This window comes from Streptomyces coacervatus (genome assembly GCF_029223485.1).
Classification (GTDB): Bacteria; Actinomycetota; Actinomycetes; order Streptomycetales; family Streptomycetaceae; genus Streptomyces; species Streptomyces coacervatus.
Genome location: NZ_JARHTP010000029.1, coordinates 1 through 57,671, shown reverse-complemented (window position 1 = coordinate 57,671; position 57,671 = coordinate 1). Strand labels below are relative to the sequence as shown.

Genomic DNA, 57,671 nt, shown 5'->3' with positions numbered 1-57,671 from the left:
TGCTCGGCCCCGACGCGGAGCCCGCCTACCTCGACGAGCTCGGACAGCGCGCGGTCACCGTCTCGGTGAGCCGCCGGGTGCCGCGCGCCCGCGTGGACTTCGTGCACAGCGCCGAGGGGAAGGGCGTGCGGCAGGCGATGGACCACCTCGTCGAACTGGGTCACCGCCGGATCGTGCACATCGACGGCGGCCGCGGCCCGGGGTCGGCCGACCGCCGGCGCGCCTACCGGGCCGCGATGCGCCGCCATGGGCTGGAGGCGGAGGTGCGGGTGATTCCCGGCGAGCACAACGAGCAGTCCGGCATCGAGACCGGACGCCTGCTCGTGGCGGAGCGCGACCAGGGTCTGCCCCTGCCGACGGCCGTCCTCGCGGGCAACGACCGTTGTGCGTGGGGGCTGTTGATCACCCTGACGCGGGCCGGCATCGAGGTTCCCCGCGACGTGTCCGTCGTCGGATACGACGACAGTCATCTCTCCCATCTGATGCCGATCGGGCTGACCACCGTGCGCCAGGACGCGCGGCTCATGGCCGAGCACGCTGTGCGGTTCGCCGTGGAACGGCTGGAGAAGCCGGAGCTGGAACCGCGGGAGGCGGTCCTGGATCCCAAGCTGGTGGTCCGGGGCACCAGCGGGCCGGCCCCGGAACCGCCCGCCTGAGAGGGGCGGATGTGCGGTTCCGGGGCGAGTGGGTGAGGCGGATCCCGGGCGAGCAGATGGAGCGTGCCGGTGAGCGGACCGGTTACCGCGTGCCCTTCGTGGCGAACTGGGCGACGGCGTCGGCGTTGTCCTTGGTGATGAAGGCGGGGCCGGTGAGGACGGGTGCGGTGGAGCCGCCACTGAAGTTGCCGTTGGTCTTGTACAGCCACAGGGCGTCGACGGCGAGGTAGCCCTGGAGGTAGGGCTGCTGGTCGACGGCGAACTCGATGGTGCCCTTCTGGACGGCGGAGACGAGGTCCTTGTTGAGGTCGAAGGTGGCGACCTTGGCCTTGGAGCCGGCGTCGGTGAGGGACTGGACGGCGGTCAGGGCGATGGGGGCGCCGAGGGTGACGACCTGGTCGATGGTGGAGTCCTGCTTGAGCTTGGCGGTGATGGTGGACTTGACGGAGGGCATGTCGGTGCCGTTGACGTAGAGGATGTCGGTCTTGCCGGTGAAGCCCTTCTTCAGGCCGGCGCAGCGGGCTTCGAGGGCGACCTGTCCTTGTTCCTGGATGACGCAGAGGGCGTGTTTGGCGCCGAGTTGGTTCAGGCGCCCTCCGAAGGCCTGGCCGGCGATGTTCTCGTCCTGGCCGAAGTATTCGAGCATGCCGAGTTTCTTCCAGTCGCTGACGCCGGAGTTGAAGCCGACGACGGGGATGCCGGCGGTGGTGGCCTTGGCGACGACGTCCTTCATGGCGTCGGGTTTGGCGGCGGTCAGGGCGATGCCGTCGACTTTCTGGTCGATGGCGTTCTGGACGAGGTTGGCCTGGTTGCCGGCGCTGGGGTCGCTGGAGTAGACGAGTTTGATGTTGTCCTTGGCGGCGGCGGCCTGGGCGCCCTTGCGGATGAGGTCCCAGAAGGTGTCGCCGGGGGAGGCGTGGGTGACCATGGCCACCGTCATCCGGGGCGTGGTGGCCTTGCCGGCGGAGGCGTCGGAGCCGCCTTGTTCGGACTTCTTGCCGCCGGAGCTGCTGGAGCAGCTGGTGGCGAACAGGGCGCCGGCCAGGACGGTGGCCGCCACTGCGACGGCTCGGTGGTTTCTGTGCATGTCCCTTGCACCTCACTGTGCTGGTCGGGTCGTCCCAGGGAGGGGATGGCGGTCGGACGACGGCCGAGGGGCCGGCCGGCGGGTCGCGGTGCAGCCCCGCTGCGGCGCCGTGGCGGGGAGGTCCCTGATGACTGGTGGTGGTGAACGCGTGCTCGTTCCGGCGAGGCAGGCCGGCGGCCGACCGGGTGCCTTGCCCGGATGGGGCGGAACTCCAAGGAGGCGATCATTGGTGCGACCGCTCGGTGTACGCAGCTAGAGCGCGTCATTAGCGCGCTCTAGTAGCTCGTAACTATGGGACCGCCCCCAAGGGATGTCAATCACTTTGTCATGACGTTCCAACAAGGTTCCGGGCCCTCGGTCTTACGGCCGACCGGACACACCTGCAGGCCGCTCGACGGTGGCCGTTCGGCCGAAGTGGGCGCCCCCGCTCCGGCGCGAGATTGGGACCCGGTCTTCCCGCCCCAGGAGCGCGCTGATGCCACCCCAGTCCCTTCTCACCGCCCCGGCCCCGCCGCGCACCACCACGGTGCCCAGCCGCACGGTGCTGGACCGTCTGCACGGCCTGACCTGGCTCTACTGGCTGGGGTGCGCGGTGTTCGCCCTGCTGCTGGCCCTGACCACGACGCTCACTCCGCACCGGATCTGGGGCCTGTGCGCGGCGCTCGGCTATGCCGTCGCAGCCGGGCTCGCCCGCCGGGCACCACGCCCCTGGGGCCGACCGGCCACGGCGGCAGCCCTCGCCGGAGCGGTCGTACTGCCGCTGCTGGTGCTCATCGCGATGGGTGCGGCCCAGTCGGAGGTCCACGTCGTCGAGAGTTCCGGCAGCCTCATGCTGCACTCCGGCAGCCCCTACCTGCCACACCCGACGGACGTCGGCGACTACAACCCGTACCTGCCCGGCATGGCGCTCTTCGGTCTGCCGCACGCCCTGCTCGGTGCCACCCCGCTCGCCGACCCCCGCCTCTGGTTCGCCGCCGTGTTCCTCGCGGCCATGCTCGCCGCCGCTCGCTGCACGGCCGGGACCGGGGAACGCCCCGAGCGCTCGGCGGACGCCGCGCTGCTGCTCGCCGCGTTCCCCGCGGTCGCCCTGCCGCCGGCAGTCGGCGGGGTCGATCTGCCGGTGATCGGGCTGATGTGCCTGGGGTTGGCGCTGGCGGGCCGGGGCGGATCCGGTACGGCGGCCGGCCTCGCGATGGGTGCGGCGGCGGCGCTGAAGTGGACGGCCTGGCCGCTGCTGCCGGTGGGCCTGGTGCTGCTCGCCGTGACGGCCGGCGGCAGGGCCGCGATACGGGCGGCCGTCGTGTCGACGCTGATCGCCACCATGGCCGTGGTGCCCGCCGCCCTGGCGAACCCGCGTGCCTTCGTCGACCATGTGGTGCTCTTCCCGCTCGGCCGGGGCGCCGTCCGCTCGCCCGCGAGCAGCCCTCTGCCCGGCCATCTGCTGGCCACTTACGTCCCTGGAGGGCACGCCCTCGCGCTCGGAGCGCTCGTCGTCGCCGCCCTGGCGCTCGGAGTGTCGCTCGTCGTGCGGCCCCCTCGGACGGTTCCGGCCGCCGCGGACAGGCTGGCTCTCGGACTCGGGCTGGCCATGTGCCTGATCCCGGCGACCCGCTTCGGCTACCTCGCCTACCCGCTGGTCCTCGCGGTCTGGTTCAGACGGGCGCTGATCCGCCGTGCTGACTGCTCTGAGACGGGTTGACGGCACGGCCCGGGGCGGTGCTCCGCTGTCAGGCGCCCGCCGCGACCGCCACGCCCAGCAGGAGCAGCACGACCCCCGTGACCATGCCCAGCCTCCGCTGCACGTCCGGCCGAGAGACCAGCGCTCGGCCGCGGTTCACGCACCAGCTGAACAGCAGATACCAGCAGGCGTTCACCAGGGCCCAGACCACGCCGAGGAAGATGCTCGACAGGAGGACGGGGCCGGACGTGGTGACGAACTGCGGAAGGACCGACACGGCGAACACGCCCGCCTTGGGATTGCCGAGACACGTTCCGAGCCCCGTGAGCCAGCCGCCCCGGAAGCCGGTGCGGCCCGTGGGCTCGGCGGCCGAAGGCTCGCTGTCTCCGGCGCGGGCCGAGCGGGCGGCACGCAACGTGCTCACACCGAGGACCACCAGGACGACTCCGCCCACGATCCGCACGGCGGCATAGGCGCGAGGACTGGCCAGCAGCACGGCCGACAGGCCGGCCGCCGCGGCAACGGACCAGATCAACAACCCGCTCGCATTGCCCGCGATCGTGCCCCGCGCCGCACGCAGACCGCCCGTCAGTACCTGTCGGATCATGAGGGCCTGACCGGCTCCGGGCAGCATGGCCAACAGCCATGTGGTGATCAGGAACGCGGTGAGGTGGGTGGGCACGGCAACGGCCTTCCGGGGTGCGGGCGGGTATCGGTCGGTTCATCACTCAGACTGTCGGCCGCGCGGTCTTAAGTGAAGTGAAGATCCATGGCTACAGCATTAAGCTGATTTCATGCTCGTGGATCCCGGACAGCTGCGGCTTCTTGCGTTGATCGAGGAGTTCGGCTCGCTGACCGCGGCGGCGGAGGCGCTCCGGCTCACTCCCGCCGCGGTGACGCAGCAGGTCGCCAGAGCGGAACGCCAGTGGCAGGTGCCCCTCGTCGTCCGCGGACCGCGTGGCGCGCGGCTCACCGAGGCGGGCGCCCTGCTCGCCGTCCACGGCCGGATCGTCGACGAGACCACGGAGAAAGCCGCGGCGGACATGGCCGCACTGCTGGGTCACCTGTCGCTGCGGCTGCGCGTCGGCGCGTTTCAGGCAGCCGCCCTGCACCTGGTGCCGCCGGCGCTCGTCGCACTGCGCCACCGCCATCCGGACGCCGACGTCTCGGTCGTGGACCTGGTGTCCGGGCAGGGGCCGGAGGCGATCGGAGCAAGCCGGCTCGACCTGGCGGTCGTCGCCTCGTGGAGCGACTCGTTCGTGTTTCCCCCGCAGGTCGCCGCGCATCCTCTGCTGCGGGATCCGCTGGTCCTGGTCCTTCCCGCCGATCATCCGCTGGCCGCCGGACCGTCGCCCGCCGCCGCGCTCCGTCTGGAGCAGCTGCGCAATGAGGCGTGGGTGACGATCGTCGCCGGCCACGCCGCCCGGGAACAGTTCGACCGGGCCGCGAAGGAAGCGGGGTTCACCCCCAAAGTGCGCTTCGAGACGGAGTCCTTCGACGTCGCCCAGGCGCTGGTCGGCGCGGGCAGCGGCGTCGCGCTGGTCTCGCGCCTGGCGCTCACCCACGTCCCGGGAACCACCCACCGGGAACTCGCACGACCCCGCCTGCACCGCCGCCTGCACGCACTCACCCAGACCGACACCACGCTGACACCGCTGGTGGAGGTGTACCTCGGCCTCCTGCGCGACGTGGCGCAGGAACGGGCCGCAGCATGGCGCCAGGCTGATCAAGAACCCCCTGAGTGAGCCGGCCGATCAGCGCTCGGCAAGGGTGTGACGTGTTCTGCTCGCCGTACATGGAGAAGCGGCTGCCATGGACAAAAGGGTGCCTGCTTGAAACTTCAAGCGGCTTCGGCCAGACTGGCGTTTGACTCTTCAAACACATATGCGGAGCTCTTTCCGCAGTTGCCTCCCTGGAGTTGCCATGTCTGTTGCCTCCGATGCAGTCGCCGTCCGCCGTGGTCCGCTCGTTGTGGCGGGAGGTGTGCTCGCCGCGATCGTGGTGGCCTCCGCAGCGGACGCGGTGCTCGCTCTGCTCGCCCTGGCCGCCGGTGCGCCCGACGACTTCAAGCCGCTGAAGGCGTCCTCGTACCTATTCCTGACGGCGGTCGGCGTGGTGGCTGGTGCCGTCGGCTGGGCCATTGTGCGCAAGGCGTCGAAGGATCCCGAGGCGCTGGTGCGGTGGCTGGTGCCGACCCTGGTCGTGGTCTCCTTCGTTCCCGACTTTCTTCTCTTCGGTGACGGCGGGGCGACCGGCGTCGGCGCGCTGCTCCTGATGCATGTCGTGGTCGCGGCAGCCGCGGTGTTCACCTACCGCAAGGTCATGCCGCTGTCGTAGAAACGGGCCGGGAGACGTCGGGAGGGCACGGACTCATGGTCCCTGCCCTTCTCGCACGCGTGTGGCTCAGTCCTTCAGCGGTACGTCCCCCTCCATGATCTTCGGGTGCCGTCCTTGGCCGTGTGCTCCATGAGGACGATGACGCGGCGGGTGCTGTGGACGAGGTGCGGCGTCACCCTGCTTGCATCCAGGCCCGGGTGCCGAACGAAGCACACGCCCGCGAGGCCACCGCGGCCGCACCACGCAGGGCCTGCACGAAGCCCTCCGACGTCAGGTGGCCCCGAACCGCTTGGCCTCGAACCGCTTTGCCCTGACCCGCGAGGTGATGGGCGAGGGCTCCGTGCAGGACGTCACCCGCGCCCAGCGTGTCCGCCACACGCACCGCGGGCACGTCCACCGTGCCACCGCCGTCGGGGCCCGCCCACACGATGGGCCGCTCACCCCGGCTGACAGCCGACCAGACGACCCCGTGCTCCCGCAGAAACTGCAGCGTGTCCGCCGGTGTGCTCGCGCCGGGCGGGCGGAAGTCGGCCGAGCAGACGGCCACATCGATGAAAGCCAGCAGGTTCTGTGTGCCGTCCTTCCAGCTGCCCCCGTCGAAGACGGTCGGACGGCCGAGGCCATGCGCAAGCCGGGCAGCGGCCATGGCCAGTTCCATGTGGTGGCCGTCGAACTCCGCGATGTCGCAGGCGGCGACCAGCATGTCGAGATCGTCGGGCGGGGCGAGCCGGTGGCCCGTCGCATTGGTCGAGGCCACGGCGCGTTCGCCGCTGGACGCGGTCACCAGAATGGAAGACACGGCTGGCGGTTCGATCGAGCCGGTTGCCAGGTCCGACACGGCCACGCCCAGTCGGTCGAGGTCAGCCGTGACCCCAAGACCCAGCGGATGGGAGCCGATTGCGGTGAGCAGCCTGGCCGTGCCACCCAAGTGACTGAAGGCCGCGGCCGCGTTCGCCGCCGGACCGCCTGCCGCGACGACCTGCTCGCGAGCCGTCAGTTTCTCGTCGGAAGCCGGCACATGGTCCACGAGCTGGATGACGTCCAGCGTGCTCAGGCCGACGAACAGCCCTGCAGGACGTTCTTTCGTCGTCGGCTCCACCCACCAGCACCTCCTCCTGCATGAGCATCCGGTCAGTGCATGAACCGTGGGAAGCGACAACGACGATATCGCCGCAAGCGCGACCACAAGGAGCCCGGTCGGTACGCGAGCAGACGGCACCCCGCCGAACTGACGCGCACTCGGCTCCGCGAGCGCGTACAGGACCCGCTGAAACAGCGCGTACAGGACCCGCTGAAACAAGGCCGCCCGACACGCCCATTGGAGTACTCCCACGCGGGGACGGCTTCATTGGGCGGTACATGACGTGCGGTGCGGCGCGCCGGGGGGTCAGATGGATTGCGTGCCGATCCCCACACCTTCCCAGCACTGCCGCCCACGGCTGCAAGTCATCGCCGCCCTGGCCGGCCTCCTCCTCACCCTGTCCGGAGTGCCGCCCGCGTACTCGGCGACCGAACCCGAACCCGTACCCGTGCGCGGCAGTGCCTATATGGGCATGGGCGTCACAGCCCACGACGGGACCGGTGCTCCGACCGACGCCGTTGTCTCGACCACGGAGGTCGGTCGGATCGAGGGCGTCGACGTCGCCAGCTACCAGAGTGATGTCGCCTGGGCCGCCCTGTGGGGCAGCGGCGTCCGCTGGGCCTACACGAAGGCCACGGAGGGAACGTCCTACCAGAACCCCTACTTCGCCCAGCAGTACGACGGCGCCTACGGCGTCGGCATGATCCGCGGGGCGTACCACTTCGCCGCGCCGGATTCCAGCAGTGGCACCGCACAGGCCGACTACTTCGTCGACCACGGCGGGCGCTGGTCCACCGACGGCAGGACGCTGCCCGGCGCCCTCGACATCGAGTGGAACCCTTACGGGGACGCCTGTTACGGAAAGTCCAAGGGAGCCATGGTCGCCTGGATCCATGACTTCCTGAACCGCTACAAGGCCCGCACCGGTCGCGACGCCGTCATCTACACGGCCACGAACTGGTGGAACAACTGCACGGGCGGCTACAAGGGCTTCGGCTCCACCAACCCTCTGTGGGTCGCCCGGTACGCCTCGTCGGTCGGGGAACTTCCGGCGGGCTGGTCGTCGTACCTGATGTGGCAGTACACGTCGTCCGGGGCGATGGTGGGCGACCGCGACAGGTTCAACGCTTCCGAGGACAAGTTGCGGGAGTTCGCGGCCGGTCGGCGGGCCGAGTGACCGGTGGGGGGCCGGCCAGGCTCAGGCTCCTCCGGTTCAGCAGGGAACCCGGGGAGCCGACGACGCCTCTACTTCGGTGAGGCGGTGGCTGCCCATGAGGATGCCCATGGCCTCCGATGACGTGGCGGCTGGCGACGGCGTGTTCCACCTGCACGTGGGTGCGGACGCTGGAGAAGTCGCCCGCCGCATGGTTGGCAGCAGCAAGCCGGCCACTTCGCTTGAGATTTCCCTACGTCCCGGGGCGCCAGATCGCACGCCCCGGGGCGGGCAGGTCAGTGCTGGGTGTAGATGAAGCCGATCTTGTCGACCTCGTCGCCGCTGCGTCCGTGGAATCCGGCGATCTGCCAGCCGGAGGGGGCGGTACGGGTGACGCAGTCGGAGGTGGTGGTGCCGCCGGCCAGGGTGCGTCCGAGGTTCGTCGTGAACTTGGCGTAGAAGATCCGCGTGTGGTCGCTGTACGTGCCCTGGCAGAGTTGAGCGGTCGTCACGTACTCACCGCTGCCCAGGGTCAGGGACGACGCGGTGCCGCCGGTGCCGCCGTGGGCGAGCGTGGTGCCGTTCGCCAGGGTGAGGCTCATCTGGTCGACGCGGGAGCCGGAGCGCAGGGCGATGGTGGTGGCGCGGGCGCCGGCCGGGACGCCGTCGATGTCGTTGTAGTAGTCGCCGTGCGGTCCGCCGAACTGGTCGCTGAGCTGGTAAGCGGCGTTGCGCGACCAGGAGAAGCCCACCGTGATCGGGTCGTGGTCGGAGAGCATCTTCCCGTCGTCGGTGAGGAACTTGGCGTGCTCGTTGTTGTAGGAGGTGGCGCTGAGGTTGACGAGTTTGCTGCTGCGGTAGAGGACCTTGTCGACGACCTCGCAGGTGTTCGGCACGGTCGCCCCGGACTGGTCGCACACCAGCGCGTCGCTGCCCTTGGCCGGAGGGGTGCCGCCGCGGATGAGCTGCACCCACGCGTCGGTTAGCCCGTTGGCCGCGCCGAACTCGGCGATGGTGTCGGCGGTGCGGGTGTAGCGGGTGTTGGTGTCACCCATGACCACGACGGCGTTTCCGGCGGAGTGGGCCTTGATGAAGTCGGTGAGCTGGCTGAGGTTGTCGGCGCGTGAGGCCTCGTCGCCGTCGTTGGTGCCGGCGTTGGTGTGCAGGTTGTAGAAGTCGACGTAGACGCCCTCGGCGAGGCGCTCGCGCATGAAGGTGAAGCCCTTGGGAGTCAGGCAGTCGCCGGAGTCGACCTGGCAGGAGTTCCAGTGGACGCGCTCGAAGTCGTCCTCGTCGTAAGGGATCTTCGACAGGGTGTTGAGCCCGCTGCCGATGCCCGCGCCGCCGCTGGTCGGGGTGCGGTAGGCGTGCGCGGTGTCGGCGGCGTAGAGGTAGGAGTGGTAGTTGAAGTCCTCCTCGACATGGACGATGTCGTACGGCGCGATCCGCTGCCCGATCGCCGTGGTGCTGGTGTCACGCGGTGTCGAGGCGCTGTTGAGGCTCGCGGGCAGGCCGGCCACGTTGTAGCTGAGGACGCTGAAGCTGCCCGCGTCGGCGGCTGCCGCGGAGGGGGCGGCCGCGGTGAGCCCGCCGAGGGCGGCGGCTGCCGCCGCCAGGCAGGCGAGGAGTCTGCGCATGGAGGAATGTCTCCTGGGGGAAAGCGCTTGTGGTGTGAACATGGCAGAAGTTACCGCTGGATACCCCGGGCTTGTCGAGGGTTTGGGCGTGCTTTCAAAGGAATCGCCTGCCATACATGGGTGGTTCGGGACCTCGCCGTTCAGGATTCACGCCAGGGATGCACTCGCGGTACGTGCCCGGGCCGAGTGCGACAGAGAGGCTGCCGAGGGGTGTCGTCGGTAGGGGGCGGCGCCCCTCAGCCATCACGCTCACGAACTGTGCGGCCAAGTGCAGGGACTAAGAGCGTCCGCCAACTTGAAGTCGCAGGTCAAAGGGCTGATACGACCGGTACTCAGGGTGCTCACGCTGGTCGTGGGCGGGAGCCTGTGGAGTAGATCGTCTGTCAGCGGTCGACTTCGAGGTTCGTCAGAACGAGCAAGGCTCGCAGGAGGCGGGTGTCGCGGGCGGGGTCGGTGCGGAGCTTCGTGATCGGTTGGCGTCCTTCTGGCCTGGGGTGAGCTTGTGGGTGCGGCTGGCGTGGAAGCCGGTGACGATCACGGGGTCGCGTACGTCGTTGTCCAGGCCGCGGAAGCCGAGGTCCGCGAGGGCGCCGAGGCCGGCGGCGCGCAGGTGGGCCAGGATGTGGTCGTGGCGGGCGGCGGTGATGTCGTGGGTGCGGCCGGGCCGGGCGGCGGATATCCGGATCAGGCGGCCGCGTTCGTCGGTCAAGGCGAGGAAGTGCAGGCCGTGATGGTGGTGTTTGCCGGAGTAGTTCCACCGGTTGGCCTTGCCGGTGCGACGTTGGGTGGGATGAGGGTGCCGTCGATCAGGGCCACCTCCCCGCCTGTCTTAGCGGCCCTCTTCAAGGCGCTGTCCAGGCACGGTGCCTGGGCTGCGAGCAGGGCTATCAGCTCGTCGCGCCAGCGGCGGACGGTGGACTCGGACACGTTGTTGCCGCCGGCCGTCGGCCAGGCGCTGATCGTGGCGCAGCACGGCCAGGACGATCACCGCGATCCGGCCGGGCGGCAGGTTCCGCCACCTGGACCGTATCGCCTTCAGATGGCGGTGCAGCAGACCGGCGAGGTGGTTGACGGTGTGCGGGGACAGCGGCAGACGGCACTGGTGGGCAAGCGTGCTCGTGTCCTCAGCGCGTCCTTTGGTTTTCGTCACGCAATTCCAACGGCCGCCGGGGGCACCGCGGTTACGCTCGCGCCGGACTGCTCCGGGCGACAGCGTCCCCGGTCACAGGCGGGTGGTGAACCGGCCGTCGGGCAGTTTGCGCAGCCAGCCGCGATCAACGAGTCTGACCAGTCTCCCGCGCAGCGGTTCCAGCTTGGCCCGCACGTTGACGTCGACTCCCAGCATCTCGCCGACATGCCGGGCCATGACGGGTCCGGCAGCCTGCCGCACAGCGGCGAGGATGCGCTGATAGTCCGGCGGGAGCATGGTCTCCTCCAGGTCCGGCTCGCGGTGCGGAATCATCATCACCGACCGTCCACCCACCTGCCCGGGCATCGGCGCGGCTGAGGCGCGCTCGTTGGCGAGTTGTTCGCTCACCCGCTCCAGGACCCGCTCGGCGACGGCAAGTTCGTCTCTCTCGGCCCGCACCTCGTCGGCAGCTCGATCCAATGGTTCGTTCCACACCTGGCTGCCGGTCGCCCCAGGCCGGTGGGCTCGGGCTGCCGCCGTTCCCCGGCACTGCCCGCCGGCGGGCAGTGCCGACGGGGCTGCGCAGTCACGGTGAAGAAAGCTGCGATCCCCGACACGGCGGGGAGGCCGCCGCGCCGGCCGACGAACCACCTGGACCTGGGCGCCCGGCGCGTCTGCGGCCGGTACGGCCGACAGGTCAGGACGTGCCGGTTGGGCGTGTCAGTGACCTTGTGTAAGTGCCGTGGGGCCATTGGATGCTGAGCCGACCCTCGAAGAACAGCGAGAAGTGGTTCAGCGCCTCCTTCCAGTGCGCGGCGACGTTCGACGCGGGCGCGGCCGGGGGACCGGGGGCGGTGGAGTCGGCTCAGGAGGCCGTCGCGGGAACGAGGTGGTCGAGTCCCTGCGCGCTGCCCGTCGTGGCCACGATCGAGCGTGGCAGCATGATGCTCTCGTAGGCGCGGACGGCGTCGTCGACGGTGGATTCGGTGACGAGGGCGTGGGCGAGGTCGGAGCCGTCGAGCATGGAGAGATTGGCGCCCAGCCCAACCGGGGGCATCAGGTGCGCGGCATCGCCGAGCAGCGTGACGCCGGGAATGTGGTCCCAGGTGTGCGGGGCGGGCAGGACGAACAGGGACCGATTGACGAACCCGTTGTCGCTGTTCCGCAGGATGTAGCGCAGGCTGTCGTCCCAGCCGTCGAACATCCTCAGCAGGTGCGTCCGCACGGCCCGCTGGTCGCCGAGGTCGACACCGGCGGCCACGTGCCAGTCCTGCGGCGCGCGGAACGCGATGTAGGCGCGGATGTGGCCGTTGCTGTTGCGCTGAGCGACCAAGGACCTGTCGGCGCCCTTAGCCAGCATCGATCCGTTGCCGACCAGCCGCGCGAGGTCGCGATGGCGGGAGTCGCAGTGGTCGAATCCGGTCTCGACGAAGGTGACGCCGGTGTAGCCGGGTGCGGCGTGCGACAGGGCCGGGCGGACGCGTGACCAGGCGCCGTCGGCACCGACCACCAGATCGAAGGCCTCGGCGGTGCCGTCACCGAAGAGCAGCCGGCAGGTGCCGTCCGTCAGCGGGGTGACCCCGCTGACGGCGCGGTCCCACCTCACCGTGCCGTCAGCGAGCGAGTCCAGGAGCAGACCGCGCAGCTGGCCTCGGTCGATCTCCGGCCTTCCGCCGTCGGCGGACGGCCCCTGCTGCGCCAGGAGGGCGGCGGTGGCGAAGTCGAGCACGCGCCACTCATCTCCTTCTGGGCGGGCGAGGGCGTGGAATCGGTCGAGGAGCCCCGCCGCACTCAAGGCGGCCTGGCCGGTGTCGGGATGCATGTCGAGGGTGCCGCCCTGCGGGCGGGCGTGGGCGGAGGCCTCGCGTTCGAAGACGGTGACAGAGCGGCCGAGTTGCTGCAGGACTCGGGCGCAGGTGAGGCCGCCGAGGCCGGCGCCGACAATCGCGATACGGGGATCACGGGCAGAGTTCATGGGAGCTTCCCTCGGGAGGTGGATGAGCCGCCGGGAGGCCAGGCAGCACCAAGAAAGCACACTCGCTTAATAAGTGCAATCACTACACTTTGATAGCGGATGCACGTCGAGATACGGTGTGCGAGTGACCGAACCAACCGGGCGCCGCGAGCGCAAGAAGGCCCAGACCCGCCAGTCCCTGGCCGACGCCGCACTTGAGCTCTTCCTCGAACGCGGGTACGACCAGGTCGGCGTCAAGGACGTCGCCGACTACGCCGACGTCTCGGTGACCACCCTCTTCAAACACTTCTCCGGCAAGGAAGCCCTGGTCTTCGACCAAGACGACGACCTGGAAGCAGCACTCGTCGCCGCCGTGTGCGAGCGCCCCCCGGACCAGTCGATCCCGCAGGCGCTGCGGGAGCACCTCCTGCTGAAACAGACCCAATTCGCCGTCCACACCACGGACCCGCGCTTCGCCGACTTCACACGCCTGGTACAGGAAACTCCCGCGCTGCGCGACTACGCCCAGCGCATGTGGACCCGCCACGAAGCGGCCCTGACGAGGGCCATCGCCGAGGCCGTCGGCGCCCCCGAGGACGACGTCAGCTGCGCCGCCCTGGCCCGTTTTTCCCTCGAGGCCCGCAGCCTCATCCTGCGACATGCCGACCCGCGCCGAGCCGCCGACGAGGCCTTCGCGCTGCTCGAACACGGCTGGGCGGCCTCCCATCCGAGCGTCTGACCCGGCCTGCGAGGACGAGAAGAGGGCCGTGTGACGTGGTTGGCCGGACCCACCAACTCGCCACGTCTTACGGTCATGTGTCATGAAGAGGCGGGTCCGGCTGTCAGCGAGCGATCGAGATTGCGAAGGGCGCGAATCCGCTGGATCGGATCACGTGCGGCACGAACAGGATCGCGGCCTCAGCAGCCCGCGCGGTCTCGATCCCACCCAGGTCCGTGATCCACTCCTGGTGCCAGCCGAGGTCCTCGAGCAGTCCGCGGGCGACCTGCTTGGCCTGCGGGTCCTGGCCGGAGAGGAAGGCGGTCGGCGGCTGGGTAAGCGCGGCGGGCGCGGTCATCACCGCGTAGAGCATCGTGTTGAGCGTCTTGACGACGCGCGTGTCGGGGAGCGCTTCTTGGAGTTGCTCGGCGAGGCTTGAGCCGCGGTAGATCAGGTCGGCGGGCAGTCCGTCCGGTCCGTCGACGGTGGCGTTGGAGACGTCGACGAGGATCTTGTCGCGCAGTTCCTCGCGCAGGGCGACGAGCCGGTCCAGCGAGCTGGCGCCCGGGGTGGCGTTGATGACGATCTGGGCTGTCCGGGCAGCGGCGGCGGTGGCGCCTGGCGCGCGGTCCGCCACGGTCACCTCATGCCCGGCCCGGGTGAGGGCTGTGGCCAGGTTGCCGCCGACGCGGCCGTTTCCGAGAACTGCGATCGTGGTCATGATGATCTGGTCCTTCCGTACGTGCAGGTTGTGGTGCCCGGTCAGCGCGAGAGCGTGGATATGGCCTCGGCGTGGACGCCGGGCGCGGCAGCCAGGAAGCTCTCGCTCTTGGGGGTCCAGGGGCGGCCCTGGGCGTCGGAGATCCGTCCGCCGGCCTCGGTGACGAGCAGCGCCCCGGGCAGCAGGTCCGCGCGGGCGCCGGCGAACTGCCAGAAGGCGTCGATCCGGCCGGCGGCCACGTTCAGCAGGTGCAGGGTCGCGGGCACGGAAGTACGGACGACGAGCGCGTCGAAGAGCATCGCGGTGATCGAGGAACCGACGCGCCGCACGACCTTCTCGTCCTCGTCCGGCCGGGCCTGGCTGGAGGCCACGATGCTCAGGCCGAGGTCCGCAGTGGGGGAGACGTGCAGCGGCCGGTCGTCGAGGTAGGCGCCCTCGCCGGTGAGCGCGGTGTAGGTCTCGCCGGTCAACGGCAGGTGAACCGCGGTGAGCACCGGCTGGTTCTCACGCACGAGAGTGGCGGTCACCGCCCACTCCGGCAGGGCGTGCAGGTGGTTGACGTTGCCCTCGGCCGGGTCCACGACCCACCATTCGCCGGGCGGCAGCGCCCCGCCGTCCAGCTCGTCCTCCACCCAGCCGGCGTCCGGACGCAGGCGCGTGAGGCGGGGGCGCAGGATGTCGAGCGCCGCGTCGTCGTTGGCGGCGAGCGCGCTCATCAGCTCTTGGCGGCTCTGGTAGCGGGCCACCTCGCCGAAGCGCTCGTGCAGCGCCGAACCGGCCGCGCGCACGGCGATCGCGGTCTGGGCGAGCAGGTCGGCGTCGGAGGCGGCGACATCGGTGGTCTGATGCGTTTCGGACATGGTGGTACTCCTGTGTGAGGAGGGGGTGATGAGGCCGGTCTGGCCGAGCTGGGCGTTCCGTCTTGCGCTCTGGTCTCGAAGGTATAGAGCCCCTTGATTAACATCAAATGCATGTCAGGCACGGCTAGGATTACTCACATGCAATTGGATTTGAACTTGCTGGTCGCGCTCGATGCGCTGCTGGAGGAGGGCAGCGTGGCCGGGGCGGCCGCACGCCTGCACGTCACCGCCCCCGCGATGAGCCGGAGCCTGGGCCGAATCCGGCGCACGACCGGAGATCAGATCCTGGTACGGACCGGCCGCACGATGACCCCGACGCCGTACGCGATCGCAGTCCGGGAGCAGGTGCACGAGCTGCTGCACCAGGTCCAAGGGGTGCTGGCACCGAGCCGTGAACTCGATCTGGCAACGCTGGAGCGCACGTTCACACTGCGCTGGCACGATTCCCTGGTTGCCTTGAGCGGCCCCGCACTGCTCGCGGCCGTGCGCGGACAGGCACCGGGCGTGCGACTGCGCTTCGTCGCGGAATCGAGCATCGACACCCCCGAGCTGCGGCGCGGTGAGGTCGACCTGGAGGCGAACGCCAACCGCCCGAGCGCACCGGACATCCGAGCCGAGAACGTGGGCGAGACCCGCCTCGTCATCGTCGTGAGGCAGGGGCACCCCCTCACCCGCGTCAGCACCGTCACCGCAAAGCGGTACGCCGCCGCTGAGCACGTCACCGTCTCTCGACGTGGAAACCTCGGCAATGCCCTCGACGACGCCCTCACGCGGCTCGGCCTCACCCGCCGCGTGGTGGCGACCGCGCCCACGGAAGCGGCCGCGCTGGAGTTCGCGCGCGGCTCCGATCTCCTGATCAGCGTCCCCGAAGCCACCACACGGTCAGCGGTCGCCGACCTCGGCCTGGTCGTGCTCCCCCTCCCGCTCGAACTGCCGCCGGCACCGATATACCTGTCGTGGCATCAGCGCTACGACACCGACCACGCCCACACCTGGCTGCGCGGGCTGGCGCGAACCGCGCTGGCCATGTGCGGAGCGTCGTAGTCGGCGCCGTCCGGCCGCTTCACCCATACGTCCACGCGACCACCTCAATGCCGCACGGCCGGCCGCTGCGCGGAACCGCATCAGATCACCAGCCCCCGGCGGCAGGCGTACACGACCAACCCGAACAGGGTTGCGAAGCCCGAGTCTGCCGAGAATGCAGGACACGAACGTCTTGACGGTCTCCTGGCTGCCTCCACCCCCATGCTGCTGGCCCGCTCCCGCCACGCCCCCGTCCGCTCATGGAGCGGTACGCACGCCCTAAAGTCGGCGCGGTCGCTCGGCATGTCGCCGAACGCGGCGGCGATCTGCTTCAACGTCAGCAGCGGCTTGTCCGTGCGGATGCTGGCCGTGGGGGCGGCCAGACCGACGCCTGCGGCTCACGATCGCGGATCTGTGGGCCCTGCTCATTCGGTCGGCTCCTGGTCGGTGAGCAGGTTGAGCAAGCCGGCGGGGGCGTTGTCACCGAAGATGAGCTGGTGGTTCTTGTCCGACTCGGCGGCGAACCGGGCACTGCGGGGGAAAAGGGCCTGCTCGTACTCCGCAAGGGCGGCTTCGATGTCGTCGGGGTGTGCGGCGATGGCTTTGCCGAGTTCGGCGCCGTCGAACATGGCGAGGTTGGCGCCCTCCCCGGCGAACGGTGACATGAGGTGGGCGGCGTCGCCCAGCAGCGTCACTCCGGGAACGCGGTCCCAGCGGTGGCCGATCGGCAGGGCGCTGATCGGGCGCGGGGCGAGGACGGTTTCCCCGTCAGTGATGAGTGCGGTGAGTTCAGGCGCCCATCCGGTGAATTCGGCCGCGAGCCGGGCCGCCGCCGTTTCGGGACTGGCGAGGGTGGCGGCGATCCAGTCCTGCGGCTTGTTGAGCGCGACGTAGGTGTGAAGAACGGCGTGGGCCTCTCGATGGCCAAGGATCCCCTTGCCGGCCGTGACGGCAAACAGGGAACCGTCGCCGCTGGCCTTGGCCGCTGCAGGGTGGCGTTGGTCGGCGTCGTACAGGTAGGTCTCGATGAACGACGTGCCGACGTACTCGGGCTTCGCGTCGGAGAGCAGCGGCCGGACCCTCGACCAGGCGCCGTCCGCGCCCACGAGGAGGCTGGTCGTCACGGTCGGCCCGTCGGCGAACGTCAGCTCGTGCCTTCCGTCTCCGAGGGGGCGGACACCGGTGACCTTGTGTCCCCACTGGATCATCTCGCTGGGCAGCGAGTTGATCAGGATCCGACGCAGGTCTCCGCGGAGCACCTCGGGGCGCCCGCCCGTGCCGTCGTCGGGCTGGTCAAGCAGGACCGCGCCGTGCTGGTCGAGCACGCGCACCGCCTCGCCGCCTTCGTGGATGGCCGCGCGGAACTCGTCGGTGAGGCCGGCCGCTTCGAGGGCGAGCTGCCCGTTGTACTCGTGGATGTCGAGCTGGCCGCCCTGCGTGCGGGTGTCCGCCGATGTCTCGGCTTCGTAGATGGTCGCGGGGATGCCGTGCAGGTGCAGGACCCTGGCGAGGGTCAGGCCGCCGAGCCCGGCGCCGATGATGGTGACGTGAGTCTTCATGGTGGTTTCCCATTCGGCTGGACATGCTCTACTCGGGTACAGTGTTCGCAGTAATGGCGCCACGATAGCACTACTGCGAACAGTGAGCGCAGTAGCGAGGAGGGAAACCCGATGAACGACGCTCACACGGTGGTCTGGAACCGGCCAGAGCGGGCCGCGAAAGGCCCCGCACCCTCACGCACCCGGGCAGAGATCACCGCCGCCGCCATCGCGATCGCCGACGCCGAGGGCATCGACGCACTGTCCATGCGGCGCGTCGCGAAGGAACTGGGAACGGGCACAGCCTCGCTCTACCGCTACCTGGCATCCAAAGACGACCTGCTCGATCTCATGGTCGACGCCGTAGCGGCCGAAGACGGCGGCCCGCCTGCCGCCACCGGCGACTGGCGCGGCGACTTGCGGACACTGGCCTATCGCTCCCGGGCGACCATCCACCGGCATCCCTGGATGACCTCCCTTGCGGCAGGGCGCCCATCACTTGGACCGAACTCCCTCGATGCCACCGAACGCGCACTCGCCGCCCTCGATCCCCTTGGCTTCGACATCGACGTCATGATCACCGTCGTCGATACGCTGCAAGCCTTCGTCCGCGGCTACGCCATCGGCGAACTCGCCCAACAGGAAGCCGTCCGACGCTCCGGAGTCGGCAATCAGGAATGGATGGACGCCCACGCGCCCTACCTCGACAAAGTCGTCAAAGCCGGGCGCCATCCACTCCTCGCCCGCGTCATTCGTGATGCCGAACTTCCCCACGCGGCCGACAGCGCCGAGCGCGGTTTCGAACTGGGACTCGAACGACTTCTCGACGGATGGGAGGCCAACCTCCCGGTCCGACCCTGACGATTCGACAGCGCCAACTGGGGGGCATCGGGGAACTCCGCACCCGGGCGCCGGCCTCCGCGCGCTGAACCCCCGACACAGCGCGAGTCCCAGAAACGAGCGTCGATCACCTCTCGGTGGTCACGCCACCGGCCACCCCGCTTCGGTGTCCGGTCCGGGGGTAACGGCTTGATCCGCGCCCACTGCGCGTCAGTCAGCGGCACACCCGAACCAACGATCCGATGATCAGAACGAAACTGCCTAGTAGTGCTTCGTTAGGTGTATGCGTTTGCGCTGATCACGAGCATGTTGGGTGTGTGGACACGCATGAAATGAACCGATTACGGGCCGCGTTGGGGCTGCTCGTGGCTGATGTGTTCGCCTCGGTGCCGCGCAAGGATCAGCGGGCCAAGGGCGAGTGCTATCTGCGGGGGCTGATGCTGGACGGCCGGCGCAAGTCGATCCAGCCGATGGCCCAGCGGCTGCCGGACGGGAACATGCAGGCACTGCAGCAGTTCGTCAACCAGTCGCCGTGGCAATGGACGCCGGTGCGGCGGCGGATCGCCGAGCGACTGGTTCAGGTGGTCGGGCCCGAGGTGTGGGTCATCGACGACGGGGGTCAGCCGGCCGAGCGAGGCTTGTCTGCGGCGCCGGTGGTAGGTCCTCTCGATCCAGGCCACGATCGCGATCCGCAGTTCCTCGCGGGTGGCCCACGCCCGACGGTCGAGGACATTCTTCTGCAGCAGGCTGAAGAAGGACTCCATGGCCGCGTTGTCGCCTGCCGCTCCGACCCGCCCTATCGAGCCGACGATCCGGTGCCGATCGAGCGCCCGAACGAACTTCCGTGACCGGAACTGCGATCCTCGGTCGCTGTGCAGAATGCACCCGTCGACGTGTCCACGCCAGGCAACAGCGTTGTCCAGGGCTGTGACGGCCAGGCGGCACTTCATCCGCGTGTCGATCGAATAGCCGACGATCCTCTTGCTGAAGACGTCCTTGATCGCGCAGAGATACAACTTGCCTTCGCCGGTGGCGTGTTCGGTGATATCGGTAAGCCACAGCCGGTTCGGCCCGGTCGCGGTGAAGTCACGGCGGACGAGGTCATCGTGCACCGGCGGGCTGGCCTTCTTGATGCTGCCGCGCTTCTTGCCGAACACGCTCCACCGGTTGTTGTCCCGGCAGATCCGCCACGCGGTCCGGTCGGCCATGCCGGATCCCGCGCTGCGGGCTTCGTCGGCCAGGAATCGGTAGCCGAACTCCGGATCTTCGCGGTGAGCGTCGAACAACGCGTTCGCGCGTGTGGCCTGCTCGAACTCGGCATCGGTCACCGGCCGTTCGAGCCAGCGGTAGGAGGGCTGGCGGGCAAGCTTGAGGACCCTGCACGTTACCGTGACGGGAATTCCTCCCGTGGCCAGCTCTTTCACGAGCGGGTAGATCCTTTTCCGGCAGATGCGCCTGCGACAGATAGGCTGCGGCCCGGCGCAGGACCTCGTTCTCCTGCTCCTGCAGCTTGATCCGCCGACGCGCTTCCCGTAGTTCCGCGTTGTCCTGGCTGGTCGTTCCGGGCTTTGTCCCGTCGTCGATGTCCGCGCGACGCATCCATTTCCACAGCGTCATCGAGTGCACTCCGAAGTCGGCGGCCACCTGCTCGACCGTCACGCCCGGGCCGCGGTTCCTCGCGACCCATACGACATCCTGGCGGAACTCTTGCAGATAAGGCTTGGGCAAAGCGACATCCTTCCCACCCGCCCCACAGAGCAAGCCAGTTCAGATGTCACCCGATCGTGCAGCAGACCCATTTGAGGAGCAGCATCAGGGTGAAGAAGCGGTCTGGGGTCGCACACCAATTTTTTGAGGAATTGCGACACGATGCGGCGCATATCACGGTCGGTCTGGTGGATGCGTACCTACGACCTGTGAGAAGGAACAACCATGACCGCATCCGTCGTGTCCATCGTCTACGTGAACGACGCTCCCGCCGCAGCTCGTTTCTACGGCGACATCCTCGGCATGAGCCCCTCGTCCGAGACTTCGGGATACATCACCTTCGACCTCGGGCCAGGCGCTGACCTCGCTGTGTGGTCTGGCCAGTTCGAGGATCTGTCACCGGACGTCCCGCGCACCAGTGAGGTCTGCCTGGCCATCGACGGTGGACCCGACGAGCTCAACGCGACCTTTGAGCAGTGGAATTCCAAGGGGGTCACGATCCTGCGCGAGCCTCATGATGCTGGGTTCGGGCTGACCTTCCTCGCAGCCGATCCTGACGGGAACCGTATCCGCGTCGCACCGCTGGACTGAAAGGCCGCAATGCGGCAGGCGCGCACGACAGGTATCGCGCCTGCCGTCGTCTGACTTCGAGAGGACGACGAGTGCCCCACGCGAATGCGCCCTGAGCGTCGAGGGCCGTAGGCGGCTCGTGAAGCGGTGCCAGACACGTCCCACGCACCGGAGTCCGAACGCGACTCCAGCATGGGTCATCGAGCAGTTCGAGTCCTGGCGCCGCGAGCACAAGTGGTCCGCGCAACGGATCACCGACGAACTTGTGAGTATCGGTTTTGTGATCAACCGGCGAACTGTCAGCCGACACCTGACCCGGCTCGGCCTCGGCAAACGCCGCTTCATCGACCCAGGCGGTGAGAACAACCGGCAGCCGGGGCTTCGTGATCGGGGTCGAGCACCACCATAAACCTGTTGCCTTCCGGATCAGTCATGAGGGCGTGCATGCAATCGTGAGGTTCCACGAGAGAGGCGCCCTTGGCGATCAGCGTCTGAACCTGTTCGGCGATCGTTCCGACAAGGACGGTGACGACCGGTAGCACAGCCGGAGATTCCGCTTCGCCGACGCTGTACCCACCCCAACCCGGGATGCCGCCCCAGAACCTGATCATTCTCTCTGGGTCTACTGCTTCAAAATGAACATGCATGCTGCTGTCTCACTTTCGTCTGTGCGACCGAAGCCGAAAACGGCCTACCGAATCAATCCGGCAGGCCGTCACGGGTGAACGGACTTCAGCAGTCGATCACGGTGTTGCCCGTGTCTGAGATTCCGGGTTCGCTGAAGCGTCCGTGGTACTCGCCCTGAAGGGTCACCTGAGTGTTGTACGTCTCCTTCTCTCCATCATGCACGCACGTGAGCGGCGGAGTGGTGCAGCGCCCGCTGCAGTTCGCTCACCCGCTGTCCTTGTGCTTCACCGCGCGCCAGTACCCGCCGTACTCGTATTGCTGAAGATCGACCTGGACCCGGCATTTGTCGGGTGCCGGAGTTGAGCAGCCCGTGTAATGGCCCTGGGCGTACAGCCAGGGTCATTGCATGATCGGGATCTGTCCGGGTTCGTCACATGAGGCCGAGGGCTCGTAGGGGCCGGTGGTAGTCGCGGCCGGTGTGGCGGAGGGCGGCGGCTATGTTGGTCTGGCCGTCCTGGCGGAAGACGCTGACGGCGAGGTTGCGCAGTGAGGCCATGGTGCGGGGCAGGGTGCCGGTGCGGACTTTGGAGTCGTCCTCGCGGAACGTGCGGTCCCGGACGTGGTGCAGGAGGTTCTCGATGCCCCAGTGGCCTCTGATCGAGGTGGCGAGTTCGGTGCAGGTGGCGTCGAAGACGCTCAGGCTGGTGATCAGGTAGAGGCGCTCGATGGTCAGCTTCCCGGTGCTCAAGTCGCGTCGCCACCGTACGACTTGGATCGCCTGGCGGGCGCCTGGGTAGTCGAGGTGGCTGAACGCGGCGACCTTGAGCCGGCGGATCTCGTCGCGGTGATGGGCGTGGTCGCGAGTGCGGTGCCCGAGCGGGATGTCCTGCCAGGGCAGCTTCCTGACCTGGGCATACAGGCCCGGATGGTTCTTCTTCACGACGGCCACGTAGTGCGCGCCGCGGCCGGCCAGATAGGCCCCGTGGTTGTGCTGGGTGTGCAGGGCGTCGGCGGTCACCACCGTGTTCTCCAGCTCAAGACCGTCCAGCAGGGGTGTGAAGGAAGGGATCTCGTTGCTCTTGGAAGCGACCTGCCGCTGGGCCAGGACCACGCCGTGGTGATCCATCGCTGCCAGCAGATGGATGGCCGCGGCCGTTGAGGTCCGCGATCCGCGGACCACCTTGCCGTCGACGGCGATCACCCGTCGCACCGGCCCTTTCTCCGCCGCCGGATCGGCCGGGGACGGCGTTCTGGCCTGCAGATACGCGCTGATCCTGCGTCCAGCGCGTCACCGTCCACACGCTGCAGCAGAGGGCGGACGGTTGCGGCGTGCGGCACCGGCCGCAGACCGGTGAGCGGGTCGGCCGCGAAGCCGAGGACGCCCAGTACCTGCTGCGGGGCATCCGTGATCCACTCGCTGATCGCGATGAGTGAGCGTGCCCCGGTCAGCACCGCCGAGACGGCTGCGCACAGCAAGGCGAGGGCCGGATACCGCAGTCCTCGCGCATCGCGGGGATCGGCGACCGTGATCAGGAAACGCTGCAGGTCAGCGACGTCGCTTGAGGCGAGGGGATCCGTCGGGGAGCCCAGTTGCTCCAGTGCGGAAGGGATGGGCGATGATGTTCGGGCAGGTACGGTCTCGCTCGGTTCTCATGGGTCTCGACAACCACATGATCACCAGCACCGTGCCTGTTCTGCTCTCCGGGCAGCCCCACAACGGACATGACGCCACGTCACTCACGAGACCGGCGAACCGGACCAATCCCAATCACGCAATGCCCTGCCTGCCCACCCCTGTCCGGCCGACAGCTCCCGTCCCGCTCACGATCCTGCGCCACGCCGAGCAGAACAGCGGCGGATACGAGCGCCACCTCATCGGCTACGCCGCGGCCAACCTCGACGCGGCCACCTGGGTCGGCCAGGAGTCAGAAGAGGGCCGGCTCCGCCTGGCCGCCGCACTCGACTACCTCACCCGGGCCGTCGCCCTCTCTCCCCCACACAACGACCGGATGATGCCAGATCCGTGACCACAGCGGACAAGCGATGGCCCCAACAGTCCCGCCAACCCACCAGCACGGCGCAGCCGATGAGCCACCCCATGCATACGGTCAGGAGGCGACGAACTCCTTGAGTATCTCCGTCAACCGAGAGAAGGCAGGCATGCGTGGACCGGACTTACCGCCGAAGGCAACGCGAAGTGGACAGAGTCAATTGTTGTAATCAGTGAGGCAGGCCAGCCTCGGCCGCCTGACGGAGGACGTCTCCGCACGTAGGTGAAGTTATCGGCAAGCGTTGGGCAAGGACGGTCAGTGCATGGCGCACTTCGCTGCTCAGTCGGAATAGCTGGAGGCTGGTCTGATCGCCCTTGTAGGCGTACAGACGGAAGACTTTGACAGCCATTTCGTCGCGGTCGTCGGCGAAGGTGTCTGGGAGTCCGGCGAGCAGTTCGAAGTCCTGCTTGCCGGTCGCCGCGTCTGCCACGGTGCTGAGGGCCAGGGTGTCGAATTCTGCTGCGGATGCGGAAGCGTCCACCGCGACAGCATGGGCGGCCAGGGCGGCGAAGACCTCGATCAGCCGTTCTCCCACCGTCGTATCGATGCCCCAGGCCCGAAGATGCTCGTGGCGACGAGTCTGACGCCATGGTTCCTGGTCCACTAGCGGCAGCAGGACGCGGCCGAGGTACGCGCACCGACGCCACATCGTGTCGTGGTCCGAAGCCATGATCGATCTCCTTGAGGAGAATGGAGGGCCTGTGGTCCGAGCGCCCCAGGCCCTCCAACTTCCCACTACTCGCAGGCCAAGTACAGGACGTCGCTGTACGCCGTGCCCGAGGCCGTGTGGCCACTCGAGCTCACGACGGTCCCGAGCGTGCTGGTGCGGAGGGCATGGGTTGCGTCACCGGAGTGGTGGATGCAGTCCGCCGCCGCGGTCGCTGACCGCAGCGGCGGCGCGCACTTGTGCTGGCTCTTGGTCGCGGTTGTCATCCACCGGTTCGAGAAATCGTTGTAGACCTCGAGGTCCACTTCGCTGGTGCAGGCCGCGGGCCCGCCCGAGCACGTCGCGATGCCGCCGGTACCCGTCATCCGGTCACCGCTGTGGATGGGCTTCGACGCGTAGAAATCGCACTCCACTACTGTCTCAGGGGACACGTCCTGAGCGGTCACCGTGATCTCTGGTGGTCCCGGATTCGGCGACGGGTCCGCCAGCGCCGTCTGAGAGCTGGTGGCTACCAACGCTATGGCGACGGCGAATGCACCCGCCATGGTTCTTAATCGCATGAAACGGACTCCTTGTCACTGAGTGGGCCGGAGGGCCCTGAGTGACACCAGACCGTAAATGTGGAATACGGGGTACAGGAGAGAGATTCCAGTCAGCCCCTTCCCTCACCGGCTTTCGACCTTTCTTGATGGTGGTCGAACCGGTGGGGAGGCAGGCTCAGTTCGACCATGCCGCTGCAGCGGCATCGCCGGTCCCGTTGTCACGGGACGGTGGGGATGGAGTGACCGCCGATCCGTCGGCAGATGACGTGCGGGACGCCGGGACGTATCTCCGGGCCGTACTGCCAGGTGGCCCGCCCGCCTCCCGGCAACGTCAACTCGTAGACGCCGCAGGGCGCGCAGCGGACGCGCTTGATGCGCAGCGGGCCCGGAAGCCGTCGTCGGTGTGGAGGTCGGCCACGGCAGTACCCCGGCGGCTGGCCGAACCCGTGCCGGTCCGCGTGCATCCGAGGGCGCCGGGGATGATCCGAACGTCGCGGTGCGCACCGCGCGTAGCGGTGAAGCGCATCGTGCGCACCGAGGCGCAGCACGATGATCGTCATCGCGCGCGCTGGCGATGACGTTCACTCCCCGGCCGCCGTGCCGGTGCGCATCACGGTGAACCCCGGCGATGCGCACCGCATCGCGATGCGCTGAAGCTGTTCCCCCAGCGTATCGAGGACCACCGCAACGAACAGCGCCGCCGCCAGCAGCAGCTGGACCAGCCCGCCGACCAGGCGGCCCCCTCCAGCCAGCCGTCGGCGGCCTGACCGCGGGCTCGGCCCCGCCGCCGGCCTTCCGCTCCCCGCCGGCCACACAGTGCCGCACTGGCTCGACAACGAACACGCCACCCGCACACGGTGGCGCGCGCTCGTCACCGCCCGCCGCGCCTTCCTGCGTGCCGTGCGGTAGATCGCGAGCCGCCGTGTTGCTGTCAACGTGGTTCTTGCCGGGCTGCCCGACGCCGGCGGGGACGTACCTGTGCTGCGCTCCACATGATCACCAGCACCCTGCCTGTTCTGCTCTCCGGGCAGCCCCACAACGGACATGACGCCACGTCACTCACGAGACCGGCGAACCGGACCAATCCCAATCACGCAATGACCCTGGGCGTACAGCGAGCCTTATGGGTGACCTGGAACGGTTTCTCACCCTGGAACGTGCACCACACGGCTTCGGTTGGGCTCTTCGCGACGGCCCTTCCCGTGCTGCCGCTCGGAGCTGCCGCAGCCGACGCCGTGGCAGCCGGCACCAGCAGGGCCCCCGCCGCGAAAAGCGGGACGACAAAACGTGCACGACACCCAGCCTAGTGACCAGGCCAGTTGAGACGATCTCTAAGGACACGCCCCGTTTCTGCGGCCTCAACCGCCCGGCGTCGTCTGTCCGATGCGTCGCGGTCCGCCACGACCACCATCTTGGTGGACCCGTCGCCCCTGCCCGGCGTCAGAGCGAGGTCCGGGCGCCTGCGGGGCAGGATTCCCCACGCCCTGGGACGGTGTACGACACTTCGCCGGAGTGCACGACCCACAGCGCGGTGCTCGACGTTCCGGGCCTGGGGGTCGGCCGTCAGACAGGGGGATGGGGTGCCGTCGCTGAGTGGCAGACCGTCAATTCGTATGACCACTGCTGGGATTCGGGCGACACACACACCGCCAGGCGGATACCCCCGCAGGCCGGGTGTGATTCCGGTGGCGGCATCCATGAGTCCACAGCCTGGCTGACGAAGCGTGGCCGGTGGCTGTCCTGCTCGGGCGGCATGACCATCACCGACGCCATCCATCGAGCCGTCCTCAAGGTTCCCGCCGCCGCCTCGCCGGAGGCGTATTCAGGGACTGGCCGAAGGGCATGCGGTTGATCGTCGGCAGGGAACGACTGCATCCCGGCGCCCAGTTGTGCTTCACCGACCCTGATGGGATGCGATCGCCGCATTGGAGCTACGGCGCAGTGCCCTGGCCCGACGCGTTTGCGAAGGAGTGAGCATCCCGGTGCGAGCGAGGGTGGGGGCGGCGGGCGCCTGTGAATGACGCACCGTCGTGGTGGGTCGGGGTGCGTCTCGGGCGGGGCGCACGTGCGGTGGTGCGGCAGCCGTCCGTGCCTGGGGACGGTAACTCCCACAAGCTTTCTGACGGTTCAGCGCGGGTTCGTGGCTGGTGTTGCGTGGGTGGTGGGGACTGCCCGCGACCTTGGGCTCCACGAGGCCGTTTGCGGGGGCTGGTCCGTCTGGGTGCCGGGTCGTTCGTCGTTCCGGCGGCGCGCGGGCCCGGGGTGGTGGCGCTGCACCTGCCCATCTGTGAACTTTGCGTTCAGAAAGTCTCGTTGGCCTCGTTGACATGCTGCAAGCGCACGCGTTTCACTCGACACTCGTGGATGGCAACGTTGTCAGGCCGCCGGAGGGCGTCCGGAACCGTTGCCTGCCGCCGACGCTCCAGGGTCTTCGGCGCGCCGGCACCTGTTGTGCGAGGCACGAACTGCTGCGGAGGCAACCGATGGTGAGACCCCGACGTTCAGCTGCGCCACGTGACCGCAAGAGATTCCGCCAACGCCTGGCCGTGGCCTGTGTTTTGGGCATGGCCGTCCTCTCGCTCCCGACAACGGCCAGCGCCTATGCCGTGAGCACCGCGACGCCGGGCGTCGTGACGGACCCTGCGTCCCTCGTCAACCCCCTCATCGGCACGTCCGGTGCCGTGGACACCTTCCCCGGCCCCGACATGCCGGCCGGCATGGTGCAGTGGGGTCCCGACACGACGCCCCACCGCCCCGACGGCGGCGGCTACGAGTACAACGACAACAAGATCTCCGGCTTCAGCCTCACCCACGTATCGGGACCCGGCTGCCCCGTCGCGGGTGACCTGCCCATCCTGCCGGTGACCGGCGCGCTGTCGGGCAAACTCGGCGACGCATCTGTCGGCTTCAGCCACCACGACGAGCAGGCGGGCATCGGGTCCTACAAGGTCACGGACGCGAACGGCGTCAAGACCGAGCTGACCGACACCACCCGCGCCGGTCTGGGCCGCTTCACCTTCCCCGCCGGCCAGCAGGCGAACCTGCTGTTCAAGCTCAGCGGCGGTGCCACGCAGGTCGACGGAACGCGCGTCCAGGTGGTGAACGACCACGAGATCAGCGGCGCGATCGACAGCGGTCACTTCTGCGGCGCGAGCAACAGGTACACGCTGCACTTCGACGTCAAGTTCGACCAGCCGTTCACCGCGAGCGGCACCTGGGTCGGCGGCACCATCAATCCGAATGCGACATCGCTGAAGGCGGGCAAGGTCCAGCAGACCCCGCAGCCGTCCAAGTCGGCGCCCCTGAAGGAGAAGCACTTCACCGTCCCGGCGAGACCCGCCCCAACGATCCACGGAAGCGGCGACAAGGCCTCCGGAGCCACCTCCCCGGCACCGAGCGCCAGCGCCGCACCCCGGTCACCCGCCGCGGCCAAGGCCGCCCAGCCTCCCACGACCGGCGCGAACGGCATGTACCTGACCTTCGACACGTCCTCGAACCCCACGGTGAGCGCGAAGGTCGGCATCTCGTACACGAACGACACAGGCGCGGCGGACAACCTCACCAACGAGATCAGGACCTGGAACATCGCCGCCGTCGAGCAAGCCAACCACGACGCCTGGAACGCGGTCCTGAACAGACTTCAGATCGGCGGCGGCACCTCGGACCAGCAGGTGCAGTTCTACACCGCGCTCTACCACGCGCTGCTGCACCCGAACGTCCTCTCGGACGACAACGGCCAGTACATGGGCATGGACAACCAGATCCACAAGCTGACCAAGGGGCAGAAGGCCCAGTACGCCAACTACTCAGGCTGGGACACCTACCGCTCCCAGACCCAGCTGATGGCCATGGTCGAACCCAGGGTCGCCGGCGACGTCGTCACCTCGATGCTCAACGGCTACGACCAGACCGGCCTGCTGCCCAAGTGGGCCTCGAACAACGGCGAGAGCTATGTGATGGTCGGTGACCCGGCCGCCGGCATCATCGCCGACGCGTACGCCTTCGGCGCGACGAACTTCGACACGGACAAGGCCCTTGCCGCCCTCCAGCACGAGGCCACCGTCCCGAACAACGACCGCCCCGGCGAGTCCGTGCGGGACGCGAAGGGCTATCTCCCGCTGGACGAGAACGACTACGGCTGCTGCAACTTCTACGGCCCGGTCTCCACGCAACTGGAGTACGACTCGGCCGACTACGCCGTCGCAGCCCTCGCGAAGTCGCTCGGCAAGACGGACGTCTACAAGAAGTTCGCCACCCGCGCCCAGGACTGGATGAACGTCTTCAACCCGCAGACCGGCTATCTGCAGGCCAAGAACAAGGACGGCCAGTTCGCGAGCGGCTTCACCCCCGGCACCTCCAACGGCTTCGTGGAGGGCACCTCCGCCCAGTACACGCCGATGGTCCCGTTCAATCTGCAGCAGCTCATCCAGGCCCGCGGCGGCGCCAAGGCGTACTCGTCCTACCTGGACAGCCTGCTGGACAACATCACCGACCCCGGCAACACCGACGCCGACCTGAGCAACGAGCCCAGCGTTGAAATCCCCTGGGAGTACGACTACACAGGCCAGCCGTGGAAGACCCAGGCGGCCGTCCGCAACGCCCAGCAGAAGCTGTACTTCAACGCTCCGGTCGGCTCGTTCGGCAACGACGACCTCGGCGCGATGAGCTCCTGGTACGTCTTCTCCGAACTCGGCATGTACCCGGAGACCCCGGGCACGGACACCCTGGCACTCGGCAGCCCGGCCTTCCCATCGGCCCAAGTGACCCTCCCAGGCGGCAGGACGGTGCGAATCAACGCGCCGCAGGCCGCGCCCGACGCGCCCTACGTGCAGTCGCTGCAGGTCAAGGGCAAGGAGTGGAACACCTCCTGGCTGACCTACCAGCAGTTCAAGGGCGCGGGCACGATCGACTTCACGCTCGGCACCCAGCCCAACACCTCCTGGGCGTCCGACCCGTCGGCGGCGCCGCCGTCGGACACCACGGGCGGCGGCCGGGTGCTGGCCGCCACCGGTCCTTCCAGCGACGGCCTGGTACTCCAGCCGGGCACATCCGATGACGGCACCCTCGACCTGACCAACCTCGGCAGCGAGGCCGTCACCGTCGACTGGAAGGCGACGGCGCCCTCCGGCATCACACTGGACACGACGTCCGGCTCACTGACGGTGCCCGCTTCAGACCGTGCAGAGGCCAAGGTCCACGTGACGGCAGGCACGGACGAGGGGACGTTCCCCGTCACCTTCACCCTCACCGACCACAGCACCGGCGCGGCACTGACCGGGGCAACCCTCCGCGTGGCCGTCGCCAAGGCCGGTGCACTGTGGCCGTACAACACCAACGAGGGCATCTACCCCGACGGAACCGACTTCTCGGGCGGATTCGACAACGACGGCTGGGCGTTCTCGCAGAACGCACTGTCGGCGGCCGGCGTCACTAGCGGATCCACCGTCACCGCCGACGGCATCTCCTACACCTGGCCGACGGTGACGTCCGGGCAACTGGACAACCTGGAGATGGCCGGACAGACCATCCGCATGCCGGCCGGCACATCGGGCGCATCGCTGGGCCTGCTGGGCGCGGCGACCAACGCCCCGACCGACGGCAGCGGCGTCTCCGGCACGGTCACCGTCACCTACACCGACGGCACCTCCACGAAGGCGACGATCGGCTTCTCGGACTGGACGCTCAACGGCGGGTCCAGCCAGCCACTCCCCGGCGACACGACGGCCGTCACGACCGCCTACCGCAACACCGGGAGCGGAGGCCGGAACAACGTCAAAACCTATGCCTTCGCCACGAAGATCCCGCTGGATCCGTCCAAGCAGGTGGCATCGATCACGCTGCCGGTGACGGGCTCGTCGGGCGCCGACCACCTGTTCGCGTACGGATTCGGACATTGAAGCGCTCTCCCGCCTTCGCAAGCTCAGGAAGGAGATTCCGCCCTACCTTGCGGTGGGTGGCTTGACGTGACGTGCGCGCCTGACGACTGCTCTTCCAGCAGCCGGGATCGCCACGGTGTGGCCGGTCCGGTACAGGTGCAAGATGTTCCGGGCTGCGTTCCAGTCGGCGTTCGCCGCGAAGCCGCAGCCCGGGTTCTTGCATACGAACGTGGTCTGATCCTCCCGGCTGCCGGGCGTGATGAAGCCGCAGTCGGAGCAGCGCAGGGAGGTGTTCGGGGCCGGGACCTTGTGCAGGGTGCCGCCGTACCGAGCGGTCTTGTACGTCAGCATCGTGACCGTCCGGCCCCACGCCTCTTGGGCGATGGCGCGGTTGAGTCCGGCCTTCTGCGCGACGTTCCTTCCCGGTTCCTCGACGGTGCCCCGAGCGGACTTGACCATGTTCGTGATGTCGAGCTGTTCGACCACGACGGTGCCATAGGTGCGGGCGATGGTGGTGGTCGTCTGGTGCTGCCAGTCGGTGGCTCGGCGCGTGGCTCTTGCACGGAGCTGTTTGATCTGGTCGTAGATGTGCTTGAGCCGGTTGGAGCCGCGCTCCCTCGGCTTGCGGAAGCTCTTGCGGTGCGCGGCCCGGCGCTCCAGCCGGAGCAGCTTGGCCTTCTCGTCCAGGTTCAGCCACTTGTCCCGGTCGGAGGTGTTGTCCGGGAGCCGGGGCGGACGCCCGTGATCCTGATGGTTGCCGTCGGAGAGCGCTAGGGGCAGGTTCACTCCAGCATCGATACCGACTTCCGGCCCCGGGTGGGACTTCGGCCTGGGCTCCAGGGTCTGGATGCGGAAGGCGATGTGCCAGCCGAGTGCGTCCTTGACGAGCCGGGCCCCGGTGATCCGGTTGTCGGTGTTGGCGCGCCTGCCGACCGGGAGGTCTTTGGTCCAGCGGAAGCGGACCCGGCCGACCTTCGGAATGTTGACCATGCCCCAGCGTCGGTGGACTCGCTTGATGTGCAGGTCCCGTCCCTGCGGGATGTCCAGGGACATCGGCGACCGGATGCGGGCCTTGAAGCGGGGTTCCTCGGCGCGGCCGTCCCAGCAGTTCTTCCAAGACTGGACATACGTCTTGAGGACGGCCTGAGCGGCCTGCGCGGGAAGGATCGAGTACCAGTCGATCTCCTTGCGGGCCTGGCGGAGCGCCTGGTCCATGCGGGCGAGAGACTGTTGGCATCTGGGTGTCATCGTCCACAGGTCGTGGAGCTGGTTCCACATGGCACGGGCCGCGTGGGCCTGCGCATCCATGAGCGCATCTTGCGCAGGCGTCGCGTACAGGCGGGCGCGATGCCCGAACTGCCGCTTCTCCCATGCGAGTTGATCGCCCACGAGGTCACTATGCCACTGGTTCAGGTCACCGCGGTGGAATCCAACCCCGATGTACGCACCGGCCGTCACGTCGTCTACAACCGGCATGTGTACTTGGTGTTCGTCACGAAGTACCGGCGCAGCGCCTTCACCGACGCCATGCACGCCAGGTGTGAGGAGATCATGTGCGAGGTATACAACAAGGTCCAGCTCTCGAAACTGGTCAACTTCCTCAAAGGCGTATCCGCCCGGCTGCTACGCAAGGAGTGCGACGCGCATGTCCGCCGGTACCTGTGGGGCGGACACTTCTGGTCTGGTATTACTCCGGATCATGCGGCGGAGCGCCCCTGACCGTGGTCAAGCAGTACATCGAGCACCAGCAGCGCCCCGTCAGTTGAGGTCAACAGTGCGGACGCGTGCCCCCGGCGCGGGTCAGAGCAGGTTGAGATGCGCTTCGCGCCCGCTCTGAAGGGCGGAGAACTGCGAAAGATCAAAGATAGCGGGCGCTGCGGCACTGACGATACCGGGCCGGTTTTCGGGCTCTGGCGGGAAATGGCCCGGCCGGCTGCGAGCCTTGCCGCCCCGCTGTCTGGGACCCGACGACAGGCGGCACGCCGAGGCGGTCGCTTCGACTCACACGAGCAGCGCTTCGCATACCAGGTTCGGTGCCGTCTTCTACGGCGCCGAACCTTCTTCAGTCCCGACCACGGGTCGCGTCCCGCGACGTGGTGTAGGGATGCGGAGTTCGCGACTCCGCATCCCTACACCACGTCGCGGGACGCGACCCATATGCCGCGGACGCGGCGAAGGATGAGCGGCAGGCGGCCAGAAGAGTCGTGGTGCCTGCGAGCGGCGGTGCATGGTGGGCGTGGCTCGGCGAGCTGTGTCCGGATCACGTCGGGCGAAGCGGTCAGGTGGAGGAAGACGCCCCTCTCGTTTGATGACGGATTTGACGGCCGTTCGGGCTGGTCGGCGGGCCCGACCGTGCCGTACAACTTCCAGGCCGCCCGTGCCACAACAGCCGTGTTCTCCCGCCCCATTGTGTTGAGCCTTGTGCGGCTTTACTGTTCGGCTTTGCCTGAGTCTGTTTGACTCTGATTGCTCAGGCGGTATGGAGGCCGCAGTGCGGGGTAATCGGTTCGGTTCAGAGGTTGCGAGACCCGGTCGCCGTCGGTGGTGGAGGGCGGTGCTCTCGACGGCCGCGACCATCGCCATGGCCACGGGCATGACGACACCCGCTGCGGCGCGGGACGTCGGCGGGCAGGAACCCGCCGCCGCGCCTGCCGCCAGTCCGGGTGCGCACACGGTGAGTCTCGACGGCTACTCGTTCCTCGTCGACGGTAAGCGCACCTACCTGTGGTCCGGCGAGTTCCACTACTTCCGGCTCCCGAGTCCGGACCTGTGGCGAGACATCTTCCAGAAGATGAAGGCCGCAGGGTTCAACTCCACCTCGCTGTACTTCGACTGGGGATACCACTCGCCGAAGCCGGGTGTGTACGACTTCAGCGGGGTGCGTGACGTCGACAAGCTGCTCGACATGGCCCAGGAGGCCGGGCTCTACGTCATCGCGCGCCCGGCGCCGTACATCAACGCGGAGGTCGACAGCGGCGGTCTGCCCGGCTGGATGACCACCAAGGCCGGGCACAACCGCAGTGACGACCCGCGGTTCTTGAAGTACGCGGATGAGTGGCTGACGCAGATCGACCGGATAGTCGCCCGCCACCAACTGACCAATGGCACCGGGTCGGTCATCGCGTACCAGGTCGAGAACGAGTACTACAACGGCTCGGCCGCGGGCCGCTCGTACATGAAGCACCTGGAGGACAAGGCCCGTGCGGACGGCATCACGGTGCCGCTGACCGGCAACAACAACGGCACCTTCAACTCCGGTACCGGCGCTCTGGACGTCGACGGCCCGGACTCGTATCCCCAGGGCTTCAACTGCTCGAACCCCTCGAAGTGGAACGGTGTCCCCGACATCAGCTACGACCACCCGGCCGGCAAGCCGCTGTACTCACCGGAGTTCCAGGGCGGCGCCTTCGACCCCTGGGGCGGACCGGGCTACGACAAATGCGCCCAGCTGATCAACGATCAGTTCGCCAACGTGTTCTACAAACAGAACATAGCCGTCGGCGCGACCGCGCAGAGCTTCTACATGACCTATGGCGGCACCAACTGGGGCTGGTTGGGCATGCCGGAGAACTACACGTCGTACGACTACGGGGCCGCGATCCGCGAGAACCGTCAGCTCGACCCGAAGTACGACGAGGACAAGCTCATCGGGTACTTCACACAGTCCCTCGCCCCGCTGACCAAGACCGAGGCGATCAGAACCACGCCGCCGGACGACTCCGCGATCGTCGACACCGCCCGGATGAACCCCGACACCAAGACACAGTTCCACGTCCTGCGGCACGGCAACTCCACGTCCACGGCGGTCGACAAGACCCACATCTCGCTGGACTTCAACGCCCAGCCCTCCGCCGACACCACCTACACCTGGGACGACCCCGACTCCACGCTGCAGTACACCGGTTCGTGGTCGCACGTGGCCGACACGAGCTACACCGGCGGCGACTACAAACACACCGAGTCGTTCTCCAACAAGGCCGGCGACTCGCTCACCGTCCCCTTCGACGGCACCGCGATCCGCTGGATCGGCTCGAAGACCAACAACCACGGCTACGCCGACGTCTACGTCGACGGCACCAAGGAGGCCACGGTCGACGACTCCGGCAGCGAGAGCCAGGCGGTGGTCTTCCAGAAGACCGGCCTGACGCCCGGCGCGCACACGCTGAAGATCGTCGTCAACGGGAACCACAGCTCCGCATCCACGGACAACTACGTGGCCGTCGACGCCATCGACGTGCCGACCGGCAGCGCCGCCGCGGAGCCGACCTACCCCGTCGTCCCGCAGCAGCCGGACACCGCGATCACGCTCGACGGCCGCGACTCGCACGTGATCGTCGCCGACTACCGGCTCGGTGACGCGCAGTTGCAGTACTCGACCTCGGAGATCATGACGAGCGCGACCATCGGCAACCGGGACGTCGGCGTGCTCTACGGCGATCCGGGCAGCGACGGCGAGACCGTCCTTCGCTACACCTCCAAACCCACCGTGACCACCAGCGGCGGCACGGCCACGACCACCTGGGACGCGGCCACCGGCGACCTGCGGCTGAACTACACCCACAAGGGCCTGATCCGCATCAGCATCAACGGCGACGGAAAGCGCCCCCTGCTGCTGCTCGTCGGTGACAAGCCCACGGCAAAGACCTTCTGGCGTCAGGACACGGCGAGCGGCCCGGTACTCGTGCGCGGCACCCACCTGCTGCGGACGGCGACCAGCCTGAACGACGGCCACACCGTGGCGCTCACCGGCGACAACGCCGATGACAAGAACATCGAGGTGTTCACCTCCGCCGACCAAGTCACCTGGAACGGCAAGGCCTTGGACACCCGGGCCTCCGACACCGGAAGCCTCACCGGCAAGATCCCGGTGGCCGCCCCGGTAGACCTGCCGACGCTGACGAACTGGAAGCACGCCGAGGAGTCCCCCGAAGCGGCGCCCGGTTTCGACGACTCCACCTGGCAGGTGGCCGACAAGACCACCACCAACAGCGTCTCCGGCGTCAACTCCCCGCCGGTGCTCTACGCGGACGACTACGGCTTCCACACCGGCAACACCTGGTACCGCGGCCGCTTCCGTGCCACCGGCAAGGAGACCGGCATCCACCTGGTCTCCGACTCCGGCGGAGACGCCCAGGCGTTCTCCGCCTGGCTGAACGGCACCTTCCTGGGCAGCTCCACCACAGGCAGCGCCGACTTCACCTTCCCGGCCGGTGCGGTCAAGTCCAAGGGCGACAACATCATCTCCGTGCTCACCGTGAACATGGGGCACGAGGAGGACTACAACTCGACCAACGGCAACAAGACCGCGCGCGGCCTGACCAGCGCCTCCCTCGTCGGGGCGCCGCTGACCTCGGTCACCTGGCGGCTGCAGGGCGTACGGGGCGGCGAGGACCTCAAGGACACGGTGCGCGGCCCGCTCTCGACGGGCGGCCTCTACGGCGAGCGGGCCGGCTGGTCCCTGCCGGGCTACCCGGACGCCGCCTGGAGCCGGGTGTCCCTGCCCACGACCGACAACCGACCCGGGGTCTCCTGGTACCGCACAGACGCCGACCTGGACCTGCCCCGCGGCCAGGACACTTCGCTCGGCCTGACGTTCACCGACGACCCGTCACGCAAATACCGCGCCACGATCTTCGTGAACGGCTGGCAGGTCGGCAACTACGTCAACTATCTCGGCCCCCAGCACACCTTCCCGGTCCCCAACGGAATCCTGAACCCCAACGGCCGCAACAGCATCGCCATTGCCGTGTGGAACCTGGACGGCAGCACCGGCGGCCTCGGCAAGGTCTCGCTCACCGACTACGGCAGCTACGCCTCCTCCCTGCGCGTCGCGCAGAACGACAGCCCCCGCTACGACCCCCGGACATACGCGATGCCGAAGCGTCCGGGTGCAGATGTCACCCTGAAGGTCCCGGACACCGCTCAGCCGGAACAGGCCTTCACGGCCCAGGCGACGATCCGCGTGCCCAAGGACGGGCCGTCCGCGTCCCGGCTGACCGCCTCGCTCTCCGCGCCCGACGGCTGGAGCGTGAGCGCCACCGGCCCCACGTCGGTGGATCGCCTGCAACCCGGCCAATCGGCCACCTTCACCTGGAAGGTCCAGCCGCCGGCCGGGAAGCTGCCATCCGCCTCGGCACTCACCACCACGGTGCATTACGTGCAGGACGGACGGCAGGCTGTCGGCACAGACGAGCGCATCGTCGGCGGGATCCCGCCGGCACCGTCGGCCGGCAAGAGCGCGGTGAGTGACCTGCCGTTCCTGTCGTCCACCAACGGGTGGGGCCCGGTCGAGCGGGACAGCAGCGTCGGCGAGCAGGCGGCCGGGGACGGCCGTCCGATCAGTATCGCCGGCACCGCCTACACCAAGGGCCTGGGCACCAACTCGGTCAGCGACGTCGAGCTCTACCTCGCCGGAAACTGCTCACGGTTGACGGCGGACGTCGGCGTCGACGACGAGACGGGTGGTGCGGGAACGGTGACGTTCTCCGTGATCGCTGACGGCAAGACCCTGGTGACCACGCCGACGATCCGTGGCAAACAGGCCGCGGTGTCGATCGACGTCGACGTCACCGGCGCCCAGGTGGTCGACCTCAGGGTCGGCGACGCCGGCGATGGCAACGGCAACGACCACGGTGACTGGGCGGTGCCGACGCTGACCTGCGGCTAGGGATGCGCCTTCCAACGGATCCCGCCCAGAGCAGCAGCGTGGCCGGACAGACCGCCGCCTCATGCGAGGTGGCGGTCTTGCCGTACCTGCTCCGCTCCCCCCTTGTACGGCGGCGGGCACGAGAAGCTGTACGAACCGCTGAAGGCTCACTTCACGTGGACCTCCAGCTCAGCACCGTGGTAGGCCGGACGGGAGGGCTCAGCCGGCGTACACCCTGCCCTGCTTCACGACGTAGTGCGCCGGCTGGGAGCAGCCGATGGACGGGGTGATCGTCAGGCTGACGTCGACGGGTGCCAGCTCCGTGCTCGCGGTCGTGAACTGGCAGACGGCGTGGCTGCCGGTCAGCGGGTACCAGAACCATCCGTCGACGTCGCCCACTGTGACCCGGTCGGACTCCTTCCAGGTACCGCTGTCGTGCGTGTAGACCTTCAGCTGCACCGAAGCGGCGTACTGGTCCTGCGACGACCGCAGTGCGGTGAGCGTGATCTTGTAGTCGCTGCCGAGGATGGACGAGGCGATCTGCTGTGTCTGCGGTGCGGCGGTCTCGGCGTTGGAGGCGCTGGCTCCGGCGGTTCCGAGGACGGCCGCCAGCAGAAGGGTGACGCCCGCGGTTGTGGCGCGACGGGTGCGGTGTTTGCGGACCAGGTTCATGTTTCCCCGTTGGGTCGAGTGGTGCGGTCTGTGCGGTCGCCGCAGTGCTTCGTGGTCATGAATGAGGCCTCTGTGAAGACGACACCGGGGCGTCGGACAGCGGCACGGGTCGTGTCATGCCACGCCCCGCCGTTGATGGTCGTCCGTGCGCCGGGTGGGGGAGAAGCATTTCGAATGTGCTCGAATTGCGGGCAGTTTGTGGACGGTTGCATCGATGGAGGGCGCGACCGTGCGCGACGGCTCTGCGGGAGCCGCCGCCCCGGTCGCGATTCCCGCTACGGAGTGCGGCCGACGGTCTGCCCCGTCAGCTGCAAGTCGCCTTCATCTCCATCCAGGAGCCGGTAGCCCATGAGCGTCACCGAGTGCCTCACGTACTGGCCATCACGCCGACTTGCCAGCAGCCCCCCGTCCCGGAGGACGCCGAGCTGGTAACTGGCGCTGGGCAGGGCGATGCCGACAGCCGTTGCCACTTCGGAGGTGGTGCGGGGACCGCCGCGGGCCACCTCGGCGAGGACCAAGGCCCTGGTGCGGCCCAGGAGACGGTCGAGTCCGTTGTCGTTGAGGGTGATCGAGTCGAGCGGCCGCGCGGTGACCGGGTAGACCAGGACCGGGCCGAGGGCCGGATCGGCAAGGGCGGTGGGCCTGCGCCAGCAGAAGTAGGACGGGATGAGAAGCAGCCCGCGTCCCTCCAGATGGAGGTCGCGGTGGGTGGGATAGTCGACTTCCAGGACGGGTGCTCTCCACCGGGCGAGCGGACGCAGGCTCTCCAGTAGGGCCAGGACGCCGCCGTCGAGGAGGACGCGCGAACGCACGTCGACCTCGTCACGAATGGCTCTTCGGGCGTGGGCCCAGCGCGGTTCGAGCAACGTCCTGGCGGAGATGTCCAGGGCCTTCACCAGAGGTCGCATGCCGCGGTCTCCTGGTCGGCCGAGCGTCGTGGTCCATGCGGGGAGGGGGCGTGCGGTGGCGAGCCTGCCCAACTCGTGCCGCAGTCGGCCGGGAGGAGTGGCCTGTATCTCCTCCAGGGCTGCGGGCAGCTCTCCTTCCAGGACGGACGGCGTGAGGAAGTCGGGGATGTATCCGAAGGGCGGGACGAGTGTCTGCAGCGTGTGCAGGGCACGGCCGGCCATCGGGTCCGTGGCGAGCCGTTCACGGACGTCGCGACGCCATGCTCCGAACTCGAGGGGGCCCTGGCGCGTGACCAACCGGCAGGCGGCGCAGACGAGTTCCCACAGCGGATCGGGCCGACGTGAGATTCGGATGTTCTGTAAGTCGTGGGTGGTGAAGTGGATACGGAGCATGCGGCCTCATTCGCGGACAGTGGGAGGTTGGCCGAGGGCGAAGAGTGGTGACCGTCGTCCTGGGTGACGACTGACAAGTACCGGTGGCTGGTTGCGCAATGAGTCCGACATTCGGGGAGATCGGCTGGATGCCGCCGTATTCGGCCGCTTGAGGCTTCGGGCGGAGAAGCGGGCCTGCCTGCGGTCAGCCGTGTTCGGTCACCACCCCTGGCAGGACGAGCCGTTGCACAGCTGAGCGCGCCGGTGATACTCGGATGTCCTGCAGGCACAGTCCCGTATGGCCGATCACGTACTGAGTGGCGGTACTGGTGACGCGCCTGAGTTTGCGCACGTTGTGCAGCCCCATTTCCCTATGGGCCGGCGATCTGCCTTGAACCGCACGCCGTGCTGCTTCCGGCGCCATCGTTCCGGCGTCAGGTCCGGGAGCAACGGTTCGAATCGCGCCCACTGCTGACCTGTTGACGGCACACCCGGACCGGCGCCCGGGTGAACGAAACTCCCGGGAACGGGTCAGGGATTCCAGTAGACGCTGGTGAACGCGCGGTCGAAGCGCCGCGCGGTCAGGTCCTCGCGCTGGATCACCCAGTGGACGGTGGCGCTCTCCCAGCCTTGCAGGTCCATGCCGGCCACCCAGTCGGCCAGGAATACCCAGTTCGAGACGTCAGCCGAAACCGGTCCGTCCCCCCAGCCTGCTTCCACGGCTTTCACCGCGCTGTGTACGGCGTGGGTGACCGGGTCGTTGTCGATGGCCTCCTCATCGGCGTATCCCCCGATCTGCAGCGGTCCCTCGGGGGCGATGTCCGCACGGGTGCTCTCCCAGACCGCGACGAGTTCCTCGGAGCGGGGATGCCCGGGGTGCGGCCCGCCCCACGGCATGCCGGGCTGTATGCCCGACTTGTGGTGGGGCAGCGACACACTGGCCGTCGCCCGCAGCGGACCTTGTGGGAACTCCTTGAACATCGCCTCGTAATCGTCCCAGTCGGAGGAGTTCCAGGCGTGCTTGTCCCGTTCGGCGACGGCTGTGCCGACAGGGACGTACACCACGCTGCCCATGGTTTCGTCGTCGCCCTCGGTCTCGGGGAAGGCGAAGAGCAGCAGCCGGCCGTCGGGAGGAAGGGGCAGGTCCGTCGCGTCGGCGGGCAGGGCCGCAAGGTCGATGGAGGCGACGAAGGGATGGGCGGGGTCCGGGGTATCGGCCGGAAGCAGGAGCGGACCGCCGAATCGGCCCACGACCGGCCCGTCCCCGCCCCGCGTCAGCGTGGCACAGGGGCGGGCGGAGGCCAGCCATCGCTGTGCGTCCTCGGCCGGTATGCCCCGCTCAATTGCCTTGTCAAGAAAGAGACTTAACCGGTCCCACATCTCAGGAGTCATGCGCACACCGTAAGGGGAGGCACTGACACAGCCACTTCGAAGCCGCGGCGGGCAGCGACACATCCCTCGGCAGCACACCGCCCCTTCTTTCTCGGAGGCCGGCTTTCTCCTGTTCGAGTTCGCACTCGCCCGGCCTTCGCGCCTCTGGTACTCAAGTCCCCCTTCAGCAACCGAGGTTGACTCCAGCTCGCCCAGAGAGGGATCATCCACTTCCCAGACGCCGATGGACGAAGCCCGCGTAGGCCGCGGAGCCACGCGTGTGCCGGCCCGGTCGATGACCTGATACGCCGTCATATGCACTGTCCACTCAGCCATTTGAGCTCTCTGAGGTCCGAGGACCCTTTCATGACCACAAGCAATGCCAGACGCGGACACGCGTCGAAACGCCGCCGTCCGGCCCTGCTGGCCGCATTCGCCGCGCTCGCCGTTGCGGGTGGGGCAGCCGTGCAGGTGCCGGCCCTGGCAACCGGTGAGGCCGCACCTACGGGGACCACCACACTGCAACGGGAGTACACGGCCGCGGCCGACGCCTACCACGTCCCGCGTCAGGTGCTGCTGGCGGTGGCGTACCAGGAGTCCGCCTGGGACACGCACGCCGGACAGCACAGCACGGACGGCGGCTACGGGCCGATGCACCTGACGGACGTCACCCCTGCCATGATGGCCGCCGGGGACGCGGGCGCCGCGGGCCGCGCCGAGTTGGCGAAGCTTGCCGCCGATCCGGCCCTGCACACCGTCCAGGCCGCCGCGAAGCTGACCGGGCTGTCGGCGAAGCGGTTGCGCACCGACCCGTCGGCCAACATCCGCGGCGGCGCGGCACTGCTCGCCTCGTACCAGAAGGCTGGGACAGGCTCCCTTTCCACCGACCCCGGCAACTGGTACGCGGCCGTGGCCCGTTACAGCCAGTCCACCCGGCGCCAGGGCGCCGAGGCCTTCGCCGACCGCGTCTTCGCGACGGTGAAGAAGGGCGCCCACCGCACCACGGCCGACGGGCGCGTGTCCCTGGCGGCCGACAGCAATGTCCGCCCGGCCACCGGCCAACTGGCCTCACTGCACCTGAAGTCCGCGGCGAACACCGAAACCGAGTGCCCCACCACGGTCGCCTGCACCTTCGTCCCGGCCGCGGCGTCCAACGGCCAGGTCTCCAACCGCCCCGCCAACGGCATCCGGATCGACACCATCGTCATCCACGACACCGAGAGTTCGTACGACGCCGCCATCACCACCTTCGAGCAGGCGGGCGGCGCCGCAGCGCACTACGTCATGCGGTCCTCCGACGGCGCGGTGACACAGATGGTGCCCACAAAGGACCTCGCCTTCCACGCCGGCAACTACTCCACCAACATGCACTCGATCGGCATCGAGCACGAGGGCTACGCCGCGCACGGCGCCACCTGGTACACCGAGGCGCAGTACGAGGCGACGGCCGAGCTGGTGAAATACCTCGCCGCTCGCTTCGACATACCCCTGGACCGCCAGCACATCATCGGTCACGACAACGTCGCCGGGCCGAAGTCGTCCCTCGTCTCCGGCATGCACTGGGACCCGGGCCCGTCCTGGGACTGGAACCACTTCATGAGCCTGCTCGGCGTGCACACCGGGCCGCACGGCGTCGGTCCCGTCGGCTCGGTGGTCACCATCGCCCCCCGCTTCGACGACAACGTGCAGACCGTCCAGATCTGCCCCTCCGACGACCCGACCGGCGCCACCACGGCATGCACCGACACACCGCAGCCGTCGAACTTCGTCTACCTGCGCACCGAACCCAGCGACACCGCCCCGCTCTTCGGGGACCAGGCGATCCACCCCGGTGCGGCCGGTACCGACCGGATCAACGACTGGGGCAGTACGGCGGCGGAGGGACAGCAGTTCGTGGTGGCCGGGCAGGACGGCGACTGGACCGCCATCTGGTACAGCGGCGCGAAGGTGTGGTTCTACAACCCGGACGGCTGCAACACCGCGCCGGCCCAGGGCGTGAAGGTGATCACGGCGGCCGGCACCTCCCCGGTGGCGGTCTACGGCTCCAGCTACCCGGACGCCGCCGAGTACCCCTCGGGCCTGTCGCCCTCGACGCAGGCCCCGCTGAGCATGTACTCCGTCCCGGCCGGCCAGGCCTACGTGGCCACCCGGGCGCCGTCCCTCACGGACGACTTCTTCCCCTCCAGCGGCAGGGTCGTCACCGGCGCGAAGGCGATGTACACCATCCAGTACAACCACCGGGTCGCCCTCGTGTACGCCTCGGACGTCACGTCCACGGACGTATGGCGGTCCGCTGACCGCACACCGACGGGCGGTTGGTGCCCAGGCGGCCACGCCTTCTGGGCACCACCGAACCAGTTCGAAGGCATGAGCTCTACCTCATGAACGAGTCGGTCCCTGCCGTCGCGGCCATTCGGCGGGCGGCGGGTGGCCGCCCGCCCCCGCGCCACTACCCGGCTCTGGCGGCCGTGGCGGTGCAGGTGAGGAGGGTGGCCGGCGCGCCGGCCAGCACGCCGCGAGGCCAGGACGGATGAGCGAACGCACCGTCAGGGGAGTGGTGGGCGTTGAGCCCGCACCGATCAGGAGCAGCCCCGGCTGCACGTCCCAGTAACGGGCCCGCAGCCCGTCCCCGACACATACAGCAGCCCGACTGCCACCAGCCGCAGCCCCGCGGCGATCGACACATGCACGGTCCAGGCGGGTGCTGAGGTCCTGAAGAGCGTCTCCCAACGGTTCCTCGAGCAAGGCGAGCAGTCTGGGCGAACCCCCGGATGCGACGGCAGTGCCTGGATTTCTTGGACAACTCGTGGGCGAATGCGGCGCGGGCACGGATCTGGTCGTGCACCGGGGCCGCCGACCAGAAGTGTCGGCTGCGTTAGGGCGGAGCGGGCTCCGCCGGACAGGGGGTGGGGCATGCGACGGGCGGTGGCGGCGGTGCTGTGCGCGGTGGCGGGGAGTGTGCTGCTCACCGGGTGCACTCCGACGGAGAAGCATCTGATTGCGATCTGGCTGGACGGAAGGGGACAGCCGGTGGCGCGGGTGCGCCCGTGCGGTGATGATCGGGTGAGCGGCGCGGAGTTGCTCTCGTGGGTGACGGATGGCGGCGGCTCCGCCGACTACCCGGGCGAAGGCTGGCGGTCTCAGGCCCCCGAGGGATTCGGCGGTGCGACGTTCCCGCTGTTCGCCCCGCCCCGCTCCTGGCGGGTGCGGCGGACCGGGACTCAGAGTTTCGTACGCGGCCGGTCCTACAAACTGTCCTTCGTGGTGCACGGCGACGACTCCACGAAGTACGCCTCGGAGCTTCTCTTCTCCGGCGATGATCTGACCTCTCTCAAGCCCGGCCAGGTCTGGGCGGAGGACCAGCCGCTGAGCCGGGAAGACTGGGACGACCTGGTGGGTGAGCAGTGCTGAGGCCTGGCTAGGGCCTGCCACTTTGGAGGGGTGTCGGCGGCCCAACAGCCAAGGAGGACCGACACGGGCTCCTACCCGAAGCAGCAACGCGGCCAGACATGCGGCTGCCTCACCGGAGGTGACGCTCTTGTCGTGCCGGCCCGCCGGGCTCCGGAAGCGTTGACCCGGTTGAAAGAGCGTGAGGTCGTGTTCAGATGCTCGCTGCGTCGGCCGACGATGACGCACATGCCGGAGGCCGGCTCCCACCTCATCCTGTTTTCCGTCCACCGCCCTGGGTATGGATGGCGACGTCAATAGGATCATCGGACTCTACGGGTTCAACCTGAGTGGCGGGAGCGCCCAACCAGCCGCTCCGGGAGGGGAGTTCGGTGGAGCAGAAAGCCGTGACCCTTCAGCCGGAACGGGCGCACTCACAGATCGCGCAGTACATGTCCCGGCCGGATGCGACGCTCCCGGCAACCCTGGCTGTTCGCGCCCGATCGACGCCCGACCGCCCGGCGTTCCGCTTCCTGCCCGACGGGACGGGCGACCGCATCGAATCGTGGACCTATCAGGATCTGAAGCGACACTCCGACGCCGTGGCGGCGCGGCTGAGGGCCGGGGGACACAGCGGGGACCGCGTGGTGCTGGCCGGCCGGCCCGGGCTGTGGTTCGTGGCGGGGCTGATGGGCATACTCCAGGCCGGCGCGACGGCCGTCCCCGCCTGTCCGCCGACCAGCCGACGGGCCCGGACCCGACTGCGTTCGATCCTGGCCGACTGCGCGCCCGGGGCGATCCTGGCCGACTCCCGCCATGAGCGGCGGTTCGCGGCGATGGCAGCCGGCGGGGACATACTGCCGCCGCTGATCCCGCTGGACGCCGAACCTCCCGCGAAGCCCGTTGCCGCGCACGCCTGGACGGCGCCGGACGATCCGGTACGGCCCACGGACACAGCGCTGATCCAGTACTCGTCCGGCTCCACGGGTGACCCGAAAGGCGTGGAACTGACCCACGCCAACCTGATGAGCAACTGTCACGCCATCTCCCGCCTCATCGGCGCGCAGGACGATCGCGTCGGCTTGAGCTGGTTACCGCCGTATCACGACATGGGGCTCATCGGCACCATCATGCTGGCGCTGCACGGCGGTTGGCCGCTGGTGATGATGACGCCGGAGCACTTCGTCCAGCAGCCGGCCCGTTGGCTCCAGGCGATCAGCGACCACCGGGTGACCATCACCGTCGCCCCGAACTTCGCCTTCCAGCTCTGCGCCGACACCGTGGAGGAAGAGGATCTGGCCGGCGTCGACCTGTCCTCGCTCCGGCACGTCTTCTGCGGTTCCGAGCCAGTCGTACTCGACACGCTGAACGCCTTCCGGGAGCGGTTCGGGCCGCGGGGCTACCGGGAGAAGACACTGATCCCCTGTTACGGGCTCGCCGAGGCCACCCTGCTCGTGACGGCCAAGGCGCCCGGGACGGCCGTCAGAGTCGAGTGGGCCGACCCGCAGGAGCTGTCGCGCGGCCGGGTGGTGGGAGGCGCGGGCGACGCGGTGCCGATCGTCGGTTGCGGGAGCCCGGGGGAGGACGACGAACTGCTGGTCGTCGATCCGGACTCCGGCCGGGTACTGGCCGACGGCGAGATCGGGGAGATCTGGGTACGCGGGCCGGGCGTCGCCGCCGGTTACCACCGCAAACCCGGGCCGACGGGCAGGGTGTTCGGCGCGAGACCGGCCGACCGCGCCGGTCCGGGCAGATATCTGCGAACCGGTGACCTGGGCTGCCTGCGCGACGGCGAACTGTTCGTCACCGGCCGGATGAGCGGCCTGCTCGTGGTGGCCGGCCGCAACCTCTACCCGCAGGACATCGAGCGTACGGTCGACCGCGCCCACCCGTCCGTGCATCGCTCGGTCGCCTTCGCGGTCCCGGGTTCGCCCGAGGAACACATCATTGTCGTCGCGGAGGTCCGTGACAGCCGCCGGACCCGGGCCGAACTCGACGCCTTGCGCGGCAGTCTGCTGGCGTCGGTCGCGGCCGACCACGGCGTCCGCCCGGCCGATGTGCACCTCGTGCGGGTCGGCACCATCCCCCTGACCACCAGCGGCAAGATCCGCCGGACGGCCGCGCGGGAGGCGTTCTTGGAGCACACCCTGGGCCGGGCCCTCGTGCCCTGCGACCTCTCCGGGGAGCCGGGCTGTGAACACTGAAGCCAATGCCGCTGAATCCGGTGCCGCTGACGCCGCTGCGGTTGACGCCACGTCGGTTGAAGCCGGTGCCGCGCCACCGAGGGATCGCTCCGCGTTCGTCCTCGCCTGCGCCACGGTCGGCGGATCCACGGCCGGTTTCGCGGCGGCGATCGTCTTCACCGTCCACCACGGCTGGTCCTGGCTGCACTTCGGCCTGTTCGCGGGCATGTACCTCGTCACCTCACTGGGTGTCGAGGGCGGCCTGCACCGCTTCTTCTCCCACCGCTCGTTCTCCGCGGGTCCGGTGCTGACGTTCCTGTGGGGGATCGCGGGCAGCATGGCGGCACAGGGGCCGATCCTGTTCTGGGTGTCGGTGCACCGAAAGCACCATGCCTTCGCCGACCGGGACGGCGATCCGCACTCGCCGCGCCCGCGGGGCGAGGGGCGCCTTGCGGTCCTGCGCGGCCTGTGGCACGGCCATGTCGGCTGGCTGTTCACCGTACGGCGGGAGGGCTGGGCCAAATTCGTCCCCGACCTCCTGCGCAACCGCCATGTCCACACGGTCGACCGCTACTACGCCTGGTGGATCGCCCTCGGCCTGGCCCTGCCGGCAGCGGTGGGCTGGGCGGCGACGGGCCGGCCGGTGGACGCGCTGGGCGGACTCCTGTGGGGCGGGTTCGCCCGCATGTTCGTCCTCGACCACGTGACCTGGACGGTCAACTCCCTGGGCCACACGCTGGGCCGCCGCCCCTACGAGACCCGCGACTCCAGCCAGAACCTCGCCGTGCTCGCACCCGTCTCGGTGGGCGGCTCCTGGCACAACAACCACCACTCCCAGCCGTCACTGGCACACAACCGGCACCGCTCCTGGCAGATCGACATCACCGGCGCGGTCATCACCCTCCTCGACCGAGCCGGACTGGTGTCCGACGTCCGCTATCACGCACGTACGACCGAAGACCGGAAAGCCTGAGAGGAAGACCTCACCATGTCGGCTCTCAGCGCCCCGGAGGGCATCGTCCGCCTCGACCCGAAAAGCCTCCGGATCAAGCGTTTCTCCGCCCTGACCACCATGACCCTCCCGCTCATCGGCACCGCCGCCGCCGTATACCTGCTGCTGACAGGGCAGTTCACGACAACCGATGTGGTCCTGTTCTTCCTCTTCTACGGCGTCCACCTGGGCGGAGTCACCATCGGGCTGCACCGCTACCTCGCCCACAAGGCGTTTCGGACCTCGCCATGGTTCCAGGACGTCCTGATGGCCGCCGGTTCCATGGCCGCTCAGGGGCCGCTGCTGTTCTGGGTGGCGACCCACCGGCGCCACCACCGGTTCGCCGACCGCGAGGGCGACCCGCACTCGCCCAACCTGCACGGAACGGGCTTCAAGGCGCGGATACGCGGTCTGTGGTACGCGCACATGCCCTGGATGCTCAGCGACGAGTCGTCGAAGTGGTCCGTCTACGCGCCGGACCTCCTGCGCGAGCGGCGCCTGATCCTGCACCACCGTCTCTACCCGCTGTGGGTGACCGCCGGCCTCGTCCTCCCCACCGCGATCGGCTTCGCCGTCGGACACACGGCCATGTCCGCCCTCTCCGCCCTCGTCTTCGGCGGTCTCGCCCGGATCTTCGTCGCCAACCAGGCCGCATGGTGCGTGGGTTCCCTCTGCCACGCCTTCGGCAGCAGACCGTTCGACAACGGGGACAAGAGCACCAACAACTGGTGGGTCGCCGTCCTCACCTTCGGTGAGGGCCTGCAGAACAACCACCACGCCTTTCCCGGGTCCTACCGTCACGCCACCCGGTGGTGGGAGCCCGACCTCAGTGGCTGGATGCTGACCGCCCTCGGCAGGCTGCACATCGTGTGGAACCTGCACGAGCCCTCGGCCGCCCGCATCGCCCGGAAACGAACAGGAGCTCAGCGTGTTTCGCCGTAACAAGAACGAGCGCACCTCCGACGGCCCCGTCACCGAGGAGACCGTCCGCGCGTGGATGGTCGACTACCTGGTGAACAAGCTGGACGTCGACTCCTCCGAGGTCGACACCAGCCGGTCCTTCGAGGACTACGGACTCGACTCCCGCACCGGCATCCAGATGTGCGGCAAGCTGGAGAAATTCGTCGAACTGCGCCTGTCGCCCGCCCTGTTGTACGAGTACGGGTCCATCGACGCCGTGGCCGCCCATCTCGGCCGACGGCTCGCCGAGGAGAGCACGCACTGAGAGCGGGGGACACGATGGCCACAAGCGGCATACCGACCAGCCCGGACCGGCGTTTCGAGGAGTTCCTGGAGAAGTCACGGGCGTTGGAAGGCAGGCATCTGACCGAGTCGATCCCGCGTGAGTACTTCACTCCGCGCACGGCCCGCGGTGTGCTGGGGCTCGCGGTGAGCCTCGCCCTCTACGCGGGGGCGATCGCCGCGGTGGCGTACTCCCCGTCCTGGCTGCTCGACATCCCGCTGTGGTTCGTGGCCGGCCTCGGCGGCTGGGGCATGCACTGCATCGCGCACGACTGCGGGCACGGTTCGTTCTCCCGCTCACGACGGCTGAACACCGCCGTCGGAAGCTTCGCACTGCTCCCGCTGCTCTACCCGTACCACTCCTGGCGCCACGTGCACAACCTGCACCATTCCCATACCAACAACCTCGAACTCGACACCGACTGGCGGCCGTTGCCCCCGGCCGCCTACCAGCGGCTCTCCCCCCTCGCGAAAGCCGTCTACGCGGGCACCCGCACCTGGGCCTTCTGGGGAGGCACCGTCCGCTACTGGTTCGTGTCGGGCTTTCGGCCGGGCTACTTCCCCAAGCGGTCGATGCGCCGCGACGTGTGGCGGTCCATCGCCTTCACCGGTCCCGTCGCCGTCGTAGGCCTGTCTGCGCTGGCCGCGTTCACCGGCGTACGCGGCCTGCTCGACTACTTCGTCCTGCCCTGGCTGATGACCCACCTGTGGTTCAGCGCGACGACACTCATGCACCACAGCGCCGCAGACGTCCCCTTCCTGACCTCACAGCACTGGACACGCAACGCCGGCAGGCTGCTCCTGACCACCGACTACACGTATCCGAGGGCGCTGTCGTTCCTGACCCACAACATCGCCGTCCACACCGCGCACCACGTGGCCCCGGCGATCCCGTTCTACAACCTCCCCCAGGCGCAGCTCGCCCTGAAGGCGGCCCATCCCGGAATGGTCCGTGAGGAGCGCCTGAGGCTCGGCCGGCTGTGGCGGATCCTGCGCAGCCTGCATTTGTACGACACGGAAGCGGGCTTCTACACCGGCTTCCAGGCAGCGAAGAAGCCCTGAAAGAAGCCTTGTTGGAGGCAACGTCATGCCGTCGACAGACCACCAGCTGACCGAGCCGGTCATGGGACCGGCCGAGGCCCTCTCGGAGCTCTTCACACCGGCCGGGAAACACAACCCCTACCCCCTGTACGACGCACTGTGGGACCTCGGCCCGGTGATCCCCCTGGGCCCCTCCGGGACACTCGTCCTCGGCTACGACGAGGTCTGCACCGCCCTGCGCGATCCCCGTCTCCTGGTCACCGACGCCGACGTGCACCGGACGACCGGCATGATCGACCACTCGTCCTGGCAGTGCTTCACAAAGATCATGATGTTCAGCAACTCACCCGACCACGAACGCATGCGCCGCTTCGCCGGCTGGGCCTACGCGCCCCGCCAGGTCGCCGAGCACCGGCACCTGGCGGCCAGGGCCGCCGAGCGGTGGACGGCCCGGCTGGCCACCCTCGCCGAAGACGGCCCGCTCGACCTGGTCGAGGCCTTCGCCACCCGCGTACCGATCACCGTCAGCGGAGAGCTGCTCGGCATCCCCGAGGCAGACCGGATGGCACTGCGTACCGCGATCACCGCGACCACGACCGCCTTCGAGCCGGTCTTTGATCGCGGTGAGCTGGCGGCTGCCGATTCGGGGATGGATGTTCTGGTCGCCTATCTCGGGAGCCTGGTGCGCGAGCGTCGGCGCCGGCTGGGTGAGGATCTGGTGAGTGTGATGGTGCGGGACCGGGATGCGGCCGGGGCGCTGAGTGAAGAGGAACTCATCGCCAGTCTGGTGATGTTCCTCATTGCGGGTGTGCAGAGTCCCAGCGATCTGATCGGCAGCGTGGTGCGTCGTGCAGTGGAGCACCCTGCAGTGGCCCGGGAGTTGGCCACTGACGACGGTCTCGTCGCTGCCTTCGTCACTGAGACTTTGCGCCACGATCCGCCGAATCATGTGCTGACCCGCGCCGCCTGCACGGACATCGACTTCTACGGCCATCGGGTTGCCGCAGGCAGCAGGGTGCTGCTGGTCCTGGCCGCCGCCAACCGTGACCCGCGCCGCTTCCCTGATCCTGCCGTGTTCGACGTCACCCGGCGGGACAGCCGGCCGCTTTCCTTCGGGCTGGGCCCGCACTACTGCCTGGGGGCCGCCTTCGCGAGGATGCAGGTCGAGGTCGCCGTCCCGATCCTGCTGCGGCGCTTCCCCTGCCTGGCGCTGGCCGGTCCGCCGAGCTTCCGGGACCAGCTGGTGACTCGGGGTTTCGCCCGTATGGACGTGACGCTCGGAACGGCTTGACCGGGCCCCTGACTGCTTCGCGGAACTGGCTCTGTGCCGGGTCCTGGCCGAGTGCGCCGGCCAGGACCCGGCCGCCTCGACGGCATGGTGCGCCGGCTGGCGGCCCGCACCAGCCCCGCGCACCTGCTGTCCGCCGTCGGGCATGAAGAACCCCCAGTGCAGATCAACGTCGGGGCCTTCAGTCCCGACGGCACCCGTCTGGCCGTCGGCGACGCCATGGGCCGGGTCACCCTCTGGGGCGGGCAGTCGCATACGCGCCTCGGTGTGCTGGACGGCTCCCTGTCCGGTGCCGGGGCGGACACCACCGGCCCGGTGTCCGCCCTGGCCTTCTCCCACGACGGCCGCACCCTGACGGTGGCGGCCTCTGCTGGTTCCGTGCAGCTCTGGGACGTTGCGCCCACGTGTGAGCGGATCCGGTGGGCGGCCGTGGTGGACCGGGCAAGGAAGATCATTGAGGGATACGCCCCGCTCAAGGTGACGCTTCGGCAGGTCATGTACCGGCTGGCCAACGAAGGCGTCCTGCCGCACACGCCGCCGATGCCCGCCGCCTGTCCTCGCAGCTGGCCTGCGAGTCGCCGGGTTCACTCGTTGGCGGTGTTCCTCGTGCGCGCACACCACAGACCGGCCATCGTGGAGGAGACCGGACTCGGGATGTGCCCCTGTATCTGCTCCCGGAAGCCCCCGGTGGAAGGTGAACGAGCACGGCCACGCCTGGGATGCAAGCGTGCACATGCGTGAATTCAGGAAGGAACCGAATTGTCCAGGAAGTTCGCGGTTATCACGGCAATCGCCCTCAGCGCTCTTTGCGGTAGTGTAGGAGTTGCCTCCGCCGACACGAACACCGTCGTCAGCGGCGGAGACGGCTTCTCGTCATCCACGGTCACCGTCAACGCCCCTCAGCAGGGCCTGATCGTCTCGAACGGCACACCTCTCCTCGACCTCCACTGCCTCGGCGCCGGCGCGCCGAACGACCACTACGCGGCCTGCGTGGGGGTGCCGACGTGACCAATCCGTTGCCGATCACTGGATGAGAAGCTGTATTCGATCCAGTGATCTTCAGAACGGAACGGCCAGCCCGGCCTCGCGCAGTCGAAGCAGCGCCCTGCCCATGCATTCGGCGACCGCGGCCCCGTCAGCCGGCAGTCCACTGGGCAGCGGACCACCGCTGGCGGCAGAACTCCACGCGGGCAGGCTTTCCCTCAGGCGCTCCGCGTCGATCCGGATCATGGCTCCCACACCCTGCTCGCCGAGCCATTCCAAGATGAGCAGGGTCGCACCCTCAACACCGCTGTCGGGATCGAGCTTGAGCCACCGTGTTCTTGCTTCGGCATCGACCACCCCGTGCAGTGGGAAGTCGAAGCCCTCGAACCCGACGAACTCCAGCGCCTGGTCCTCGCCGCCGTCGACCCGTACGTCGACCGCGACGGCCTCGCCGAACAGATTGCACGCGAGGAACAGCAACGCCGTGCCCTGGCCGACTTCCTGAGCGGCTTGGACGCGGCGAGCGGTACGGCGCCCTGGCTCAGGCCGGAGCGGGGTCCTTCTCCCGCTGCTTGGCCTTCACCAGGGAGCGAGGGGCAAGACGGGATTCGCCGGCTCTCGCGGTGCACGCCGTCGGCGCCCCAATCGTGTGGTGCCGGGGCGCCGTGATGCGTGGCGACCCGGCACCGGCGGTGCTGTCGGACTGGTTACCTGACGTCGACGAAGTCGCCGGGCGCCGTTGATGCGGCGGTGGTGGCGGTGCCGGCGAAGACGTAGCGGTAGTAACCGTCGACCGTGGCCTTGGTGGTGGTCTTCAGGACGCCGGTGCTGTTCGTCTTGACCGTCTTGAGCGTGGTGTAGGTGTTGCTGCCCTTCTTGCGGAACTGCAGCTTCGCGGGCTGGGACACATAGCCTGCGAACTTGCCCGTCGACCAGTTCGCGCGGGCGAGTTTGCCCGTGACCGTGATGGTCTTGCCCTTCTTGACGGGCTCGGGCGTGGCGTTGGCGGTCAGCGTGGAGGCCTCCTTGATCGAGACGGTGGCGACGTCGTCGTTGTAGCTGGCGTTCGCGTACAGGTCCCAGCCACCCAGGAACAGCTTCCAGGTCCCGGCCACGCCGTTGTCCTTCATGTCGGTGGCGGGGTGGATGTTGAAGACGGCCTTGCAGGTGTACGTGCCCTGGGTCGCCGTCTCCGTGCAGTTGGGATCGTCGTCCGTCCCCAGGCCGCCGGTGATGCCGTCCGTGGTCGAACTGTCGGTGCCCTGCCACAGGAAGGCCTCGGTGACGGTGACGCCGTTCTGGTCCGTGGCGGTGTAGGTGACGGTGACGGTCTTCGTGCCGGTGGTGCCGAGGACGATGTCCTTGCCCCCGTTGATGACCGCGTGCGAGAACTTCATGTTCCCCAACGAGTCCCTCGGCTGAACGGACTGCGAGGTGAAGGAGCTGAGCTTCGCCTCCGCACCCGTCCGTACCGCCGCCTGGGCGGCCACCGGAAGAGCGAGCGAGGACAGAACGGCGGCACCGGAAACGACGGCGGCCGCAACGCGTATACGCATGAATCCCCCACGCGAAATTGAGAGGCCCGCCCAAGTCCCCCCATGGTCAGGCCTGTTGATCTCCGCATCATATGGACACGCTTCACAGTCAGTGAAGATCCTTTGGGTAAATAGTGCGTCTTTCCCGGCACGTGGGGGTGGCGGTCCCGCACGGCTGACTCGATCGGGTGGAAGCGGGCCTTGGCCAGTAGCTACCGCGCGCCCCGGGTGCATCGAGACCGAGGTGACCGCCGGTGCCACGAAGGCGCTTCGGGACGCGACCGTTGTACTCCCACCTCCGGCGAAAGTGCAGAAACCCGCACTGACAGGGCAGGGGTCTGCACCGTCGGATGGTCGGGTGACGATCTTGCCGCCCGACCCCGACCTCACCGCGCTGCGCGTGACGCTGGCGCGCCTGCGAGGCGAACGCGGCTGGACCTTCGACGAACTCGCCGACCGCAGCGGTCTGGCCCGGCGCACCCTCATCGACCTCGAACACGGCCGCACCACCGGCAGTATCACCCCTGGCACACCCTCGCCCACACCTTCGACGTGCCCATCGAGCACTTCCTGGGCACCCTGTGCGACGACCACACCCCGCCCGGCACGGCCGCTTCCTGAACCCTCGTTCCGTCCCAGTGCGCACCACGTCACGAATCACCCGATCAGGCAATCAGATCTCGAACAACCATCCGCGATAAGGCTCACGTGTGCGGACTCGTTGGGTCGGCCGTGGAACAAACCCTCGACACGTTGCTCACACCTGCGTGTCGCCTGGCACGGTCCGGGCCATGTGCCCCACGCCCGCCCCCGACGGCCGCCACTGGGACGGCAGCCCCCGCGCCACCCACCACCCCCGCCCGCTCCGGGTGACCACCACCAGCCCCAGCCGCCTGCTGCGCGCCGGACAGACCGGCCGCTGCCGCCACTGCAGCAGCCGCATCGACCTCTACCAGCGCCCCGACCAGCGGCCCATCGCCCTGCACCCCGCCGAACTGGCCACCACAGACGTCCCCGAAGCCTGCCGCTGGCACCTCAGCGGCGGCATCGCCTACCCGCACGGCGACAACAGCGCCTGGTGCCGCATCCCGCATGCCGTGCTCTGCCCCCACCGCATCCCCACCTGCCAGGCTGGCCCTCGTATCGAGGCGATCCGCCGCCAACTCGCCGTCCGCGCCCGCTGCCTGATCGACTCCGGGGCCCTCACCTCCGCTCCACCGGCTACCCCGCAGCCCGACGCTCCCCAGACCGGGGGACCCGACCGCCCCGTCGTCCAGCTGCTGCTGTGCCGCTACCTCGCCCAGCAGCGGCTCGAGGACCTGCGCTGCGTCGCCCAGACCCGCCACCGCCACCGCTGCCCCCACCCCGTCCTCGCCCCCGGCCCGGCCGGGATGTGGAAACTGCTACCCACCACCGCCCAGCACGGCCAACTCACCCTGCCCGATGCCCTGATGGCCGTCTACGGCCTGGGCCACCTCTCCTACGGCGAACAGCTGCGCTGGCGCACCCAGCGCTGCCCGGCACACGCCACCGCCCCCGGCGCCGCCGACCTCGCCCTGGCCTGCTGGGAACCCTTCGACCCCCTCCTGCACGCGGCACACATCCACACCCGCCTGCCCACCCTCCGCCCCGCCCGCACCGAAGGGGATGACCAGTGCCGCACCACGCCCTGGAAATCACACTGACCCGCCCCCTGTCCCCGGCGGCACTGCACCGCGCCACCCGCGTGCTGCCGCTCGCCGCCAACCACGACGCCACCCGCCTGATGGCCCTCGTCGCCGCCAAGACGCCGCAGCGCGCCGCCCACCTGCTGCGCCACCGCCTCGGCACCCGGCTGCCCATCGACGTGATCACCACCCACTACCCGGACGCCGACCACACGGTGCTGCTCAACGTCGCCTTCCCGCCCGCCGTGCACGCCGTCCTCACCGTGCCCGCCAGACCCCCGAGCGCTTCCTGGAACTGGCCCTGCGCCGGGCTCTGGCCGAGCACGCCGAGCAGGAGACCGACCGGCTCGACCGCGTGGTGCGCCAACTGCTGGCCCACACCACCCCCGCCTACCTGCTGGCTGCCGTCGGCACGCACTGACCCGGCTTCCCGAAAGACCCACCCCGTGAACCCCACCGACGAACAAACGGCAGCCGCCGACGCCTTCCACGCCGGCCAGCACCTCGCTCTACAGGCCGTCGCCGGCACCGGAAAGACCACCACCTTCGCCCTCCTTGCCCACACCACCACCCGCCGCGGCCGCTACCTCGCCTACAATCGCGCCATCGCCCAGGACGCCCGCACCCGCTTTCCCGACACCGTGCAGTGCAAGACCGCCCAAGCGCTCGCCTACGCCGCCGTCGGCCACCGCTACACCCGCCGCCTGAACGCACCCCGCCGCCCCGCCTGGCAGACCGGACAGGCTCTCGGCATCACCAAAGCCCTCCACATCGCAGAGCGAGAGGTCACCCCAAGAGCCCTCTCCAACGCCACCCTGCGCACCGTCACCCGCTTCTGCCACACCGCCGACGAGGCCATCACCGCCCACCACGTTCCCCGTCTACGCGGCCTGGAAGTCGCCGACCTCCACGACCAACTCGCCGCCCACATCGTGCCGTTCGCCCGCAAAGCCTGGGCCGACCTGCAGCACCCCGACGACGGCGCCGTCCGCTTCGACCACGACCACTACCTCAAGATCTGGGCCCTCACCCGGCCCGGCATCCAGGCCGACTTCCTGCTCCTGGACGAGGCCCAGGACACCAACCCCGTCGTCGAACAGGTCTTCCTCGCCCAGCGCGACCACGCCCAGCTGGTCATGGTCGGCGACTCCGCCCAGGCCATCTACCACTGGCGCGGCGCCAAAGACGTCATGACCGGCTTCGACGGCACCCCACTGGCCCTGTCCCAGTCCTTCCGCTTCGGCCCCGACCTCGCCGCGGAAGCCAACCGCTGGCTCCACCTCGCCTACGCCCCCGTCCGCCTGACCGGCACCCCCAGCGTGCCGACCGAACTCGGCCCCGTCACCCACCCGGACGCCGTACTGTGCCGCACCAACGTCGGCGCCATGGCCCAGGTCATGACCCTAATGGCCGCCGGACATCAAGTAGCCCTGGCCGGGGGAGGAGACAGCCTCCAAGCCCTGGCCCACGCAGCCCGCGACCTGAAAGAAGGCCGCCACACCCACCACCCCGAACTCATCCTCTTCCCCTCCTGGGGAGACCTGCAGGACTACGCGGCCCACGACCCGGCCAGCCGCGACCTGCAGCCCCTGGTCAACCTCGTCGACACACACGGCACCGACGCCATCCTCACCGCGGTCGCCCAACTCACCCCCGAACCACACGCCCAGGTCACCGTCTCCCCGCCCACAAAGCCAAAAGACGCGAATGGCCCCGCGTCCTCATCGCGGACGACTTCGCCCGCCCGAAAGATGACACCCCCGCCGACCAGACCAACACCCCAACACCACCGGACCCCATCGAGGACACCGAAGCCCGCTTGGCCTACGTGGCCGTCATCCGCACCCGCCAGCGCCTTGATCTGGGAGGCTTGTCCTGGATCTATGACCACCCCGACGGCACCCCCGCTTTGGCATGAGCCCTGGGGCATCGGGCCGTTGGCCGCGTTCGGGCCGAGCCGCGCGGATCCTCCCGCGCATCTCGCACGAGCTTCGGCCGTCCGCGCGACGTGACACACTGGCGGCGCAGGCGGCGGTGAACGGGGGCGATCCGGTTGGGTCTGGAGATCGAGAGTCGGCCGTCGGAGTTGCCGTACATCGAGAGGGTATGGCGCAGCCGCAGCATCGAGGTTGGCCGGATGACGTCGATCGCGGCGTCGCACTGGGAGCTTGTCTTCTGGGAGCACGACGGCCAGGTGCAGGCGGCGGTGCTGGGCCCGGAGCCCAGGGCTTGTCCGGCTCCCGTTCCCAGGGACGCCACGTTCTTCGGTATCAGCTTCGCTCTGGGCACCTCGATGCCTCACGTGCCGATCAGCCGGCTGGTGGGTGTCAGCGCGGAGATCCCCGACGTGACGCGGCGCTCAGTGTGGCTGAAGGGTTCCGCCTGGCACGTGCCCGATTACGACAATGCGGAGGCGTTCGTGCGGCGCATGGTGCGTGAGGGCATCGTGGACTGCGACCCGATCGTGCCTGCGGTGCTCGGCGGCGCGGCCCCCGATGTCTCCGAGCGGACCCTCCAGCGGCGTTTCGTCGCGGCGACGGGCCTCACCCGGGGTGCCATCCGGCAGATCCACCGTGCTCGCGAGGCCGCGGTTCTGATCCAGGAGGGGGTGCCGGCGCAGGACGTCGTGCACCGGGTGGGCTATTTCGACCAGCCGCACCTGGCGCGGTCCTTGACCCGGTTCATCGGACGGACCGCCACCGAGCTGAGTGCTCCGGACAGGGTGGAGCCGCTGTCGCTTCTGTACAAGCCCTCCTCCCAAGTGCCCGCATAGTGTTCCTGACGTAGCCGACGGGATCGGCCCGCCTAGAGGTTGTCCCGTATGGGGCGTGAGTTATCCGGTGAGGGCCAGGTTGTGGAGCCGGGCGATGCCGAGCATGGCCTGGTGGACGCCGTTGCCCTTCAGGCGGCAGTCCCGCAGGATCCTCCAGTT

At 68.8% G+C, this 57,671-nt stretch carries 46 protein-coding genes and 8 pseudogenes (1 of these 54 running past the window's edge); 31 read left to right on the top strand and 23 right to left on the bottom strand.

All coding sequences use genetic code 11. From position 1 onward, the window contains the following. A protein-coding gene (locus tag P2Q00_RS46010; RefSeq protein WP_275780892.1) for a LacI family DNA-binding transcriptional regulator crosses the window boundary here: on the top strand, positions 1–656 show its 3' portion. Its footprint begins 346 nt before the window's first position; only the last 656 of its 1,002 coding nucleotides appear in the window; its start codon lies beyond the left edge, outside the window; it ends in the stop codon at positions 654–656. Between the two features lie 82 nt (positions 657–738). Here P2Q00_RS46010 and P2Q00_RS46005 read toward each other — a convergent pair whose 3' ends face one another. Beyond that, a complete protein-coding gene (locus P2Q00_RS46005) occupies positions 739–1,743 on the bottom strand; it encodes a sugar ABC transporter substrate-binding protein (RefSeq protein WP_275780821.1) in 1,005 nt (334 codons plus the stop codon). Between the two features lie 475 nt (positions 1,744–2,218). On the opposite strand from P2Q00_RS46005, the gene P2Q00_RS46000 reads away from it, so the two are divergent. After that, on the top strand, positions 2,219–3,442 hold the full coding sequence (locus P2Q00_RS46000; RefSeq protein ID WP_275780820.1) for a glycosyltransferase 87 family protein: 1,224 nt from the start codon (positions 2,219–2,221) through the stop codon (positions 3,440–3,442). A 28-nt stretch (positions 3,443–3,470) separates the two neighbouring features. Here P2Q00_RS46000 and P2Q00_RS45995 read toward each other — a convergent pair whose 3' ends face one another. After that, positions 3,471–4,103, bottom strand: a complete 633-nt coding sequence (locus P2Q00_RS45995; protein WP_275780819.1) for a LysE family translocator — start codon at positions 4,101–4,103, stop codon at positions 3,471–3,473. 112 nt (positions 4,104–4,215) lie between these two features. On the opposite strand from P2Q00_RS45995, the gene P2Q00_RS45990 reads away from it, so the two are divergent. Together P2Q00_RS45990 and P2Q00_RS45985 are read left to right on the top strand one after the other, a co-directional pair. Then, the gene (locus P2Q00_RS45990; protein WP_275780818.1) at positions 4,216–5,166 is read left to right on the top strand and encodes a LysR family transcriptional regulator; all 951 of its coding nucleotides are present in this window, start codon (positions 4,216–4,218) and stop codon (positions 5,164–5,166) included. 178 nt (positions 5,167–5,344) lie between these two features. After that, positions 5,345–5,758, top strand: coding sequence for a DUF6069 family protein (locus P2Q00_RS45985; protein WP_275780816.1), 414 nt, complete (start codon positions 5,345–5,347; stop codon positions 5,756–5,758). Positions 5,759–5,930: 172 nt separating this feature from the next. Here P2Q00_RS45985 and P2Q00_RS45980 read toward each other — a convergent pair whose 3' ends face one another. After that, on the bottom strand, positions 5,931–6,857 hold the full coding sequence (locus tag P2Q00_RS45980) for a PfkB family carbohydrate kinase (RefSeq protein WP_275780815.1): 927 nt from the start codon (positions 6,855–6,857) through the stop codon (positions 5,931–5,933). Positions 6,858–7,149: 292 nt separating this feature from the next. Between P2Q00_RS45980 and P2Q00_RS45975 the strand changes: the two genes are divergently transcribed. Continuing rightward, on the top strand, positions 7,150–8,016 hold the full coding sequence (locus P2Q00_RS45975; RefSeq protein WP_425579499.1) for a lysozyme: 867 nt from the start codon (positions 7,150–7,152) through the stop codon (positions 8,014–8,016). Positions 8,017–8,288: 272 nt separating this feature from the next. Here the strand turns inward: P2Q00_RS45975 and P2Q00_RS45970 are convergent, their stop codons facing one another. The 4 genes from P2Q00_RS45970 to P2Q00_RS45955 all read right to left on the bottom strand — a co-directional run bounded on the left by P2Q00_RS45970 (position 8,289) and on the right by P2Q00_RS45955 (position 12,733). Further along, entirely contained in the window at positions 8,289–9,629 is a 1,341-nt protein-coding gene (locus P2Q00_RS45970; protein ID WP_275780813.1) for a jacalin-like lectin, read from the bottom strand. A gap of 406 nt (positions 9,630–10,035) precedes the next feature. Further along, the gene (locus P2Q00_RS45965) at positions 10,036–10,353 is read right to left on the bottom strand and encodes a transposase family protein (protein WP_275780890.1); all 318 of its coding nucleotides are present in this window, start codon (positions 10,351–10,353) and stop codon (positions 10,036–10,038) included. Positions 10,354–10,851: 498 nt separating this feature from the next. Further along, complete coding sequence (locus tag P2Q00_RS45960) at positions 10,852–11,238, bottom strand: hypothetical protein (protein WP_275780812.1); 387 nt, start codon at positions 11,236–11,238, stop codon at positions 10,852–10,854. Between the two features lie 385 nt (positions 11,239–11,623). Then, the gene (locus P2Q00_RS45955) at positions 11,624–12,733 is read right to left on the bottom strand and encodes an FAD-dependent oxidoreductase (protein WP_275780811.1); all 1,110 of its coding nucleotides are present in this window, start codon (positions 12,731–12,733) and stop codon (positions 11,624–11,626) included. Positions 12,734–12,857: 124 nt separating this feature from the next. Here P2Q00_RS45955 and P2Q00_RS45950 point away from each other — a divergent pair, with 124 nt between their 5' ends. After that, entirely contained in the window at positions 12,858–13,451 is a 594-nt protein-coding gene (locus tag P2Q00_RS45950) for a TetR/AcrR family transcriptional regulator (protein ID WP_275780809.1), read from the top strand. A gap of 103 nt (positions 13,452–13,554) precedes the next feature. Here P2Q00_RS45950 and P2Q00_RS45945 read toward each other — a convergent pair whose 3' ends face one another. Beyond that, entirely contained in the window at positions 13,555–14,151 is a 597-nt protein-coding gene (locus P2Q00_RS45945) for an NADPH-dependent F420 reductase (RefSeq protein ID WP_275780808.1), read from the bottom strand. Positions 14,152–14,192: 41 nt separating this feature from the next. Further along, positions 14,193–15,011, bottom strand: coding sequence for an inositol monophosphatase family protein (locus P2Q00_RS45940; RefSeq protein WP_275780807.1), 819 nt, complete (start codon positions 15,009–15,011; stop codon positions 14,193–14,195). A gap of 138 nt (positions 15,012–15,149) precedes the next feature. On the opposite strand from P2Q00_RS45940, the gene P2Q00_RS45935 reads away from it, so the two are divergent. Next, positions 15,150–16,055: a LysR family transcriptional regulator gene (locus P2Q00_RS45935; RefSeq protein WP_275780805.1), complete on the top strand. Its 906-nt coding sequence runs from the start codon at positions 15,150–15,152 to the stop codon at positions 16,053–16,055. A 404-nt stretch (positions 16,056–16,459) separates the two neighbouring features. Here the strand turns inward: P2Q00_RS45935 and P2Q00_RS45930 are convergent, their stop codons facing one another. Continuing rightward, a complete protein-coding gene (locus tag P2Q00_RS45930; RefSeq protein ID WP_275780804.1) occupies positions 16,460–17,593 on the bottom strand; it encodes an FAD-dependent oxidoreductase in 1,134 nt (377 codons plus the stop codon). Positions 17,594–17,704: 111 nt separating this feature from the next. Here P2Q00_RS45930 and P2Q00_RS45925 point away from each other — a divergent pair, with 111 nt between their 5' ends. After that, positions 17,705–18,433: a TetR/AcrR family transcriptional regulator gene (locus P2Q00_RS45925; protein ID WP_275780803.1), complete on the top strand. Its 729-nt coding sequence runs from the start codon at positions 17,705–17,707 to the stop codon at positions 18,431–18,433. A 296-nt stretch (positions 18,434–18,729) separates the two neighbouring features. Beyond that, positions 18,730–19,062 (top strand): annotated as a pseudogene (locus P2Q00_RS45915) (transposase); the annotation flags it as partial. Here the strand turns inward: P2Q00_RS45915 and P2Q00_RS45910 are convergent. After that, a pseudogene (locus tag P2Q00_RS45910) lies at positions 19,024–20,140 on the bottom strand (IS3 family transposase); the annotation flags it as partial. The pseudogenes P2Q00_RS45915 and P2Q00_RS45910 sit on opposite strands and share 39 nt — an antisense overlap. A 204-nt stretch (positions 20,141–20,344) precedes the next feature. On the opposite strand from P2Q00_RS45910, the gene P2Q00_RS45905 reads away from it, so the two are divergent. Together P2Q00_RS45905 and P2Q00_RS45900 are read left to right on the top strand one after the other, a co-directional pair. Continuing rightward, on the top strand, positions 20,345–20,710 hold the full coding sequence (locus tag P2Q00_RS45905; protein WP_275780801.1) for a VOC family protein: 366 nt from the start codon (positions 20,345–20,347) through the stop codon (positions 20,708–20,710). A 40-nt stretch (positions 20,711–20,750) separates the two neighbouring features. After that, positions 20,751–21,065, top strand: a pseudogene (locus P2Q00_RS45900) (hypothetical protein); the annotation flags it as partial. Here P2Q00_RS45900 and P2Q00_RS45895 read toward each other — a convergent pair. The 3 genes from P2Q00_RS45895 to P2Q00_RS45885 form a co-directional block, all read right to left on the bottom strand. After that, positions 21,031–21,336, bottom strand: a complete 306-nt coding sequence (locus tag P2Q00_RS45895) for a VOC family protein (RefSeq protein ID WP_275780800.1) — start codon at positions 21,334–21,336, stop codon at positions 21,031–21,033. The pseudogene P2Q00_RS45900 and the gene P2Q00_RS45895 sit on opposite strands and share 35 nt — an antisense overlap. Before the next feature lie 410 nt (positions 21,337–21,746). Further along, positions 21,747–22,526, bottom strand: coding sequence for an ISAs1 family transposase (locus tag P2Q00_RS45890; RefSeq protein ID WP_275780798.1), 780 nt, complete (start codon positions 22,524–22,526; stop codon positions 21,747–21,749). After that, positions 22,514–22,792, bottom strand: a complete 279-nt coding sequence (locus P2Q00_RS45885; protein ID WP_275780797.1) for a transposase family protein — start codon at positions 22,790–22,792, stop codon at positions 22,514–22,516. Before P2Q00_RS45885 ends, P2Q00_RS45890 begins: the two co-directional genes overlap by 13 nt. A gap of 299 nt (positions 22,793–23,091) precedes the next feature. On the opposite strand from P2Q00_RS45885, the gene P2Q00_RS45880 reads away from it, so the two are divergent. After that, positions 23,092–23,343, top strand: a complete 252-nt coding sequence (locus P2Q00_RS45880; RefSeq protein WP_275780795.1) for a hypothetical protein — start codon at positions 23,092–23,094, stop codon at positions 23,341–23,343. 193 nt (positions 23,344–23,536) lie between these two features. Here P2Q00_RS45880 and P2Q00_RS45875 read toward each other — a convergent pair whose 3' ends face one another. Next, positions 23,537–24,037 (bottom strand): hypothetical protein, encoded by a 501-nt coding sequence (locus tag P2Q00_RS45875; RefSeq protein ID WP_275780794.1) that lies wholly within the window; start codon positions 24,035–24,037, stop codon positions 23,537–23,539. Between the two features lie 65 nt (positions 24,038–24,102). Next, on the bottom strand, positions 24,103–24,594 hold the full coding sequence (locus tag P2Q00_RS45870; RefSeq protein WP_275780793.1) for a hypothetical protein: 492 nt from the start codon (positions 24,592–24,594) through the stop codon (positions 24,103–24,105). A 1,660-nt stretch (positions 24,595–26,254) separates the two neighbouring features. Between P2Q00_RS45870 and P2Q00_RS51220 the strand changes: the two are divergent. Continuing rightward, a pseudogene (locus P2Q00_RS51220) lies at positions 26,255–26,493 on the top strand (IS1380 family transposase); the annotation flags it as partial. A 689-nt stretch (positions 26,494–27,182) separates the two neighbouring features. Next, complete coding sequence (locus tag P2Q00_RS45865; RefSeq protein ID WP_275780792.1) at positions 27,183–30,473, top strand: lectin; 3,291 nt, start codon at positions 27,183–27,185, stop codon at positions 30,471–30,473. A gap of 42 nt (positions 30,474–30,515) precedes the next feature. Here P2Q00_RS45865 and P2Q00_RS45860 read toward each other — a convergent pair whose 3' ends face one another. Continuing rightward, the gene (locus P2Q00_RS45860) at positions 30,516–31,760 is read right to left on the bottom strand and encodes an RNA-guided endonuclease InsQ/TnpB family protein (RefSeq protein ID WP_275780889.1); all 1,245 of its coding nucleotides are present in this window, start codon (positions 31,758–31,760) and stop codon (positions 30,516–30,518) included. Positions 31,761–31,850: 90 nt separating this feature from the next. Between P2Q00_RS45860 and P2Q00_RS45855 the strand changes: the two are divergent. The 3 genes and pseudogenes from P2Q00_RS45855 (at position 31,851) to P2Q00_RS51280 (ending at position 37,302) form a co-directional block, all read left to right on the top strand. Continuing rightward, positions 31,851–32,218, top strand: a pseudogene (locus P2Q00_RS45855) (transposase). 827 nt (positions 32,219–33,045) lie between these two features. Then, positions 33,046–37,119: a beta-galactosidase gene (locus P2Q00_RS45850; RefSeq protein ID WP_425579503.1), complete on the top strand. Its 4,074-nt coding sequence runs from the start codon at positions 33,046–33,048 to the stop codon at positions 37,117–37,119. An 18-nt stretch (positions 37,120–37,137) separates the two neighbouring features. After that, positions 37,138–37,302 (top strand): putative antirestriction adenine methyltransferase, encoded by a 165-nt coding sequence (locus P2Q00_RS51280; RefSeq protein ID WP_500692241.1) that lies wholly within the window; start codon positions 37,138–37,140, stop codon positions 37,300–37,302. Positions 37,303–37,317: 15 nt separating this feature from the next. On the opposite strand, the gene P2Q00_RS45845 is transcribed toward P2Q00_RS51280, so the two are convergent. From P2Q00_RS45845 to P2Q00_RS45835, 3 genes are all read right to left on the bottom strand, one after another. Then, entirely contained in the window at positions 37,318–37,770 is a 453-nt protein-coding gene (locus tag P2Q00_RS45845; RefSeq protein WP_275780789.1) for a hypothetical protein, read from the bottom strand. A 275-nt stretch (positions 37,771–38,045) separates the two neighbouring features. Further along, positions 38,046–39,071 carry an ArsR/SmtB family transcription factor gene (locus tag P2Q00_RS45840; protein ID WP_275780787.1) on the bottom strand — a complete coding sequence of 342 codons (1,026 nt, stop codon included), beginning with the start codon at positions 39,069–39,071 and terminating at the stop codon, positions 38,046–38,048. Between the two features lie 510 nt (positions 39,072–39,581). Further along, positions 39,582–40,442, bottom strand: coding sequence for a DUF1963 domain-containing protein (locus P2Q00_RS45835; RefSeq protein WP_275780786.1), 861 nt, complete (start codon positions 40,440–40,442; stop codon positions 39,582–39,584). A 345-nt stretch (positions 40,443–40,787) separates the two neighbouring features. Here P2Q00_RS45835 and P2Q00_RS45830 point away from each other — a divergent pair, with 345 nt between their 5' ends. The 10 genes from P2Q00_RS45830 (at position 40,788) to P2Q00_RS45785 (ending at position 51,561) form a co-directional block, all read left to right on the top strand. After that, a complete protein-coding gene (locus P2Q00_RS45830) occupies positions 40,788–42,806 on the top strand; it encodes an N-acetylmuramoyl-L-alanine amidase (protein ID WP_275780785.1) in 2,019 nt (672 codons plus the stop codon). A gap of 528 nt (positions 42,807–43,334) precedes the next feature. After that, a complete protein-coding gene (locus P2Q00_RS45825) occupies positions 43,335–43,832 on the top strand; it encodes a hypothetical protein (RefSeq protein WP_275780783.1) in 498 nt (165 codons plus the stop codon). 383 nt (positions 43,833–44,215) lie between these two features. Next, a complete protein-coding gene (locus tag P2Q00_RS45820) occupies positions 44,216–46,012 on the top strand; it encodes a fatty acyl-AMP ligase (protein WP_275780782.1) in 1,797 nt (598 codons plus the stop codon). Then, positions 46,002–46,964 carry an acyl-CoA desaturase gene (locus tag P2Q00_RS45815; protein ID WP_275780781.1) on the top strand — a complete coding sequence of 321 codons (963 nt, stop codon included), beginning with the start codon at positions 46,002–46,004 and terminating at the stop codon, positions 46,962–46,964. Before P2Q00_RS45820 ends, P2Q00_RS45815 begins: the two co-directional genes overlap by 11 nt. A gap of 15 nt (positions 46,965–46,979) precedes the next feature. Beyond that, the gene (locus P2Q00_RS45810) at positions 46,980–47,924 is read left to right on the top strand and encodes an acyl-CoA desaturase (RefSeq protein ID WP_275780780.1); all 945 of its coding nucleotides are present in this window, start codon (positions 46,980–46,982) and stop codon (positions 47,922–47,924) included. Further along, positions 47,911–48,207, top strand: a complete 297-nt coding sequence (locus P2Q00_RS45805) for an acyl carrier protein (RefSeq protein ID WP_275780778.1) — start codon at positions 47,911–47,913, stop codon at positions 48,205–48,207. The genes P2Q00_RS45810 and P2Q00_RS45805 overlap by 14 nt, the downstream gene beginning before the upstream one ends. Before the next feature lie 14 nt (positions 48,208–48,221). Next, complete coding sequence (locus P2Q00_RS45800; protein ID WP_275780777.1) at positions 48,222–49,286, top strand: fatty acid desaturase; 1,065 nt, start codon at positions 48,222–48,224, stop codon at positions 49,284–49,286. A gap of 25 nt (positions 49,287–49,311) precedes the next feature. Then, positions 49,312–50,556 carry a cytochrome P450 gene (locus tag P2Q00_RS45795; RefSeq protein ID WP_275780776.1) on the top strand — a complete coding sequence of 415 codons (1,245 nt, stop codon included), beginning with the start codon at positions 49,312–49,314 and terminating at the stop codon, positions 50,554–50,556. A gap of 51 nt (positions 50,557–50,607) precedes the next feature. Beyond that, complete coding sequence (locus P2Q00_RS45790; RefSeq protein ID WP_275780774.1) at positions 50,608–51,294, top strand: WD40 repeat domain-containing protein; 687 nt, start codon at positions 50,608–50,610, stop codon at positions 51,292–51,294. 18 nt (positions 51,295–51,312) lie between these two features. Next, positions 51,313–51,561: a hypothetical protein gene (locus P2Q00_RS45785; RefSeq protein ID WP_275780773.1), complete on the top strand. Its 249-nt coding sequence runs from the start codon at positions 51,313–51,315 to the stop codon at positions 51,559–51,561. 51 nt (positions 51,562–51,612) lie between these two features. Here the strand turns inward: P2Q00_RS45785 and P2Q00_RS45780 are convergent, their stop codons facing one another. Further along, positions 51,613–52,017, bottom strand: coding sequence for a hypothetical protein (locus P2Q00_RS45780; protein WP_275780772.1), 405 nt, complete (start codon positions 52,015–52,017; stop codon positions 51,613–51,615). A gap of 227 nt (positions 52,018–52,244) precedes the next feature. Then, the gene (locus P2Q00_RS45775; protein WP_275780771.1) at positions 52,245–53,093 is read right to left on the bottom strand and encodes a hypothetical protein; all 849 of its coding nucleotides are present in this window, start codon (positions 53,091–53,093) and stop codon (positions 52,245–52,247) included. A gap of 337 nt (positions 53,094–53,430) precedes the next feature. Here P2Q00_RS45775 and P2Q00_RS45770 point away from each other — a divergent pair. The 4 genes and pseudogenes from P2Q00_RS45770 (at position 53,431) to P2Q00_RS45755 (ending at position 57,512) form a co-directional block, all read left to right on the top strand. After that, positions 53,431–53,693 (top strand): annotated as a pseudogene (locus P2Q00_RS45770) (helix-turn-helix transcriptional regulator). Between the two features lie 170 nt (positions 53,694–53,863). Then, positions 53,864–54,757: a DUF6083 domain-containing protein gene (locus P2Q00_RS45765; RefSeq protein ID WP_275780770.1), complete on the top strand. Its 894-nt coding sequence runs from the start codon at positions 53,864–53,866 to the stop codon at positions 54,755–54,757. 428 nt (positions 54,758–55,185) lie between these two features. Beyond that, positions 55,186–56,657, top strand: a pseudogene (locus P2Q00_RS45760) (UvrD-helicase domain-containing protein). A gap of 135 nt (positions 56,658–56,792) precedes the next feature. Further along, positions 56,793–57,512, top strand: a complete 720-nt coding sequence (locus tag P2Q00_RS45755) for a helix-turn-helix domain-containing protein (protein ID WP_275780769.1) — start codon at positions 56,793–56,795, stop codon at positions 57,510–57,512. A gap of 60 nt (positions 57,513–57,572) precedes the next feature. Here the strand turns inward: P2Q00_RS45755 and P2Q00_RS45750 are convergent. After that, positions 57,573–57,671, bottom strand: a pseudogene (locus P2Q00_RS45750) (IS5/IS1182 family transposase); the annotation flags it as partial.

What these genes read in the sequence shown, in the direction of transcription:
- P2Q00_RS46005 (WP_275780821.1), bottom strand. Translation starts at nt 1,743, where the DNA reads ATGCACAGAAACCACCGAGCCGTCGCAGTGGCGGCCACCGTCCTGGCC.
- P2Q00_RS46000 (WP_275780820.1), top strand. Translation starts at nt 2,219, where the DNA reads ATGCCACCCCAGTCCCTTCTCACCGCCCCGGCCCCGCCGCGCACCACC.
- P2Q00_RS45990 (WP_275780818.1), top strand. Translation starts at nt 4,216, where the DNA reads ATGCTCGTGGATCCCGGACAGCTGCGGCTTCTTGCGTTGATCGAGGAG.
- P2Q00_RS45985 (WP_275780816.1), top strand. Translation starts at nt 5,345, where the DNA reads ATGTCTGTTGCCTCCGATGCAGTCGCCGTCCGCCGTGGTCCGCTCGTT.
- P2Q00_RS45975 (WP_425579499.1), top strand. Translation starts at nt 7,150, where the DNA reads ATGGATTGCGTGCCGATCCCCACACCTTCCCAGCACTGCCGCCCACGG.
- P2Q00_RS45970 (WP_275780813.1), bottom strand. Translation starts at nt 9,629, where the DNA reads ATGCGCAGACTCCTCGCCTGCCTGGCGGCGGCAGCCGCCGCCCTCGGC.
- P2Q00_RS45955 (WP_275780811.1), bottom strand. Translation starts at nt 12,733, where the DNA reads ATGAACTCTGCCCGTGATCCCCGTATCGCGATTGTCGGCGCCGGCCTC.
- P2Q00_RS45945 (WP_275780808.1), bottom strand. Translation starts at nt 14,151, where the DNA reads ATGACCACGATCGCAGTTCTCGGAAACGGCCGCGTCGGCGGCAACCTG.
- P2Q00_RS45940 (WP_275780807.1), bottom strand. Translation starts at nt 15,011, where the DNA reads ATGTCCGAAACGCATCAGACCACCGATGTCGCCGCCTCCGACGCCGAC.
- P2Q00_RS45935 (WP_275780805.1), top strand. Translation starts at nt 15,150, where the DNA reads ATGCAATTGGATTTGAACTTGCTGGTCGCGCTCGATGCGCTGCTGGAG.
- P2Q00_RS45930 (WP_275780804.1), bottom strand. Translation starts at nt 17,593, where the DNA reads ATGAAGACTCACGTCACCATCATCGGCGCCGGGCTCGGCGGCCTGACC.
- P2Q00_RS45925 (WP_275780803.1), top strand. Translation starts at nt 17,705, where the DNA reads ATGAACGACGCTCACACGGTGGTCTGGAACCGGCCAGAGCGGGCCGCG.
- P2Q00_RS45905 (WP_275780801.1), top strand. Translation starts at nt 20,345, where the DNA reads ATGACCGCATCCGTCGTGTCCATCGTCTACGTGAACGACGCTCCCGCC.
- P2Q00_RS45895 (WP_275780800.1), bottom strand. Translation starts at nt 21,336, where the DNA reads ATGCATGTTCATTTTGAAGCAGTAGACCCAGAGAGAATGATCAGGTTC.
- P2Q00_RS45880 (WP_275780795.1), top strand. Translation starts at nt 23,092, where the DNA reads ATGCCCTGCCTGCCCACCCCTGTCCGGCCGACAGCTCCCGTCCCGCTC.
- P2Q00_RS45875 (WP_275780794.1), bottom strand. Translation starts at nt 24,037, where the DNA reads ATGGCTTCGGACCACGACACGATGTGGCGTCGGTGCGCGTACCTCGGC.
- P2Q00_RS45870 (WP_275780793.1), bottom strand. Translation starts at nt 24,594, where the DNA reads ATGCGATTAAGAACCATGGCGGGTGCATTCGCCGTCGCCATAGCGTTG.
- P2Q00_RS45860 (WP_275780889.1), bottom strand. Translation starts at nt 31,760, where the DNA reads ATGGATGCGCAGGCCCACGCGGCCCGTGCCATGTGGAACCAGCTCCAC.
- P2Q00_RS45850 (WP_425579503.1), top strand. Translation starts at nt 33,046, where the DNA reads ATGACGACACCCGCTGCGGCGCGGGACGTCGGCGGGCAGGAACCCGCC.
- P2Q00_RS45845 (WP_275780789.1), bottom strand. Translation starts at nt 37,770, where the DNA reads ATGAACCTGGTCCGCAAACACCGCACCCGTCGCGCCACAACCGCGGGC.
- P2Q00_RS45840 (WP_275780787.1), bottom strand. Translation starts at nt 39,071, where the DNA reads ATGCTCCGTATCCACTTCACCACCCACGACTTACAGAACATCCGAATC.
- P2Q00_RS45835 (WP_275780786.1), bottom strand. Translation starts at nt 40,442, where the DNA reads ATGACTCCTGAGATGTGGGACCGGTTAAGTCTCTTTCTTGACAAGGCA.
- P2Q00_RS45830 (WP_275780785.1), top strand. Translation starts at nt 40,788, where the DNA reads ATGACCACAAGCAATGCCAGACGCGGACACGCGTCGAAACGCCGCCGT.
- P2Q00_RS45825 (WP_275780783.1), top strand. Translation starts at nt 43,335, where the DNA reads ATGCGACGGGCGGTGGCGGCGGTGCTGTGCGCGGTGGCGGGGAGTGTG.
- P2Q00_RS45810 (WP_275780780.1), top strand. Translation starts at nt 46,980, where the DNA reads ATGTCGGCTCTCAGCGCCCCGGAGGGCATCGTCCGCCTCGACCCGAAA.
- P2Q00_RS45800 (WP_275780777.1), top strand. Translation starts at nt 48,222, where the DNA reads ATGGCCACAAGCGGCATACCGACCAGCCCGGACCGGCGTTTCGAGGAG.
- P2Q00_RS45795 (WP_275780776.1), top strand. Translation starts at nt 49,312, where the DNA reads ATGCCGTCGACAGACCACCAGCTGACCGAGCCGGTCATGGGACCGGCC.
- P2Q00_RS45775 (WP_275780771.1), bottom strand. Translation starts at nt 53,093, where the DNA reads ATGCGTATACGCGTTGCGGCCGCCGTCGTTTCCGGTGCCGCCGTTCTG.
- P2Q00_RS45765 (WP_275780770.1), top strand. Translation starts at nt 53,864, where the DNA reads ATGTGCCCCACGCCCGCCCCCGACGGCCGCCACTGGGACGGCAGCCCC.